Source organism: Bradyrhizobium sp. in8p8, assembly GCF_000426845.1.
Classification (GTDB): Bacteria; Pseudomonadota; Alphaproteobacteria; order Rhizobiales; family Xanthobacteraceae; genus Bradyrhizobium; species Bradyrhizobium japonicum_C.
In genome coordinates this window covers 392,865-450,413 of the sequence record NZ_AUGD01000003.1, presented here as the reverse complement: position 1 = coordinate 450,413, position 57,549 = coordinate 392,865, and the positions used below count along the sequence as shown (strand labels likewise).

Annotated in this window: 53 protein-coding genes (2 of these 53 running past the window's edge); 41 read left to right on the top strand and 12 right to left on the bottom strand. The window is 65.3% G+C overall.

Annotated features, from left to right (window positions below):
• The 8 genes from dnaN to murA form a co-directional block, all read left to right on the top strand.
• Positions 1-996 carry the 3' portion of a DNA polymerase III subunit beta gene (gene dnaN, locus K408_RS0112245; RefSeq protein ID WP_024338508.1) on the top strand. Its footprint begins 123 nt before the window's first position, so the window shows 996 of its 1,119 coding nt (coding positions 124-1,119); the start codon falls outside the window, past its left edge; it ends in the stop codon at positions 994-996.
• Positions 997-1,245: 249 nt separating this feature from the next.
• Positions 1,246-1,611 carry an endonuclease domain-containing protein gene (locus K408_RS0112240; RefSeq protein ID WP_024338509.1) on the top strand — a complete coding sequence of 122 codons (366 nt, stop codon included), beginning with the start codon at positions 1,246-1,248 and terminating at the stop codon, positions 1,609-1,611.
• Between the two features lie 89 nt (positions 1,612-1,700).
• Positions 1,701-2,837: a DNA replication/repair protein RecF gene (gene recF / locus K408_RS0112235; RefSeq protein ID WP_024338510.1), complete on the top strand. Its 1,137-nt coding sequence runs from the start codon at positions 1,701-1,703 to the stop codon at positions 2,835-2,837.
• Between the two features lie 108 nt (positions 2,838-2,945).
• The gene (locus K408_RS0112230) at positions 2,946-3,689 is read left to right on the top strand and encodes a hypothetical protein (protein ID WP_024338511.1); all 744 of its coding nucleotides are present in this window, start codon (positions 2,946-2,948) and stop codon (positions 3,687-3,689) included.
• Positions 3,690-3,847: 158 nt separating this feature from the next.
• Complete coding sequence (locus tag K408_RS0112225) at positions 3,848-6,007, top strand: hypothetical protein (RefSeq protein ID WP_024338512.1); 2,160 nt, start codon at positions 3,848-3,850, stop codon at positions 6,005-6,007.
• Positions 6,008-6,333: 326 nt separating this feature from the next.
• Entirely contained in the window at positions 6,334-8,769 is a 2,436-nt protein-coding gene (gyrB, locus tag K408_RS0112220) for a DNA topoisomerase (ATP-hydrolyzing) subunit B (protein ID WP_024338513.1), read from the top strand.
• A gap of 148 nt (positions 8,770-8,917) precedes the next feature.
• The gene (locus K408_RS0112215; RefSeq protein WP_024338514.1) at positions 8,918-9,385 is read left to right on the top strand and encodes a hypothetical protein; all 468 of its coding nucleotides are present in this window, start codon (positions 8,918-8,920) and stop codon (positions 9,383-9,385) included.
• Between the two features lie 255 nt (positions 9,386-9,640).
• The gene (gene murA, locus K408_RS0112210; protein ID WP_024338515.1) at positions 9,641-10,933 is read left to right on the top strand and encodes a UDP-N-acetylglucosamine 1-carboxyvinyltransferase; all 1,293 of its coding nucleotides are present in this window, start codon (positions 9,641-9,643) and stop codon (positions 10,931-10,933) included.
• Positions 10,934-11,320: 387 nt separating this feature from the next.
• Here the strand turns inward: murA and K408_RS0112200 are convergent, their stop codons facing one another.
• Genes K408_RS0112200 through K408_RS0112185 form a run of 4 tightly spaced genes read right to left on the bottom strand, consistent with a single transcriptional unit; the run spans position 11,321 to position 13,599 of the window.
• Positions 11,321-11,764 (bottom strand): periplasmic heavy metal sensor, encoded by a 444-nt coding sequence (locus K408_RS0112200; RefSeq protein ID WP_024338517.1) that lies wholly within the window; start codon positions 11,762-11,764, stop codon positions 11,321-11,323.
• A complete protein-coding gene (locus tag K408_RS0112195) occupies positions 11,761-12,189 on the bottom strand; it encodes a hypothetical protein (RefSeq protein ID WP_024338518.1) in 429 nt (142 codons plus the stop codon). Before K408_RS0112195 ends, K408_RS0112200 begins: the two co-directional genes overlap by 4 nt.
• On the bottom strand, positions 12,186-13,001 hold the full coding sequence (locus K408_RS0112190; RefSeq protein ID WP_283805267.1) for an RNA polymerase sigma factor: 816 nt from the start codon (positions 12,999-13,001) through the stop codon (positions 12,186-12,188). The genes K408_RS0112195 and K408_RS0112190 overlap by 4 nt, the downstream gene beginning before the upstream one ends.
• The gene (locus K408_RS0112185) at positions 12,883-13,599 is read right to left on the bottom strand and encodes an outer membrane protein (RefSeq protein ID WP_024338520.1); all 717 of its coding nucleotides are present in this window, start codon (positions 13,597-13,599) and stop codon (positions 12,883-12,885) included. The genes K408_RS0112190 and K408_RS0112185 overlap by 119 nt, the downstream gene beginning before the upstream one ends.
• Positions 13,600-13,775: 176 nt before the next feature.
• On the opposite strand from K408_RS0112185, the gene K408_RS0112180 reads away from it, so the two are divergent.
• The 4 genes from K408_RS0112180 to K408_RS0112165 all read left to right on the top strand — a co-directional run bounded on the left by K408_RS0112180 (position 13,776) and on the right by K408_RS0112165 (position 17,704).
• Positions 13,776-15,176 (top strand): MATE family efflux transporter, encoded by a 1,401-nt coding sequence (locus tag K408_RS0112180; protein ID WP_024338521.1) that lies wholly within the window; start codon positions 13,776-13,778, stop codon positions 15,174-15,176.
• Positions 15,173-15,661 carry a DUF2867 domain-containing protein gene (locus K408_RS0112175; RefSeq protein ID WP_024338522.1) on the top strand — a complete coding sequence of 163 codons (489 nt, stop codon included), beginning with the start codon at positions 15,173-15,175 and terminating at the stop codon, positions 15,659-15,661. Before K408_RS0112180 ends, K408_RS0112175 begins: the two co-directional genes overlap by 4 nt.
• Entirely contained in the window at positions 15,658-16,308 is a 651-nt protein-coding gene (locus tag K408_RS0112170; RefSeq protein ID WP_024338523.1) for a 2-hydroxychromene-2-carboxylate isomerase, read from the top strand. Before K408_RS0112175 ends, K408_RS0112170 begins: the two co-directional genes overlap by 4 nt.
• A gap of 85 nt (positions 16,309-16,393) precedes the next feature.
• Entirely contained in the window at positions 16,394-17,704 is a 1,311-nt protein-coding gene (locus K408_RS0112165) for an SMI1/KNR4 family protein (protein ID WP_024338524.1), read from the top strand.
• Positions 17,705-17,710: 6 nt separating this feature from the next.
• On the opposite strand, the gene K408_RS0112160 is transcribed toward K408_RS0112165, so the two are convergent.
• Complete coding sequence (locus tag K408_RS0112160; RefSeq protein WP_024338525.1) at positions 17,711-18,823, bottom strand: FUSC family protein; 1,113 nt, start codon at positions 18,821-18,823, stop codon at positions 17,711-17,713.
• A 117-nt stretch (positions 18,824-18,940) separates the two neighbouring features.
• Between K408_RS0112160 and K408_RS0112155 the strand changes: the two genes are divergently transcribed.
• The 3 genes from K408_RS0112155 (at position 18,941) to K408_RS0112145 (ending at position 22,394) form a co-directional block, all read left to right on the top strand.
• Positions 18,941-20,311, top strand: coding sequence for an MmgE/PrpD family protein (locus tag K408_RS0112155; RefSeq protein WP_024338526.1), 1,371 nt, complete (start codon positions 18,941-18,943; stop codon positions 20,309-20,311).
• A 177-nt stretch (positions 20,312-20,488) separates the two neighbouring features.
• Entirely contained in the window at positions 20,489-21,406 is a 918-nt protein-coding gene (locus tag K408_RS0112150; protein ID WP_024338527.1) for a pirin family protein, read from the top strand.
• A 73-nt stretch (positions 21,407-21,479) separates the two neighbouring features.
• Complete coding sequence (locus tag K408_RS0112145) at positions 21,480-22,394, top strand: phosphoribosylaminoimidazolesuccinocarboxamide synthase (protein WP_024338528.1); 915 nt, start codon at positions 21,480-21,482, stop codon at positions 22,392-22,394.
• A 116-nt stretch (positions 22,395-22,510) separates the two neighbouring features.
• Here the strand turns inward: K408_RS0112145 and K408_RS0112140 are convergent, their stop codons facing one another.
• Entirely contained in the window at positions 22,511-24,004 is a 1,494-nt protein-coding gene (locus K408_RS0112140; protein ID WP_024338529.1) for an NAD-dependent succinate-semialdehyde dehydrogenase, read from the bottom strand.
• A 109-nt stretch (positions 24,005-24,113) separates the two neighbouring features.
• Positions 24,114-24,434, bottom strand: coding sequence for a hypothetical protein (locus K408_RS0112135; protein WP_024338530.1), 321 nt, complete (start codon positions 24,432-24,434; stop codon positions 24,114-24,116).
• A gap of 350 nt (positions 24,435-24,784) precedes the next feature.
• On the opposite strand from K408_RS0112135, the gene K408_RS0112130 reads away from it, so the two are divergent.
• Positions 24,785-25,981: a serine hydrolase domain-containing protein gene (locus K408_RS0112130; RefSeq protein ID WP_024338531.1), complete on the top strand. Its 1,197-nt coding sequence runs from the start codon at positions 24,785-24,787 to the stop codon at positions 25,979-25,981.
• Positions 25,982-26,143: 162 nt separating this feature from the next.
• Positions 26,144-27,838: an AMP-binding protein gene (locus K408_RS0112125; protein ID WP_024338532.1), complete on the top strand. Its 1,695-nt coding sequence runs from the start codon at positions 26,144-26,146 to the stop codon at positions 27,836-27,838.
• 141 nt (positions 27,839-27,979) lie between these two features.
• Here K408_RS0112125 and K408_RS0112120 read toward each other — a convergent pair whose 3' ends face one another.
• On the bottom strand, positions 27,980-28,981 hold the full coding sequence (locus K408_RS0112120; RefSeq protein WP_024338533.1) for an adenosine kinase: 1,002 nt from the start codon (positions 28,979-28,981) through the stop codon (positions 27,980-27,982).
• Between the two features lie 124 nt (positions 28,982-29,105).
• Between K408_RS0112120 and murJ the strand changes: the two genes are divergently transcribed.
• The 16 genes from murJ (at position 29,106) to trmB (ending at position 44,077) form a co-directional block, all read left to right on the top strand.
• A complete protein-coding gene (gene murJ / locus K408_RS0112115; protein ID WP_024338534.1) occupies positions 29,106-30,638 on the top strand; it encodes a murein biosynthesis integral membrane protein MurJ in 1,533 nt (510 codons plus the stop codon).
• 83 nt (positions 30,639-30,721) lie between these two features.
• Positions 30,722-31,774, top strand: a complete 1,053-nt coding sequence (gene trpS / locus K408_RS0112110; RefSeq protein ID WP_024338535.1) for a tryptophan--tRNA ligase — start codon at positions 30,722-30,724, stop codon at positions 31,772-31,774.
• 90 nt (positions 31,775-31,864) lie between these two features.
• Positions 31,865-32,359: a universal stress protein gene (locus K408_RS0112105; RefSeq protein ID WP_024338536.1), complete on the top strand. Its 495-nt coding sequence runs from the start codon at positions 31,865-31,867 to the stop codon at positions 32,357-32,359.
• Between the two features lie 176 nt (positions 32,360-32,535).
• Entirely contained in the window at positions 32,536-33,105 is a 570-nt protein-coding gene (locus K408_RS0112100; protein ID WP_024338537.1) for a NifU family protein, read from the top strand.
• Positions 33,106-33,194: 89 nt separating this feature from the next.
• The gene (gene tsaB / locus K408_RS0112095) at positions 33,195-33,890 is read left to right on the top strand and encodes a tRNA (adenosine(37)-N6)-threonylcarbamoyltransferase complex dimerization subunit type 1 TsaB (protein WP_024338538.1); all 696 of its coding nucleotides are present in this window, start codon (positions 33,195-33,197) and stop codon (positions 33,888-33,890) included.
• The gene (rimI, locus tag K408_RS0112090) at positions 33,887-34,372 is read left to right on the top strand and encodes a ribosomal protein S18-alanine N-acetyltransferase (protein WP_024338539.1); all 486 of its coding nucleotides are present in this window, start codon (positions 33,887-33,889) and stop codon (positions 34,370-34,372) included. Before tsaB ends, rimI begins: the two co-directional genes overlap by 4 nt.
• Positions 34,373-34,412: 40 nt before the next feature.
• Positions 34,413-34,868 carry a Fur family transcriptional regulator gene (locus tag K408_RS0112085; RefSeq protein WP_024338540.1) on the top strand — a complete coding sequence of 152 codons (456 nt, stop codon included), beginning with the start codon at positions 34,413-34,415 and terminating at the stop codon, positions 34,866-34,868.
• Between the two features lie 4 nt (positions 34,869-34,872).
• Positions 34,873-35,553, top strand: coding sequence for an HAD family hydrolase (locus tag K408_RS0112080; RefSeq protein ID WP_024338541.1), 681 nt, complete (start codon positions 34,873-34,875; stop codon positions 35,551-35,553).
• Between the two features lie 187 nt (positions 35,554-35,740).
• Entirely contained in the window at positions 35,741-37,135 is a 1,395-nt protein-coding gene (gene miaB / locus K408_RS0112075; RefSeq protein WP_024338542.1) for a tRNA (N6-isopentenyl adenosine(37)-C2)-methylthiotransferase MiaB, read from the top strand.
• Between the two features lie 64 nt (positions 37,136-37,199).
• The gene (locus K408_RS0112070) at positions 37,200-38,195 is read left to right on the top strand and encodes a PhoH family protein (RefSeq protein WP_024338543.1); all 996 of its coding nucleotides are present in this window, start codon (positions 37,200-37,202) and stop codon (positions 38,193-38,195) included.
• 59 nt (positions 38,196-38,254) lie between these two features.
• Positions 38,255-38,764 (top strand): rRNA maturation RNase YbeY, encoded by a 510-nt coding sequence (gene ybeY, locus K408_RS0112065; protein ID WP_024338544.1) that lies wholly within the window; start codon positions 38,255-38,257, stop codon positions 38,762-38,764.
• Position 38,765: 1 nt separating this feature from the next.
• On the top strand, positions 38,766-39,881 hold the full coding sequence (locus K408_RS0112060; RefSeq protein ID WP_024338545.1) for a hemolysin family protein: 1,116 nt from the start codon (positions 38,766-38,768) through the stop codon (positions 39,879-39,881).
• The gene (lnt, locus tag K408_RS0112055) at positions 39,878-41,491 is read left to right on the top strand and encodes an apolipoprotein N-acyltransferase (protein ID WP_024338546.1); all 1,614 of its coding nucleotides are present in this window, start codon (positions 39,878-39,880) and stop codon (positions 41,489-41,491) included. Before K408_RS0112060 ends, lnt begins: the two co-directional genes overlap by 4 nt.
• A gap of 221 nt (positions 41,492-41,712) precedes the next feature.
• Positions 41,713-42,126, top strand: a complete 414-nt coding sequence (locus K408_RS0112050) for a helix-turn-helix domain-containing protein (protein WP_024338547.1) — start codon at positions 41,713-41,715, stop codon at positions 42,124-42,126.
• An 86-nt stretch (positions 42,127-42,212) separates the two neighbouring features.
• Positions 42,213-43,370: a M20 family metallopeptidase gene (locus tag K408_RS0112045; protein WP_024338548.1), complete on the top strand. Its 1,158-nt coding sequence runs from the start codon at positions 42,213-42,215 to the stop codon at positions 43,368-43,370.
• Positions 43,367-44,077 (top strand): tRNA (guanosine(46)-N7)-methyltransferase TrmB, encoded by a 711-nt coding sequence (gene trmB, locus K408_RS0112040; protein ID WP_024338549.1) that lies wholly within the window; start codon positions 43,367-43,369, stop codon positions 44,075-44,077. The genes K408_RS0112045 and trmB overlap by 4 nt, the downstream gene beginning before the upstream one ends.
• 111 nt (positions 44,078-44,188) lie before the next feature.
• Here the strand turns inward: trmB and K408_RS0112035 are convergent, their stop codons facing one another.
• Positions 44,189-45,271: a DUF2336 domain-containing protein gene (locus tag K408_RS0112035; RefSeq protein WP_024338550.1), complete on the bottom strand. Its 1,083-nt coding sequence runs from the start codon at positions 45,269-45,271 to the stop codon at positions 44,189-44,191.
• Between the two features lie 351 nt (positions 45,272-45,622).
• On the opposite strand from K408_RS0112035, the gene rimP reads away from it, so the two are divergent.
• The 8 genes from rimP (at position 45,623) to pnp (ending at position 56,019) form a co-directional block, all read left to right on the top strand.
• On the top strand, positions 45,623-46,378 hold the full coding sequence (gene rimP, locus K408_RS0112030; protein WP_024338551.1) for a ribosome maturation factor RimP: 756 nt from the start codon (positions 45,623-45,625) through the stop codon (positions 46,376-46,378).
• Between the two features lie 2 nt (positions 46,379-46,380).
• Positions 46,381-47,988, top strand: a complete 1,608-nt coding sequence (nusA, locus tag K408_RS0112025; RefSeq protein WP_024338552.1) for a transcription termination factor NusA — start codon at positions 46,381-46,383, stop codon at positions 47,986-47,988.
• Positions 47,989-48,065: 77 nt separating this feature from the next.
• Positions 48,066-48,749, top strand: a complete 684-nt coding sequence (locus tag K408_RS0112020; protein ID WP_024338553.1) for an RNA-binding protein — start codon at positions 48,066-48,068, stop codon at positions 48,747-48,749.
• Positions 48,750-48,818: 69 nt separating this feature from the next.
• Complete coding sequence (gene infB, locus K408_RS0112015; RefSeq protein WP_024338554.1) at positions 48,819-51,503, top strand: translation initiation factor IF-2; 2,685 nt, start codon at positions 48,819-48,821, stop codon at positions 51,501-51,503.
• A gap of 154 nt (positions 51,504-51,657) precedes the next feature.
• Entirely contained in the window at positions 51,658-52,092 is a 435-nt protein-coding gene (rbfA, locus tag K408_RS0112010; RefSeq protein ID WP_024338555.1) for a 30S ribosome-binding factor RbfA, read from the top strand.
• Positions 52,089-53,207 carry a tRNA pseudouridine(55) synthase TruB gene (gene truB, locus K408_RS0112005; protein WP_024338556.1) on the top strand — a complete coding sequence of 373 codons (1,119 nt, stop codon included), beginning with the start codon at positions 52,089-52,091 and terminating at the stop codon, positions 53,205-53,207. The genes rbfA and truB overlap by 4 nt, the downstream gene beginning before the upstream one ends.
• A gap of 2 nt (positions 53,208-53,209) precedes the next feature.
• Positions 53,210-53,479, top strand: a complete 270-nt coding sequence (gene rpsO / locus K408_RS0112000) for a 30S ribosomal protein S15 (protein ID WP_008540131.1) — start codon at positions 53,210-53,212, stop codon at positions 53,477-53,479.
• A gap of 377 nt (positions 53,480-53,856) precedes the next feature.
• Positions 53,857-56,019 (top strand): polyribonucleotide nucleotidyltransferase, encoded by a 2,163-nt coding sequence (gene pnp, locus K408_RS0111995; protein ID WP_024338557.1) that lies wholly within the window; start codon positions 53,857-53,859, stop codon positions 56,017-56,019.
• A gap of 75 nt (positions 56,020-56,094) precedes the next feature.
• Here pnp and K408_RS42040 read toward each other — a convergent pair whose 3' ends face one another.
• From K408_RS42040 to K408_RS0111980, 3 genes are all read right to left on the bottom strand, one after another.
• A complete protein-coding gene (locus K408_RS42040) occupies positions 56,095-56,238 on the bottom strand; it encodes a hypothetical protein (protein WP_155248359.1) in 144 nt (47 codons plus the stop codon).
• A 79-nt stretch (positions 56,239-56,317) separates the two neighbouring features.
• The gene (locus K408_RS0111985; protein ID WP_024338558.1) at positions 56,318-57,190 is read right to left on the bottom strand and encodes a LysR family transcriptional regulator; all 873 of its coding nucleotides are present in this window, start codon (positions 57,188-57,190) and stop codon (positions 56,318-56,320) included.
• On the bottom strand, positions 57,184-57,549 hold the end of the coding sequence (locus K408_RS0111980) for a phosphonate dehydrogenase (protein WP_035698018.1). 672 nt of this gene lie beyond the right edge of the window; 366 of the gene's 1,038 nt are visible here — the last part of the coding sequence; the start codon falls outside the window, past its right edge — the gene reads right to left on this strand; its stop codon occupies positions 57,184-57,186. The genes K408_RS0111985 and K408_RS0111980 overlap by 7 nt, the downstream gene beginning before the upstream one ends.

Genomic DNA, 57,549 nt, shown 5'->3' with positions numbered 1-57,549 from the left:
CTGTCGCTGAAGGCGACCGACCTCGACCTCGAGGTGACGGAGACGCTGCCGGCGGAAACCGCGACGGCCGGCTCCACCACCGTGCCGGCGCACATGTTCTACGACATCGTGCGCAAGCTGCCCGACGGATCCCAGATCGTGCTGGAGGCGGACGGCGACCGCGCGGTGCTGGCGATCCGTGCCGGCCGCTCGCGCTTCACCCTGCAGACGCTGCCAGAGAACGATTTCCCGGACCTGGCCGCCGGCGACATGTCGCATTCGTTCTCGCTCGCCGCCAAGGACGTCAAGCGGCTGATCGACCGTACCCAGTTCGCGATCTCGACCGAGGAGACGCGCTACTACCTCAACGGCATCTATCTGCACGCCGCCGGCACGCCCAAGGCCGCAACCCTGCGCGGCGTCGCGACCGATGGTCACCGCCTCGCCCAGCTCGACCTGGTGCAGCCCAAGGGCGCCGAGGGCATGCCCGGCGTGATCGTGCCGCGCAAGACCGTCGGCGAGGTGCAGCGCCTGATCGAGGACACCGAGGCAGAGATGACGATCGAGCTGTCGCAGGCCAAGATCCGCTTCACGATCGGCAACGTCGTGCTGACCTCGAAACTGATCGACGGCACCTTCCCCGATTACGGCCGCGTCATCCCGCAGAACAACGACAAGGAGCTCGTCGTCGACAAGAAGGATTTCGAGAACGCGGTCGATCGCGTCTCGACCATCTCCAGCGAGCGCGGCCGCGCGGTGAAGCTGTCGCTGTCGGCCGGCAAGCTGGTGCTGTCGGTGACCAACCCGGATTCAGGCAGCGCGACCGAAGAGCTCGAGGTCGAATACGCCTCCGACGCCCTCGATATCGGCTTCAACTCCCGCTACCTGCTCGACATCGCCGCCCAGATCGAAGGCGACGTGGCCGTCCTGAAGCTCGCCGACCCCGGCTCGCCGACCCTGGTGCAAGACCGCGACGACAAGAGCGCGCTCTACGTGCTGATGCCGATGCGGGTGTGAGGGGCGTGGTCCCTTCCCGGCGGAGACTGCCTTTAGAATCGAACGCGATGCTCGTTGATGCGCCCTCTCCCCCTGCGGGAGAGGGCATCTCCGCTATCGGCCAAGACATCACTCGGGTGAGGGGTCCTCTCGCGGCACCTTCTATGTGGAGGCAACCCCTCCCCCGCCGCCGCTTCGCGTCGGCACCCTCTCCCGCAAGGGGAGAGGGTGAAGGCACCGCGCCCCAACACCTTTCAGAATGAACACCCGATGCCGAATGACCCGCATCATCGGCCGATTGCCAATCATCTTCGCCAGTTCGCGAAGAACATGCGGCACGAGCCTACGGACGCGGAAGCGGCTATGTGGCGATTGCTGAGGGATCGCCGGCTATCGGCTTACAAATTCCGCCGACAGGTCCCGATCGAGAACTACATCCTCGATTTCGTCTGCTTCGAGAAACGCCTCGTGATCGAGATCGACGGCAGTCAGCACGCGGAATCGCAGCGCGACGCAGTTCGAGACGCAGCACTTTCCGCTGAAGGTTTCTCAATCGCCCGCTACTGGAACAATGACGTGCTGCAACAGCCCGCTTCTGTGTTGGAGGATCTCCTTGCAAAGCTCGGCGCGCGGTAAGATACCCCTCACCCGTCGCCTCACTTCGTGAGGCGCCACCCTCTCCCACAAGGGGAGAGGGGAAGAATCGCGTTCATGATAAAGAACTGATGACCCCCTCCCGCATTCATCGCCTGACGCTGACGCATTTTCGCAATTATCGGGCGGCGGGGCTCGAGACGGCGGCTGACATGGTGGCGCTGGTCGGGCCGAACGGGGCGGGCAAGACCAATTGCATCGAGGCGATCTCGTTCCTGTCGCCGGGACGCGGCTTGCGGCGGGCGACGCTGGAAGACGTCGCCGACAATCAGGGCGACGGCTCCTGGGCTGTCTCCGCGCAGGTCGAGGGCGCGCTGGGGCTCGCGACGCTCGGCACCGGCATCGACGCCCCGCGCGCCGATACCGCGGCCAGCCGGCGCTGCCGCATCGACCGCGAGCCGGTAGGTTCCGCCAGCGCCTTCGGCGACCATATCCGCATGGTCTGGCTGACGCCCGCGATGGACGGGCTGTTCATGGGGGCTGCGTCGGAACGGCGGCGCTTCTTCGACCGCCTGGTGCTCGCGATCGACAGCGAGCATTCCAGCCGGATCAACGCACTCGAGCGTTCCCTGCGTTCGCGCAACCGCCTGCTCGAGACACGCAATTACGACGACCATTGGTGCGGCGCGATCGAGCGCGAGACCGCCGAGCTTGCGGTCGCGGTCGCGGCAACGCGCGGCCAGACTGCTGCGCGTCTCACCGGCATGCTCAACGCGCGCGCGCAACAATCCGCCTTCCCATCTGCCCAGATCGCGCTCGACGGCTGGATGGAGAACGCGCTGCTGACGGAGACCGCGACCTCGGTCGAGGACCGCTACCGCCAGATCCTGCGCGACAATCGCCCGCGCGATGCGATTGCCGGCCGCACCACCGACGGTCCGCATCTCACCGACCTCCAGGTCGTCTATGCGCCGAAGGGCATGCCGGCGCGCGATGCCTCCACCGGCGAGCAGAAGGCGCTGCTGATCGGCCTCGTGCTGGCGCATGCGACGTTGGTGGCGGAAATGACCGGCATCGTGCCGCTGCTGCTTCTCGACGAGGTGGTCGCGCATCTCGATCCGAGCCGCCGTGCCGCGCTGTTCGATGAGCTGAAGAAGCTCGGCGCGCAGGTGTGGCTGACCGGTGCGGACCCTGTCGCCTTCGCCGAGATTGGCGCGGGCGGCGAAGTGTTTGACGTCGAGAGCGGACGAGTCTCGGCCCGCAGATAGGCCCTTGCGTTGAACCCGCTTGTTGACGGCCGCGACTAGCTGGTTGAGGCCGCGAGCAGCGGTCATCGCGCTGGATGTCGGACAGCGCGACATCCTTGGAGCATGAGCATGGCGGCGGTGGGGCGTGGAGCGCAAGCTCCGGCACGATGGCAACTTGTTGCGTGCGGCCTTGCGCTCCTCGCAAGCTGCCTGCTTGCGGCCAGCGCCGGCGCCTTCGTGTCGAATCTGCCGCCGCTGTTTTCGGCCGCGCTCACGCGCGATCCCGATGCCAGGTTGCCCGCGCCGACCCGCTACAGCTATCGAGGGATCCACACCACGGTGATACCCGGCATCGAAGCTCCGCTCCGGACCAGGCTCGAAGCCCGCGTGCCCGCAACGCTCGGTGACGTCCTCGCCTTCTACCGTGCCGAGCTTGGAAAGCTCGGCTGGCAGGAGCAGCAGGACGTCGCATGGGTCGGCGCCGATCATGCGCGTCTCGCCTTCGTCTCTCCGATCGGGCCGGCGGCACTGGAGCTGGCGCGCAAGGACGGCGGCACGGCGGTGCAGCTCGTGCAGAAGAATTCGGAGGTCGCGACGCGCGCGAACGTGCTGCCCGAGCCCGGCCGGGCCAAGCTGGTGTTCAGCAATATCGGCGAAAAGGAAGCCGTGCTCACGATCGACGAACGATCCATCTCGCGCCAGGCCGGCGCCAACGCCGTCGCGCTGGACCTGCCGCCCGGCAGATACGCCTACGGCGTGAGCGTGCCCGGCCGCCCCGCCAGCACGAACATGCTTGACGTCGCAGCCGGCGATACCTGGGAGCTCACGGTCGGGCGCGCCGGCGAGCCGTGGCCGCCGCTCCAGCTGTATTGAGCCTGAGCCGCGCTTCTGTCCACGCCCGGCACTGGCCGGACGCCCTGTTGAACCTCTCCGGTTCCCGCCGCGACTTCTCGTCTGAGGCCGCGCGCCGCAGCGCCGCAGCCCGCCAATGCGCAGGGCATGACCCGCGCGAACATCCAGGAGTTTCGACGATGCCGATGATCCGGCGCGGGACGCAAGTCCCGGCAAGATGGCTGCTGCTTGCCTGCGGCATTCTCGCGATGGCGGGCGCATCAGGTCCCGCGCGCGGGGCCGACGAAGGCATCGTCGACGTCCATAAGCTGCCGCGGCTCGAAGGCGCAACGGAAGACACTTCGCGCGCCGATCCCCATCGCGTGGTCTATTCCGTACCGACCGCCGTGACCGTTACGTCTGACGCGGCCAGGAAGCTGCTGAGCGTCGAGGGCTGGGTGCCCTATGTCTATCCGCTGGACGAGAAAAGCACATCGCTGAGCTTCAAGAAGGGACGGCAGGGGCTGCGCGTCTCCTTCACGCAGACGCGCGGCCGTCCCGATCAGTCCGCCGTGTCCTACACGCCGAACCGGATCTATTCCAACGTGCCGTTTCCGGACGGTGCGACCGAACTCGTGTTCGACGAGACGCGGCCCTATCTCGGCTGCATCGCGCCCGGCACGCTCGATGCGACAGCGGCCTTCTTCACCAGGGAGATGGCGACAATCGGCTGGCGCAAGCTGACGCTAGAAGCGGCGGCACGCTGGCCGAATGCGAATCTCGGCGAGACAGTGCCGAACGGGGTGCGCGTCTTCTACGAGCATCCCGGCGGCGACACGACGCAATTCTACAAGCAGAAGCCGGTGATGCTGACACTGACGCGGCGCGAGGACGGTCGCACCAATGTCGAAATCCGGGTGGCGCCGTTTGCGTTGCCCGAGGTGCTCGAGGCCGATGACGACATGGCCGGCCTGCCGCGACCCAAGCCGACCAGATCTGCGAGGGGACTTGGCAGCACGAACTCCAACAAGCGCGAGATGTCGGCCGCAGCGATGGCCGAGCTGCCCGCCGTGCTCGCCTTCTATCGCCGTGAGCTCGCGGCGCGCGGCTGGCAGGAGGACGGCAACGCCCCGCTCGCGCCCGGCGACGAGGTCGCGGTCAGGATCTCCTCGGCGGAGGAAACCGGCATGCTACGGCTTGGCCGCAAGTATGATTTCACCATGATCAACGTGACCGCCCAGGTGAAGGAATCAGCGCTCGCCGCCCGCGCCAGGGCCAAGAAGGAGGCCGACGCGAGATTCCTCGGCGATGCCTTGAGTGCGGCCCAGCAGCTCATCGCCGCCGACGAGAGCAGGCGCAAGGCACAATCCGCTTCCCTGTCGGATGCGCCTCTCAATGCACTATCCGACAGCAAGACGCCGGTGCCGCTGCCCGAGAACGCCGAAAGCGTGAACTTCGAGGGCGGCAACGGCCGGCTGGAGTTCTCCTCGGCTTCGAGCGTGAAGGCACTCAGCACCTTCTATCGCTCGGCGTTGAAGAGCTCGGGCTGGAGGGAGCAGCCCTCCGTCATCAACCAGCCCAACATGGCGGTGATGGCCTTCTCCAAAGGCGGCAAGTCGATCTCGATGACCGTGATGCAGATGGGCCCGAAGGTGAAGGTCCGCGCCGACGGATCGGGCCTGGTGACCGAAGCGGCCAAAGCTGCGAGCAGCGCCGAGGCGCAGGCCAAGCCCTCCGAGCCCCTCAAGCCCGACTCCGAATCACCACTTCCAGTACCGACGCAGCGTTCGTCGAAATCGCTTGGGACTTCGAAGATTCCGGGCAGCGATGCGCCGCTCCGCCGCGAGCTGACCGCCAGCATCCCGGCGCCGCTCGACGACGTCCTTGCCTTCTACCGTGCAGAACTGTCCAAGCTGGGCTGGCAGGAAAAGACCAACGGCGCGGCCGCCTCTGCAGAGCATGCGCAGATCGACTACACCTCGCCGCAAGGCCCGGCGGTGCTCAAGCTTGGCCGCGCCAAGGGCGAGACCACGGTCACTCTGGTGCAGAAGAACGCGGATGCCGCGGCCAAGGCCGACATGATGCCAAAGCCGGGCCAGGCCAGGCTCATGTTCGGAAATATGGGACCGAAAGAGGCGTCGCTGACGATCAACAGGCAGACTGTGAAGATCGCGGCCGGCGCCGGCGGCCCGCAATCGCCGAAGGGTCCGATTCTCGACCTGCCGCCAGGCAAGTACCAGTACGCCCTGCGCGTGGACGGGCACCCGGCCCGCACCGAGACCCTCGCCGTGGCCGCCGGCGAGGCCTGGGGCCTCCTGGTCGGGCCGAGCGGAGACGTGCTGCCGCTTCAGATGTATTGAGCCGCGACCAACAACGTGCACTCCCTCACCCGCCGGCGGGCGAGGGAGCGGGGTACGAAGCAGCTCCCCAGGCACTTCGGAACCTGCCTTTCCGCCCCGCTGAATCCACGTTTTTCGACGCCTCGGGCGAGCCGTCGAATCGCGCTTTTTGCAGCGCCCAGAAACGGCTTTCCAAAGCCTTGAAAACCGGCCTAAAACCCCTATCTGATCAAGGGGTTGCGGGCGGATACTTTACGCTAGGCGCAATCCTCCTTTCGTGGCACAAACAGCCCTGCAAATCAGCGCCTTTTGCGCCGCTGATTCGGGCGACATCTCGAAGGCCTCTCATGACAGAACCTGCTCGGCAGCCGCTTGCCGAAAACGAGCCCTCCACCGCGAGCGAATACGGCGCGGAATCGATCCGCGTGCTCAAGGGTCTCGACGCCGTCCGCAAGCGCCCGGGCATGTATATCGGTGACACCGACGACGGCTCGGGCCTGCACCACATGGTCTACGAAGTCGTAGACAACGCCATCGACGAAGCGCTCGCGGGCCATGCCACGCGCGTCGACGTCATCCTCAACGCCGACAATTCCGTCACCGTGCGCGACGATGGCCGCGGCATTCCCGTCGACATCCACAAGGGCGAAGGCATCTCGGCGGCCGAGGTCATCATGACCCAACTGCACGCCGGCGGAAAGTTCGACCAGAACTCCTACAAGGTCTCCGGCGGCCTGCACGGCGTCGGCGTCTCCGTGGTCAACGCGCTGTCGAGCAAGCTGATGCTTCGCATCTGGCGCGACAACAAGGAACACTACATCGAGTTCGCCCACGGCGATTCCGTGGCGCCGCTGAAGGTGGTCGGCGATGCCCCGGGCAAGCGCGGCACCGAGGTGACGTTCCTGGCCTCGACGGAAACCTTCAAGAACATCGAGTATGATTTTGCCACGCTCGAGCACCGGCTGCGCGAGCTCGCCTTCCTCAATTCCGGGGTCCACATCGCCCTCTCCGACATGCGGCATGCGGTCGAGAAGCGCGAGGAGATGCACTATTCCGGCGGCGTCGAGGAGTTCGTCAAATATCTCGACCGCAACAAGAGCCCGATCGTGCCGGCGCCGATCATGGTGCGCGCGGAAGCCAACGGCATTGGGGTCGAGGCCGCGCTGTGGTGGAACGACAGCTACCACGAGAACGTGCTGTGCTTCACCAACAACATCCCGCAGCGGGACGGCGGCACGCATCTGGCCGGTTTCCGCGGCGCGCTGACGCGCCAGGTCAACGGCTATGCCGAGGCCAACGCCAAGAAGGAAAAGATCGCGCTGACCGGCGACGACTGCCGCGAAGGCCTCACGGCCGTTCTCTCGGTGAAGGTGCCCGATCCGAAGTTCTCGTCGCAGACCAAGGACAAGCTGGTGTCCTCGGAAGTGCGCCCCGTGGTCGAGAACGTCCTCAACGAAGCGCTGCAGGCGTGGTTCGAGGAGCACCCCTCCGAAGCCAAGATGATCGTCGGCAAGGTGATCCAGGCGGCGGCGGCCCGCGAAGCTGCGCGAAAAGCACGCGAGCTGACGCGCAAGAGTCCGCTGTCGGTCTCCTCGCTGCCCGGTAAGCTCGCCGACTGCCAGGAAAAGGATCCCGCCAAGTCCGAACTGTTCATCGTCGAGGGCGACTCGGCGGGCGGCAGCGCCAAGCAGGGCCGCAATCGCGAATTCCAGGCGGTGCTGCCGCTGCGCGGCAAGATCCTCAACGTCGAACGCGTCCGTCCCGACAAGATGCTGTCGTCGGAACAGATCGGCACGCTGATCACCGCGCTGGGTACCGGCATCAGCGACGAGTTCTCGATCGAGAAGCTGCGCTATCACAAGATCATCGTGATGACGGACGCCGATGTCGACGGCGCCCACATCCGCACGCTGCTGCTCACCTTCTTCTACCGGCAGATGCGCGACATCATCGACGGCGGCTATCTCTATATCGCCCAACCGCCGCTCTATAAGGTCTCACGCGGCAAGTCCGAGCAATATCTGAAGGACGAGCGGGCGCTGGAGGATTATCTGATCGACGCCGGCCTCGACGACTGCGTCTTCATTCCCGGCACGGGTGGCGATCGCACCGGCCGCGACCTGCGGGCGCTGGTCGACGATGCCCGCGTGGTCCGCAGCATCTTGCGCAACCTGCACAGCCGCTACAATCGCAAGGTCATCGAGCAGGCCGCCATCACCGGTGTGCTGAACAAGGCGATCTACGGCGACCCCGAAAAGGCTGCGGCTGCGGCGCAATACATCGCGAGCCGGCTGGACAACCAGGCCGAGGAGGTCGAGCGCGGCTGGGTCGGACAGTATGCCGAGGGCCAGGGCTTCCAGTTCGAGCGTACCGTGCGCGGCGTCAAGGAAGCCGCTATTATCGACGATGCCTTCCTTGGATCCGCGGAGGCGCGCAAGCTCGACGAGTACACCGTCAAGCTCCAGGACGTGTATGCCCGCCCCGGCAAGCTGCGGCGCAAGGATGTCGAGCACATGGTCTACGGACCGGCCGATCTGTTCGAAGCCGTCACCGACGCGGGCCGCAAGGGCATCACGTTGCAGCGCTATAAAGGCCTCGGCGAGATGAACCCGGAGCAGCTCTGGGAGACGACCTTGGACACCGAGGCGCGCTCGCTCCTGCAGGTGAAGGTCAAGGAGGTCGACCAGGCCGACGACATCTTTACCAAGCTGATGGGCGACGTGGTCGAGCCGCGCCGCGATTTCATCCAGGAACACTCGCTGAGCGCGACGATCGATATCTGAGGGGTTGGCTCTGGGCTTCGTCTCCATAGCGGCCGGCGCCGTCACCTCTCCCGCAGGGAGAGGTAAGGACACCCTGAACCTCCCCTCGCTCGATCGCGACGAATTGGCATGAACCCGTTGGCCCATTCCGGCCGGGAAGCCTCACGTCATGATCGCCTCCGCAACGCCCAGTTCCGCTGCGCCCTCACGCCGCCTCGGCATCATCGGCAGCATTGTCGGCGTTCTCGCGCTGATGGCGGCGGTGCTGCCGCACTGGGTCGTGCCGATCGTGTTCCCGCCGCCGCCGGCGGACAAGGTGATCGTCGACACCGGGTACCGCATCAAGGACCGCATTGTCGCGAAAGTGAAGGGCGTGGAGTATCAGGCTCCCAGGTCCGAGAAATCGGCTGGAGGAAGCTGGAGTGAAGCCGCGTCGGTCACCGCGATCTCGCTCGGCCTGCTCGCCATCCTGCTTTCGGTGCTCTCCCTGATCTTCCGGGAAGAACGGCTTCTCGCCGCCGTCGCTGCCACGCTGGGCACCGGAGCCATCGCGATCGAAATCTCCTTCTTCATGATCGGCGCGCTGATCCTGATCGCACTCCTCTATGTGATCGGGAATATCATCGGGCTGTTTTGAGGGCCGCTTGCCACAAGCTCCCGTCCTCGTCCTGACGGGCCCCGCGGAAGCGGGCGTGTCGAAGGACGGCCGCCGGCGAGATGGGGCCTGCATGGTTCGAGACGCGCGTTCCGCGCTCTTACCATGAGGGATCAGCAGCCTCGCCCGGGCTCGCGGACCGGCCACGAACCACCGCCCGCTACAATTGCTCCCGCGCGCAATTCTCTGTAGTTTCCGCCCGAATAGCCCGCCCAGCAACAGGACAGCGAGAACCACGTGGCGCCCATCCAATACATCGTCGAGGGCGGTCACCGGCTCTCGGGCTCGATCGAACCGTCCGGCAACAAGAATTCGGCACTGCCGATCATCGCCGCCGCGCTGCTCACGGAGCATCCGGTCACGCTGGAGAACGTGCCGCGCATCCGCGACACCGAGACGCTGGTCGAACTGATCCGCTCGGTCGGTGCGTCGGCGGAATGGAGTGCCCGCAATACGCTGCAGATCCATGCCAAGAGCATCCGCGCGGCCGACCTCGACCCAGAGCTCTGCGTGCGCATCCGCGCCTCCATCCTGCTCGCCGGACCCCTGCTCGCGCGCTGCGGCGAGGTGATGCTGCCGCCGCCCGGCGGCGACGTCATCGGGCGCCGCCGGCTCGATACGCATGTGCTGGCGCTGGAGCAGCTTGGAGCAAAGGTCACCGCGACCGACCGGCTCGAATTCCGCGCGCCCAGGCTCGCGGGTGCGGACGTATTCCTGGACGAGCCGAGCGTCACCGCAACCGAGAATGCACTGGTCGCGGCGGTCGCCGCGGACGGCGTCACCTATTTGCGCAACGCGGCCTCCGAGCCGCACGTGCAGGACCTCGCCAATTTCCTGGTCGCGCTCGGCGCCAGAATCGAAGGCATCGGCACCAACACCATGATCGTGCACGGGCCGGCGACGCTGGGAGAGGCGACCTACAGGATCCAGCCCGATCACATCGAGGTCGGCTCGCTGATCGGACTTGCCGCCGTGACGCGATCACCGCTGCGCATCACGCGGGCCGGCGTCGAGCATCTGCGCTCGATCCGCATGGGTTTCGAGCGGCTCGGCATCATCTGCCGCGTCGAAGGCGACGACCTCATCGTGCCCTCGAACCAGACGCTGAAGATCCAGGACGATTTCGGTGGCCATGTGCCGAAGCTCGAGGACCAGCCCTGGCCGGCCTTCCCGGCCGATCTGATGTCGATCGCGATCGTCACCGCCACGCAATGCGAGGGGGTGATCCTGATGTTCGAGAAGATGTTCGAATCCAGGATGTTCTTCGTCGACAAGCTGATCGCGATGGGCGCGCGCATCGTGCTGTGCGACCCGCACCGCGCCATCATCGCCGGGCCGAGCCGCCTGCACGGCGCGACCATGACCTCGCCGGACATCCGCGCCGGCATGGCGATGCTGCTCGCGGCGGTCTGCGCCGAAGGCACCTCGACCATCAACAACGCCGACCAGATCGAGCGCGGCTATGAGCGCATCGAGGAGCGGCTGAACGCGCTTGGTGCGAAGATCAATCGCGTGCCGGCGCGGAGCTAGCCCGCCCTATTTCGGCGGACGTGCATCGAGGGCCTGTTTGCAGGCCGCCGACAAGCCCCCGTAATTGTCGCTGAGGCATTTGCGAATGCGGCCGCCTCCGGGCATCGTTCCCGCGCAGAGGCGCGAATAATCCGCCTTGCAGGCCTGCTTCGCTTCGTTCCGTGTATCCTCCGCGGAAGCTTGCGACAGGAACAGCACTAGAAGTGCGATCAAACTCGCAGCTGCAAGAGCCGCACGCACATAGACGGCGGCCCGCCGCGAGAAGCTCACTACCGTCCCGCTTGCCGTCCTGCCAAATCGTTGCACCATATCATCTCCACCAATTCGCAGACATCGATGTAGGTGATACGTCTGGACGGACCGAATCCCTCGTTCACTCTGCGCGGCTCAGCGAAAATAGCCGCCGACGAGTTGGCGGCGTCCTTTCGGTGAAATTCGTTCCAGCATCTCGACGAAGGTTGCGACGACGAGGTCGCCTATCTTCACGCGCTTGTCGCGGGCCTCCTTCACGGCCGCTTCCAGTTCCGCCTTGTCCAGGTTCGTCTGTGCCGCCGTCTTCATGGCCTTGATCAGCGCGAGCCGGTATTCGGACTGCAGCGGCAGCAGCTCGGCCTCCTTGCCGCGATAGATGCTCCACAGGATCTCTGCGTCTTCCGCCGGCAATCTCTCGGCGACACGCTCGATCATGCGGATCGGCACGCCCGCGCCAGGCCTGAAGCCGCCGGGCAGCAGCCATTGCACCGAGACATAGGTGAAAAGGATGACATTGACGCACAGCGACAGCAGCATGAGCGCGCGCCAGGGAGTGGACCATTCTCGCCAGAACTTCATTGCACCGATCCATAGCCGATTGCGTAGACGTCGAAGACGCCGCTCATGACGGAGAACGCATCCGACGGCGCCTGGACATAGGGCATGGCCCCGGCCAGCCACACGCCCACCATCACCGAGCAGGCGAGACTTGCGGCGGGAACGAGCGCCGGCCAGCGCAACAGGCGCTGATGCCATGCCGGCCGATGCTGCGGCGGGACGGCGGCGAGCCTCTGCAGGACAAGAAAGCTCGAACGGTCCGCCCGCGCCGTCTCGATCTCCGGGGCGACAGCGAGCAGGCGGTCGAGGCGGCCCTGCTTAGCCAGCACGGCGGCGCCTTCCGCGCTCGCCGCAAATCGCCGCGCGGCCTCGCGCGTTGCCGCCGGCCAGCGCTCGACATCGCCTCCCCATGTCTCGGCCAATTCCCTGAACTGATCGGGCGTCATGCGTAGCTCCCCGTGTCTTGTATTTTCTGAACATTTGCCTTCAGCGCCGCGCGGGCGCGACCCAGCAGCGATTCGAACGCCTTGGCGCTGAGATTCATCGCCTTCGCCGCTTCCTCTCCGCTCAATCCCTCCATGTGGAAGAGCGCGATCGCGCCGCGCTGCCGGTCCGACAGGCCGGCCATCGCGCGGTTGAGAAGGCTGAGCTCCTCATCGGCGATCAACCGCTCGACGGCGTGCGGTCCCGTATCGGGCACCTCGCCGGCTTCTTCGAGAGGCTGAAACGTTCGGCGCCGCGTGCGGTCGAACGTCAGGTTGAGGACGATGCGGTAGAGCCAGGTCGTGAATTTCGCAACCTTCGGATCGAACGAGGCCGCGTGGGTCCAGACACGCATGAACGCTTCCTGGCCGATGTCATCGGCCTCGGCCGGATCGCGAACGATCCGCTCCGCGACCCGCAGCGCGCGGGGCATGTGACGCCGCATCAGGATGCGAAACGCGTGCTGCCGCTGCGCCGAAACCTTCGACATCAAGGCCTCGTCCGATGGTTCTTCCATCATCTCGATCTGCTGCCTTGGACTGCGGCCATGATGGCTATGCGGTACGAGCCGGTCCCGGTCATGAGGATATGCCGCATCTCCGGAATGCGGCACCGCCTCAATTGCATCATCCGCGGCAACAAGTCGCGACAACCGGTCAAAAGCGCCAGTAGACGCCTGCTCGAACGGTATGGGTATCGAGCCTGGACGCGCGTTCGGTGAAACTGACGGCTCCAACCGTCTGGCTTCCGAGGGTTCTTGAGCCGTAATTGTCATAGAGATATTCGAGCCGGGCGGACGCGTTCGGTGCGAAGCGGAATTCACTGCCTGCTCCGATCGACCAGCCGACACGGGTATCGGTCCAGTTGGCGACCGCCCCGCTCGCATTGTCGAACGCTTTGCTTTCGACCCCCGCAACGGCGAGGCCCCCGCTGGCAAACAGCATCGTCCGGCCGAAGGCGTAGCCGACGCGTCCACGCAGATGGCTATTCCAATTGACCGCGGACTGAAGCTGGGTGACGGAAGGGGTCGGGGCAAAGCCGGTGTCGACCGTCGCCCGCGCATCGACAAAGTTCACGTCGCCCTCGATACCGGCGACGATACGGCCCCATTGCGCGGAGAAGCCTGCCGTTGCACCTACGGTCGCCCCCTTGGGATCGACGAAGTGAAATTCCCCGGTGGCGGGAAACGAGGTCTCAGTGCGGCCCGACAGGTAGCCGGCCTGCACGCCGAGATAGGGCCCCGCCCAGCTGAAGAGAGCCGCAGATGCGGCCTGGGCTTGCGGGGGCGGCGATGCGGGCAACCTCAGGTCGGCCGCTGCAGCGGCGCCGGCGCCCGTGAGGGCAGACCCGATGAGCAGCGCGGCGAACGTCATTCTGAATCTCGTTGTCATGCTCGGCTTCCCCCATGTGAGACCGGCGCCAGACGCGCACATGAGGAATACGGTCCAAGCCGAACTTTCCTTCGCCTGCGCACGCACTTTTTTTGGCAAGACCAGCCCTCACGCTTCTTTGCCGTTACTTCGCCGATCGAGGCTGCTATGGCCTTGCCATGACTGAACTTCTGGACACCGAACAGCCGGGCCACGCACGCTCGGATGCACCGCCGAACCATCTCGCCGAGGAGTTGGCCGAGACGCTGCGCCTCGCCGTGCCGTTGATGCTGACGCAGCTCGGGCAGATCGCAATGATCACCACCGACCTGGCGATGATCGGCCGGCTCGGCGAGGACGCCGTGGCCGCTGCGGCGCTGGCCCATACGGTCTACTTCGTCAGCTTCACCTTCGGGCTCGGATTGACGTCCGCGGTGTCCCCGCTGGCGGCGCAGGCGTTCGGTGCCGGCGACGTCAGGCTGATCCGCCGCTCCTTGCGCGTCGGCCTGTGGGTTGCGCTCCTGATCTCGCTGCCGATGATGGCCTCGCCGCTCTACGGCGAGCAGATCCTGCTCGCGCTCGGCCAGGCGCCGCAATCGGCGGCGCTGGCGCAGCGCTACCTGAACGGCCTCGCCTGGGGCGTCGCGCCGGCGCTCGGCTTCATCGCGCTGCGCGGCATGATGAGCGCGGTGAACCGGCCACAGGCGCCCCTATGGATCACCGTGGCGGCGATCCCGATCAATGCCGCGCTGGTCTATGCCCTGATCCACGGCCTGTTCGGCCTGCCGGAGCTCGGGCTGTTCGGCGCAGGACTCGCGACCACGCTGGTCAATCTCGGCACCTTCCTCGCCGCGCTCGCGATCGCGGCGCTGCGCGAGCCGTTTGCGGATTACCATCCGCTCGCGCGCCTGTGGCGGATCGACTGGCCCTTGATGCGCCAGCTCATTGCGATCGGCGCGCCGATCTCGTTCTCGCTGCTGCTGGAATACGGCCTGTTCTCCTCGGCGGCGCTGCTGATGGGATTGATCTCGACCACTGCGATTGCCGCGCACCAGATCGCGCTCCAGGTCACGGCGGTGCTGTTCATGGTGCCGCTCGGCATCGGCATGGCAGCGACGGTGCGGGTTGGCCATGCCTTCGGCCGCAATGATCCGGCGGCAGTGAAGCGCGCGGGGCTGGTCGCTGCCGTGCTCGGCCTCGCGCTGGTCTCAGCGCTGACCATCGCCATCATCATCGGCCGCTACCAGCTCGGCCGGCTGTTTTTCGGCGGCGGCGCCGAAAGCGCGGCGACGGTCGAACTGACCGGGACTCTGCTGCTGGTCGGCGCCAGCTTCTTCATCGCCGACGGCCTCCAGACCATCATGGGCGGCGCGCTGCGCGGCATCAACGACACCAGGATGACATTGCTGTTCGCGGCGATCGGCTATTGGTGCGTCGCCTTTCCGATCGGCTGGGTGCTGGCGTTCCACACAAGGTTGGGCGCGATCGGTGTCTGGATCGGATTCTCGGTCGGTACGTTCGTCTATGCCGGTCTCCTGATCTTGCGCTTCCGGATGCTCGCGCGCAGATTGGCGGCATGAACGGGACAGTTCGCGAAATCACTCCCAATGTCGATGTCGAAACGGTGCTGGCAGGCGCGCAGTTCATCGACGCGTTTCGCGTGGAGATCGGCGCGGCGGCGCTCGATGCCCGCGAAGCCTGCACCAGGATGGTGCTCCACGGGCCGCGCTGGACCGACGCGCTGCTGCGCCTGCGCAACATTCTGGTGAAACCGTTCGGACTGAGGACATCGGGCGAAGGCGCTCCGGCGCCGCACGGGTTGATCGGCCTGTTTCCGGTGCTCAGCGAAACGCCCGAACGGCTGGTCGCTGGTTTCAACGACTACCATCTCGATTTTCGCATCGTGGCCGATGTCGCAGGCCCGGCGGCGGACCGCGAGGTGACGTCAACCACGCTGGTGCGCACGCACAATCTGCTCGGCCGCACCTATCTCATGCTGATCATGCCCTTCCACAAGCTCGTGGTCCGCAGCATGATGGGGCGGATTGTGGAGCCAGCACGATGACCCTCGCCGTCGACCTCTTCTTCTCCTTCCGCAGCCCCTACAGCTATCTGGCGCTGCCCAAGACGCAAAAACTCGTCGAAGACTACGATCTGACCGTGAACCTGCGGCCGGTCTATCCGCTCGCGGTGCGCGTGCCCGGCTTCTTCAAGAAGGCCAACCCGCAGTTTGCGCGCTACGTCGTTCGCGATTCCATCCGCGTGGCGGAATACGAGGGCATCCCGTTCCGTTTTCCGCGACCCGATCCGATCGTGCAGGACATGACGACGCTGGAGGTCGCGGCCGAGCAGCCCTACATCCACCGCCTGACGCGGCTGGGTGCCATGGCGCAGCTCGAAGGCCGCTCGCTCGCATTCACCTGCGCGATCGCCCGCGTGCTTTGGGACGGCTCGGTCGCCGGATGGAACGAAGGCGATCATCTCGCGCGGGCGGCCGAGAAAGCCGGCTTCGATCTCGCTGCAATGGATGCGGCGATCACAGCCGACCCGGATCGCTACGAGCAGGTGATCGCTGAGAACGAGACGGACCACGCGGCGTCAGGCCATTGGGGCGTGCCGACCTTCGTATTCGAGAACGAGCCGTTCTTCGGCCAGGACCGCGTCGATCTCCTGGTCTGGCGCATGCAGAGCAAGGGCCTGACGCGGCGGTAAGACCGCCGACCTGAACCCAAGTCTTCGAGCCGACGACTGAGACGAGGCGCCCCGCACCAATACCGGCGGCGCGTCCGGAGGTCGCATGCATCTGGCAAAATTCTTCCATCGCGCACCGGGCGACGACGATCGCGAGCTGATGCTGATCCCGGGCAGCGAGCCCATGGTGATCGGCATCCGCATGAACCGGGACGACGAACCCGGATCGGATCAATATCTGCGCGAGGAATTTCCGGACATTGCCGAGGCCGCCGCAGCCTTCCGTCGCCATGCCGCCGAACTGGTAGCGCACGGTTACGTCGAGACCCACCACACGCGTTATACGTTGCGCAATCTCCTGCCCGATCCGCAGGCAAAGCCGGACTGGCAAAAAGGACTCGACGAGCTGATGATGCTGGCGCTCAGCGGCCCACTCGCGGAGCAGGCAAAGCAACTCGACCTGCTCAAGGGCACGCCGGCCGAGCACGAGCCGCTGTATCTCTGGCACGCCGCACGCCGCGATTACGCTGCCGGAGACGACCCGGCCGGGGCGGTGCGCCTTGCTGAACAGGCACACAATGAAATCCGCGCGCGGCGCGCATCCGGACAGCCGCACTATGCGTGGTCCATCTCCGAGAACGACCTCGAGGAGCGCATTCTCGAGCTGCTGTGCGACGCCTATCTCTATGCCGACGATGCAGATGCGGCGCTGAAGACCGCCGAGCACCTGTGCAGGACCGCCCCGAACCATGAACACATCCTCAAGCGCGCGGAGATTGTCTGCGGATATTTCCCCGAGCGGCGGGAAGAAGCCTTAGACGATGCCTATCAATGGTCGCGCTTCGGCGGCTACGAGGACATCATTGCGTTTCCCGGCTATGCTGAGTACGAAAGCCGGCGCAAGGCGGGATCGGCCAGGAGCTGGCGCTGGAGGCCCGGCACGCCAGCGAGCGAAGCCGATGTGAGTGCGGCGCAGCGGGCCCTCGGAGTCAGACTGCCCGATGATTATCGCGACTTCCTGCTGACCCGCGGCGAGACGGAGCTGCTGGTGCGGCTGCCCGAGTCCTCCTCCGAGCTTCGCTTCTATGGACCGGATGAGCTTGCCACGCAGCATCGAAGCCTGCTCGATTTCATCGCCTATTCCGAGGAAGTGCTCGAGGAAGCCTGCGCCCATTTTCGCAAGCAATACGGCGTGTCGCTAAAGCACCTGGTGCCGATTGCGGAACCATCGCAGCTCAGCCGTTGTCTCCTCCTCCATGTCGAGCCCGGAACGCGCTATGGTCAGTGTTTTCAATGGGACCATGACGGGGCGTGGGAACTGGAGCAACCTCAGCCAAGCTTCGATGCCGCATTGAACGCGCTGACCGAGGGCATAGAGCGGCGCGATGCGACGCAGCTCGCGTTCTTCGATCTGTAACACCATTCAGTCTGCAATGCGCGCGGACTTGCTCGCCGCCTCTGACCATTCGCCGACGACACGATCGAGATCGCACAGATTCTGGTGCATCTGCTCCAGGGAGAAACCGAGTGCGAAGAAGCGCTCGGCGGTGTCGCCTGGATAGCCGCGAATCAGGCCGTCCTGCCGCACGGACGCGACCGCTTCGGCGTAGTGCTGGAGCGCGACGTGGACCGGATGGATCGGCGGCGCGCCTGCGCCTTCGCGCAAGGCCGAGGCGGCCGAACGCAGGAAACGGGCGATCACCGTCGAGACCTCCGTCAACGGGCCGGCCAGCCGCGTCTGCACCTCGATCGGCAGCGGCACCACCGTGGCCCGGCCGATCATCACGACGTCATGGCGCAGCCGCAGGATCGTGCGCAGCAAGGGGCCGGTGTCCGGGCCGCTCGACAGATGCGCGGCGCGCTCGCGCTCGGCTTCGGAGCCGATCGCGTTGAGATCGACCATCGCAGTGCCGATCCCGTCCTGAATCCGGTGCAGCGCATCGTTGTCACGGCCGCGCGTCAGGCCCGCAAGCAGCTCGGTGAAAGCGTCGGCGATCAATTCAAGCAGCTTGGCCGCGCTGGCGCGGATCTGCCGCACCGCGCGCGAGGGCAGCACCAGGAAGGACACCAGCAATCCCGTGACCGCCCCGACCGCGACCTCACTCACCCGATCGATCGCCGAGGCCAGGGGATCGGAATGGTGCATGGTCGGAACCAGCAGCACGATCACCGCGGTCACCGTGGCGGCACTGAGGCTCGGATTGATCGCGGCGATGAACGCAAGCGGGGCGACCGAGAGGACCAGGAGCCCCAACAGGCCCGCTTCGCTGGAATAGGGTATCAGGATCGCGATGGCACCGCCGTAAACGGCGCCGCCGATCGTGCCCAGCATGTAGTCGCGCGTCGCCTTGAGCGAGCGGCCGACACTCATCTGCGTCACGATCAGCGAGGTCAGCACCGCCCAGAGCGGCAGCAAGAGGTGCAGCGCGGTGGCGATCGCGTAGGCGGCGGTCGCCGCCACCGTGACCCGGATCGCGAGCCCCAGCTGCGTCCTTCGCGCCCGGATCCTGTCGAACAGCTGTCCTGCGAGTGCCATCGTCAACGTCCCGATCCGGTCGAAGCTGCCAGGAGCATAGCTGATGCCCGCGGCCGCAAGGCCGCTTGAAAGGCGAAATGAGCCCGCCTAACTTGCCGGCCAAAACGAGGAAACACGATGGCCTTTGAAACCGCAACGCTCGCAGCCTATGTCTCCAATCTGAAGTACCAGGATATTCCGGCAGAGGTGCTGGAGCGCGCCAAAGTGCTGACGCTCGACTTTCTCGGCAGCGCGATCCGGGCAAGGCGCGAGGCGGAATCGACCCCGTCGATGCTGAAGATGCTGGAGGCGCTCGCGCTCGACACCAAGGGCGAATCCACCGTGTTCGGCGATACCAAGACCTGGACTCCGGCAGTCGCGGCCCTGCTCAACGGCGCGCTGGGGCATTCCCTGGATTTCGACGACACGCACGCCGATTCCTCGCTGCATCCGAGCGCCCCGGTGGTTCCTGCGGCCTTCGCCGTCGGCGAGATGGTCGGCGCGTCCGGCCGCGACGTGCTGACGGCGATCGTCGCGGGCTATGAGGTCTGCTGCCGCCTCGGCAACGCACTCGATCCGACCTCGCATTATGCACGCGGCTTCCATCCGACCGCGACGGCTGGCACCTATGGCGCTGCCGCAGCGGCCGGAAAACTGTTTGGCCTCAGCGAGAAGCAGCTGATCGCGGCCTTCGGCGTGTCCGGCAGCCAGGCCGCGGGTTCGCTGCAATTCCTGGTCAACGGCGCCTGGAACAAGCGCTACCAGGTCGGCGCGGCCGCGATGAACGGCGTGATCGCCGCGACGCTCGCCCGCAACGATTTCGTCGGCGCGACCGAATCGATCGAGGGCAAGCACGGCCTGCTCGCCGGCTACACCGACGACGCGCATCCGGACAAAGCGGTCGCCGAGCTTGGCAAGACCTACGAGACGATGAAGATCGGCGTGAAACCCTATCCGAGCTGCCGCTACACTCATGCCGCGATCGACGCCCTGATCGCCATGCGGCGCGAGCACAATCTGACTCCCGACCAAGTCAAGCGAGTCGAGATCGGCTTGCACCGCAACGGCATCACGCTCACCGGAGATGCCGCGACCAAGCGCCATCCGCGCTCGATCGTGGGCGGCCAGTTCTCGATGTTCTTCACCGGCGCGCTCGCGCTTGACCAGGGCTCGTTCGGCTGGGACGACTACAACCGGCTTGGCGATGCCGCGATCGACGCGCTCGCGGACAAGTTCGACGTGGTGCAGGACGACCGGCTCGAGATCGGCCGCACCCACCCGTTCGGGGCGCGCGTCAGCATCACCACCGACGACGGCGTGCATGAGCGGCTCTATGCCGATCCCTCCGGCGAGCCGACCTCGTTCCCGGACGCGCAGGCCATGCAGCAGAAATTCCTGACGCTGGCCCGCCCCGTGCTGAACGCGCGGGCGGAGAAATTCGCGGACGCGATCATGACGCTGGAGCGCTTCGACCGCGTGGCGCAGGCGACCGAGCTGGGACGTCAGTAACCATCCGTTTGCCGCTGCCCGTATGCTGCGCCATGCATGACCGGCTTGTCCCGGCATGGCGACCGCTGCGACATATCGAACATTCCCAAGTCACAAGCGCATGAGGTCGGGCTTTGCCGCGACTGCGGCATGGTATCCTGCTACAATCAGGCTCGCGAAATACACAAGGAGTCCCCCATGAGCTGGCAGCCCTCGAACGATCCCGTGCTCGGCGATCCCATGTCCTGCGATGCGCTCGATCTCGTCATCGTGCCGCGGACGCGCGATCTCGGCGACGGCTTCGCGGTGCGCCGGGCGCTGCCGCACGGCAAGCGGCAGATGGTCGGGCCCTTCATCTTCTTCGACCATTTCGGACCGGTGCAGTTCGTCTCCGGAAAAGGCATGGACGTGCGGCCGCATCCGCATATCGGGCTCGCCACCGTCACCTATCTGTTCGACGGCGCGATCATGCATCGCGACAGCGAAGGCAACGTCCAGGAGATCGCGCCGGGGGCGATGAACCTGATGACGGCCGGCCGCGGCATCGCCCATTCCGAGCGCACGCCGGATGCACAGCGTGCCTCGGGCCAGAAGATGCTGGGCCTGCAAAGCTGGATCGCGCTGCCGGCCGGATCGGAAGAAATCGCGCCGTCGTTCCAACACTACGGGGCGGGCGACCTGCCGATGATCACCGAACGCGATTTCACCGCGCGCGTGATCGCGGGATCCTCGTTCGGCATCACCTCGCCCGTATCGATGGTGTCGCCCTGGTTCTACGCCGAGGTGACTGCCCTCGCCGGCGCGAGCGTGCCGCTCGATCCCGATCACGAGGAGCGCGCGATTTATGTCGTCGACGGCGAGGTCGAGATCGCGAACGAGCGCTATGAAGGGCCGCGGCTCCTCATTTTCCGCCCCGGCGACCGCATTACGGTGAAGGCGCTCAAGGCGACCCGGATGATGTTTCTTGGCGGCGATGCGCTGGAAGGTCCACGCCATGTCTGGTGGAATTTCGTTTCATCCAGCAAGGAGCGGATCGAGCAAGCCAAGCAGGACTGGAAAACCGGCCGTTTCGCGCCAGTTCCGCAGGAACATGAGTTCATTCCGCTGCCGGAATAGGCTAATCCGGTCTCCGGCCAATGCCATCAGGCACGGCCGGATGCCTGCCTGAAAGCCTGCGAAAGCCTTGCCCATGACCACCATGCTCTCCAGCGACCTGCCGCTTCCCAAGATCGGACGCGGCAAGGTGCGCGATATCTATGCCGTCGACGATGAGCGCCTGCTGCTCGTCACCACCGACCGCATCAGCGCTTTCGATGTGGTGATGGGCGAAACCATTCCGATGAAGGGCGCGGTGCTGACGCAAATCAGCGCGTGGTGGTTCAATGAGCTCGAAGGCGTGGTGCCGCATCACATGATCAGCGCGGACACCGACGAGATCATTGCGGCCGTGCCGGCACTGAAGCCGCACCGCGCCGAGATCCTCGGCCGCGCCATGCTGTGCAAGCGCACCACCGTGTTTCCGATCGAATGCGTGATCCGCGGTTATCTCTCGGGCTCCGCCTGGAAGGAATATGCCGCCAGCGGCACGCTCGCCGGCGAGAAGCTGAAGGCCGGGCTTGTCGAGAGCGAGAAGCTGGAGCCTGCGATCTTCAGCCCCGCCACCAAGGCCGAGAGTGGCCATGACGAGAACATCACGATCGCGAAGATGCGCGAAGTGGTCGGCGACGAGGTCGCCTATACGCTGGAAAGCATGACGCGCGCGATCTACACGCTCGGCGAGGAGCTGGCGCGCGAACAGGGCATCATCATCGCGGATACAAAGTTCGAGTTCGGCCGCGACAGGGACGACCGCATCATTCTGATCGACGAGGTGATGACGCCGGATTCCTCGCGCTTCTGGGCGGTCGACACCTACAAGCCCGGCCAGCCGCAGGCGAGCTTCGACAAGCAGCCATTGCGCGACTATCTCGACGCCGAGCGCCGCGCCGGCCGCTGGAACGGCGACGCCCCGCCGCCACCATTGCCGGCGAGCGTCGTCGAAGCGACCAGCAAGCGATATCTGGAAGCGTACCGGCGCGTGACGGGAACGGAGTTGAAGATTTAGCCTCGACTGTCGCGTCTCGCTCCGTCATTGCGAGCGTCGCGAAGCAATCCAGAGTCCCTCCGCGGAGATCGTCTGGATTGCTTCGCTTCGCAATGACGTGGAGAGATAATGGTGCCTCACACCCCCGCCATCATCACGTATTTGATCTCGAGATATTCTTCCATGCCGTGACGCGAGCCTTCGCGCCCCAGGCCGCTTTCCTTGACGCCGCCGAAGGGGGCGACTTCCGTGGTGATGAGGCCGGTGTTGACGCCGACCATGCCCGATTCCAGCGCTTCGGCGACGCGCCAGACGCGGCCCAGATCGCGGGAGTAGAAGTACGAGGCCAGGCCGAATGGCGAGGCGTTGCACATCGCGATGACGTCTGCCTCGTCCTTGAAGCGGATCACCGGGGCAAGCGGGCCAAAGGTCTCCTCCTGCGACACCAGCGAATCCGGCTTGACGTCGGCCAGCACGGTCGGCTCGAAGAAGGAGCGGCCGAGCTCGCTGCGCTTGCCGCCGGTGACGACCTTGGCACCGCGCTTGACGGCATCGGCGATGTGGCGCTCGACCTTGTCGACCGCCTTCATGTTGATCAAGGGTCCTTGCGTGACGCCGCTCTCGGTGCCGTCGCCGATCTTCATCGCCGCGACCTTCTTCGACAGCTTCTGCACGAACTCGTCGTAGATCTTGTCCTGGGCATAGAGGCGGTTGGCGCAAACGCAGGTCTGGCCCATGTTGCGGTATTTCGAGACGATCGCGCCTTCGACCGCAGCGTCAATGTCGGCGTCGTCGAACACCACGAACGGTGCGTTGCCGCCGAGCTCGAGGCCGAGCCGCTTCACGCCGACGGCGGCCTGCTGGTAGAGGATCTTGCCGACGGCGGTCGAGCCGGTGAAGCCGACGAAGCGCACGGCCGGATGCTCACACAGCACCTTGCCGATCGGCGGTGCGTCACCCGTGATGATGTTGAGCACGCCCTTGGGAATGCCCGCCTTCTCGGCGAGCACGGCGAGCGCCAGCGCCGACAGCGGCGTCTCATTGGCGGGCTTCAGCACCACGGTGCAGCCGGCGGCCAGCGCCGGCGAGACCTTTCGCGTGATCATCGAGTTCGGGAAATTCCAGGGCGTGATGGCGCCGCAGACGCCGATCGGCTGCTTGATCGCGAGCAGGCGCGCATCGGGCCGCTGCGTCGGGATGGTCTCACCATAGACGCGGCGGGCTTCCTCGGCAAAGAACTCGATGTAGGCGGCGCCGATATCGACCTCGCCCAGAGCCTCGGTAAGCGGCTTGCCCTGTTCGGAGGTGAGGATCAGCGCGAGGTCCTCGCGGTTGGCGATGATCAGCTCGAACCATTTGCGCAGGATGTTGGAGCGCTGCTTTGCCGTGTGCTTGGCCCAGCCCGGAAAGGCGCGCTCGGCCGCTTCGACCGCCTTGGTCGTGTCGTCCGCGCCAAGCTGCGGGACTTTTGCCAGCTCCACGCCGGTCGCGGGATTGTTGACGGCGAATACCGGCGTGCCGACCCAGGCGCCGTCGATATAACAGGCCTCCTTCAGGAGCGACGGGTCCTTCAGCCGGTCGCGCAGATTGGAGGTGGCTTGCGGAGCGCGAGCGGCGGCGGTCTGGGTCATTGGCGTTTCTCCCTGGCGGCGATCGGATCGGCCGCAATATAGAGACAGACGGCGCGCAATGCACCGCCCCGCAAACGCACGTCAGGTGGCAGCTAAACTGGCAGCGGCCTCAGGCCGCGCCGCTCATATAGGTCTCGCGACGGCCGATCATCCGCTCGGCCGCGGCCTTGGCGTCGGCCTTCGAGGAGGTCGCGCAGGTCCGGTATTCGAGATCGGGAACATGAGAGGTGTCGCGGCGGCCGAACCATGACTTCGAGCCGACCGGCAACAGCGACAGCGCCTGCGCCAGATTGTCCACCGCCCCGAACGAGTAGAGTGCGCCGGTGCCGGCGACGCGCACCTCATAGATCCCCGGCGAAATCGGCGCCTCCAGGTTCTCGCCGCGTCCCGGACGGGGATAGCGCTTCCATTCGCTCCAGGTCGAAATCATCCGAGGCCCCCTCGCCGCCCATCCACACGGCCGGCAACATTTGCATCAAGTCTTATCGGCCCCTCGATCGGGACCGGGTGCTGAACGCGGCAGCTCACGAAATGTTTCAAGGGTTCGAAAACCACGAAGCATATCGGCCTGAAGCCCGTCCAAGGTGAGGGCGAGGCACGTCGATCCACCGCAGATTGTGAAAGAGCGTAGGCGCTCAGCCGCGTTGTCGTCCTGCGCTAGATCAAGACCGTCAAGTCACGACATCGCGACCGGTTCAGGTACATAGATGCGCTTGCCGCGCCGGCTATCCGGGAGGACAATCGGCTGCTTCCAACAATAATCAAACCTGAGGAAACGCCATGCAAAGCAAAGCTGACATCGACGAGATTCTGCGTCAGAAGAGCGAGACCAAGGAGATTCCGGGCGTCGTCGCCATCGCCGCGAGCGGCAACGACGTGCTGTATCAGGGCGCGTTCGGCAAGCGCGACCTGTCCAGGCCGGATGCGATGACCGACGACAGCGTGTTCTGGATCGCCTCGATGACGAAGGCGGTGACCACGGCGGGCGCGATGCAGCTGGTCGAGCAGGGCAAGCTGTCGCTGGATGCGCCGATCGGCGATGTATTGCCCGATCTCGCCAATCCGCAGGTGCTCGAAGGTTTCGACGCCAATGGAGAGGCAAAGCTGCGCCCCGCCAAGGGCCCGATCACGCTGCGCCAGCTCATGACCCACACTGCCGGCTTCTGCTACAATATGTGGAACGGCGATCTCGCGGTCTATCTGGACAAGAACGGCATTCCCGCCATCACCACCTGCCAGAACGCGGCGCTGAAGACCCCGATCATGACCGACCCCGGCACGCGCTGGGAATATGGCACCAACATCGATTTCGTCGGCAAGGCCGTGGAGGCTACCAGCGGCAAGCGATTGGACGCCTATCTGCGCGACAATCTGTTCAACCCTCTCGGCATGAGCAACACGGCGTTCAAGATCACCGACGACATGCGCAAGCGCCTGGTCGGCATGCACGCGCGCGGCGAGGACGGCCAGCTGGCCGCCATCCCGTTCGAGCTCGAGCAGGAGCCGGAATTCCACATGGGTGGCGGCGGCCTCTATTCGACGGCAGCGGACTACATCAGGTTTACCCAGATGATCCTGAACAAGGGCCGCGGCAACGGCAACCAGGTGTTGAAGGCCGAGACCGTCGCAATGATGGGGCAGAACCACATCGGCGATCTCGCCATGGGCAAGATGACGACGGCCGCCCCGATGTACACCAACGACGTCGATCTGTATCCGGAGCAGGTGAAGAAGTGGGGCCTCAGCTTCATGATCAACACCGCCAAGACCGCCGAGGGCCGTAGCGCCGGCAGCCTCGCCTGGGCGGGGCTCGCCAACACCTATTACTGGATCGATCCTGCACGCGACGTCACCGGCGTGATCCTGATGCAGCTTCTGCCGTTCGCCGATGCGAAATGCCTGGAGGCGTTCGCGGGATTCGAGCGCGGTGTCTATGCCGGGCTCGATGCTGCCGGGAGCGGGCAGAAGGCGGCCTAAGGGGCGCGACTCTCATCACCCGTCATGGCCGGGCTTGTTGTCCGGGCCGTCCACGTGCAGCCGCAGGCGCCAAAGACGTGGATGCCCGGGTCAAGCCCGGGCATGGCGACTGAAAGACCATGCTGGGTATTTTGACGAGAGGATTTCGACTTGGCTGACAATTTGGCTGACAAGGCGGACAGCTACGTCTGCGGTATCTCGGACACGCCACTGCTCGGCGAGACGATCGGTCGAAGCCTGGACCATGCGGTGCGGCGCTGGGGCGATCGCGAGGCGCTCGTCTCGCCCAGCCACGGCGTCAGATGGACCTGGAAAGAGTTCGCCGAGCGGGTCGACGCGCTCGCCGCGGGCTTTCTCGCGCTCGGGCTCGAACGGGGGGAGCGGATCGGCATATGGTCGCTGAACCGGCCGGAATGGACGCTGACCCAGTTCGCCGCCGCCAAAGCCGGCCTGATCCTGGTGACGATCAACCCCGCCTACCGGCTCAGCGAGCTGGAATTCGCCCTCAAGAAGGTCGGCTGCGCGGCGATCGTCACCGCCACCGCGTTCAAGACCAGCAATTACATGGAGATGCTCAACACGCTGCTTCCGGAGCTGGCGCGGGCGAAACCTGGACATTTGCAGGCAGCGCGGTTGCCGGCTTTGCGGATGGTGATCCAGATCGGCGGCCCGGCGGCCCCAGGCACGATCCCCTTCGACAACGTCGCACGCATGAGCGGAGCGGAGCATCGTCAGCAGCTTGCCGCGCTCGGCGCCGCGCTGCAGTTCGACGACCCTGTCAACATCCAGTTCACCAGCGGCACCACGGGTTCGCCGAAAGGCGTCACGCTGACCCACCACAACATCCTCAACAACGGCTACTTCACGGGACGAGCGATGCGCCTGACGGAGCAGGACCGCATCTGCATTCCGGTGCCGCTCTATCATTGCTTCGGCATGGTGATGGGCAACCTGGCCTCCGTCACGCTCGGCGCCGCCATGGTCTATCCGGGCGAGGGCTTTGATCCGCTCGCGACGCTGCGCGTGGTCGAGCAGGAGAAATGCACCGCGCTGTACGGCGTGCCGACCATGTTCATCGCCGAACTCGATCACCCCGAGTTCAAGAACTTCGATCTGAAATCGCTGCGCACCGGTATCATGGCCGGCGCGCCCTGCCCGATCGAGGTCATGAAGCGGGTCAACACCGAGATGAACATGCGCGAGGTCACGATAGCCTATGGCATGACCGAGACCAGTCCCGTCAGCTTCCAGAGCGCAGTGGACGACCCGCTGGAGCGCCGCGTCTCCACGGTCGGAAGAATCCATCCGCATGTGGAGGTCAAGATCGTCGATCTCGAGGGAAAGATCGTCAAGCGCGGCGAACGCGGCGAGCTCTGCACGCGCGGCTACAGCGTCATGCTGGGCTATTGGGAAGAGAAGGAAAAGACGGCCGATGTGCTCGATGCCCATGGCTGGATGCACACCGGCGACCTCGCCACCATCGACGACGAGGGCTATTGCAACATCGTTGGACGCATCAAGGATCTGGTGATCCGCGGCGGCGAGAACCTCTACCCGCGCGAGATCGAGGAGTTTCTGTACCGTCACCCCAAGATCCAGGACGTGCAGATTTTCGGCGTCGCGGACACCCGCTACGGCGAGGAGCTCTGCGCATGGATCCGCGTCAGGCCGGGCGAAACGCTGACGGCCGAGGAGGTCCGCGCCTTCTGCGACGGCCAGATCGCCCACAACAAGATCCCTCGCTACGTGGAGTTCGTCGACGAGTTTCCGATGACAGTGACGGGAAAGATCCAGAAGTTCGTGATGCGGGATGCGGTGGAGCAGCGACTGGGATTGAAGGCGGCGAAGACGGCGTGAGCTACACCGTCATTGCGAGCCTAGCGAAGCAATCCAGAGTCTTTGCGCTGAGACAGACTGGATTGCTTCGCTGAGCCCGTCATCGGGCCGCGCTTCGCGCGGACCCGTTGGCTCGAAATGACGGAAAGAGTGGCGAGAGCCTTACGCCGTCAGCCCACGCTGCTCCGCCAGCTCCTTCAGCGACACTTGCGGCCGCGCGCCGATGTGCTGGATTACTTCGGCAGCCGCAAGCGCACCGAGCTCGCCGCACTGCTTGTAGGCAAGATTGCGCGCCAAACCATACAGGAATCCTGCAGCGAAGAGATCGCCGGCGCCGGTCGTGTCGACCACCTTGTCGACCGGGAATGCGGGCGCGGCAACCGCGTCTTCCACCGACACCACCATGCAGCCCTTCTCGCTGCGGGTGACGACGCCGAGATTGACGTCGTTGCGCAGCTGCTTCAGCGCGGTGTCGAAATCCGAGGTCATGTAGAGCGAGTGCAGCTCGGACTCGTTGGCGAAGACGATGTCGACGGTGCCGTTGCGCATCAAGGAGAGAAATTCGTCGCGATAGCGGTCGACACAGAAGGAATCCGAGAGCGTGAGCGCCACCTTGCGCTTGGCGTCATGGGCGATCTTGGCCGCCTTGACGAAGGCGTCCTTGGCGTTCTTGGGGTCCCAGAGATAGCCCTCCAGATAGACGATGCCGGCTGCCGCGATCTCGGCCGGGTCGATGTCGGCGGGCGACAGATCCTGCGCCGCGCCGAGATAGGTGTTCATGGTGCGCTCACCGTCGCCGGTGACCAGGATGTAGGAGCAGCCGGTGGCGGGGCCATCCTTGGCAGCGGGCGTGTCGAAGGCGACGCCGGCGGCGCGGATGTCATGGACATAGAGCTTGCCGATCTGGTCGTCCTTGACCTTGCCGACATAGGCGGCGCGTGCCCCCAGGCTGCCGATGCCGACGATGGTGTTGGCGGCCGAGCCGCCCGAGACTTCCGTGGCCGGCCCCATGTCCTTGTAGATGGCGGCCGCGCGCGCCTCGTCGATCAGGGACATGCTGCCCTTGGTCATGCCATGCTTGGCCAGAAAGGCCTCGTCGGTCCTGACCAGCACGTCGAACAGCGCGTTGCCGATGCCGAGAACGTCGTATTTCACGTCAGCCATTCACCTTGATCCTGTTTGGCGGATTGCGATACCCGCGAAAATCCGCTTCCTGTGCGCCTGAAATCCGGCTCGCGGCCTATCACGATCGGGCCGGCACGAGCAAGCAACGGTATTCTCGACGGCAATGATCCGCTCCTTCCTGACCGTCTCGACGGGAACATTGGCCTCGCGGCTGCTGGGTTTTGCCCGCGATTCCCTGATTGCGGCGCTGCTCGGGACCGGCGCCGTGGCGGACGCGTTTCTGGCGGCGTTTCAGCTCGTCAACGTGGTCCGGCGGCTTCTCAGCGAAGGCGCGCTGAACGCGGCGCTGATCCCGGCCTGGCTCCGTATCCGCGACCATGACGGGCAGCGGGCTGCCGCGGCATTCGCGGGGCGCGTGCTCGGCACGGTCAGCGCGGCCCTGATCGCGATCTCGATCGTCATCGCACTTCTGATGCCTCTGGTCATCACGGTGATCGCGCCGGGATTCCTCGGCAGCGGCACGCTCGATCTCGCCGTCGCGAATGCGCGGCTGATGCTGCCCTACCTTGCCTTTGCCGGTCCGGTCACGGTGCTGATGGGACTGCTCAATGCGCAAGGGCGCTTTGCCCTCACCGCGTTCTCGCCGCTGCTGTTCAACATCGCGCTGATCGCCGCGATCGCAGTGCTGCTGCTGGACCGCGCAGATGCAAGCTTCGCCGCGTGGATCCTGGCGGCCAGCGTCGGCATCGCCGGCCTGCTGCAGCTTCTGATGCTGCTGTCGCAGCGAAGCGCGCGTCTTGCGACGCCGCTGCGCGCCAGCTTCGACAAGGAGATGCGCGGCTTCTTCGCCAAGGCCATCCCCGGCATGCTGGCAAGCTCGGGCCCGCAATGGCTGATGGTCGCAGGCGCGATCATCGCCTCGGCGACGCCCTCCGCGGTGTCCTGGCTCTATTTCGCCAACCGGCTGATCGAGCTGCCGCTCGGTATCGTCGGCGTCGCCATGGGAACGGTGCTGGTGCCGGAGCTGACGCGTGCCGTGCGCAGCGGAGATCGCGACGCGGTGGCGCACGCCGAATCGCGCGCGCTGGAGCTTGCGACCGGGCTGACGCTGCCGGCGACCCTCGGCCTGATCGTACTGGCCGAGCCGATCGTGCGGCTGTTGTTCGAGCATGGCGCTTTCGGCGCACAGGACAGCGCGGCGACGGCGAACGCCCTGATTTGGCTGGCGCTCGGCCTGCCGGCGCATGTGCTGATCAAGGCGCTGTCGCCGGCGTTCTATGCCCGCAGCGACACGATGGCGCCGCTGCTGGCCACGGCCCAGGGCTTCGTGGTGACGGTCGTGCTCGCGCTTCTGCTCGGCCATGTCTTCGGCGCGAGCGGGATCGCCGCAAGCATCGCGGCCGGCGCCTGGAGCAGCGCGCTCGCGCTGCTCCGCAAGGGCACGAGCGAGTTCGGCTTCGCGGTCGATGCGAGCGCCCGCACGCGGCTGCCGCGGATCGCGCTGGCCGCGATCGCGATGGGCGGCCTGCTCTGGCTGACCACAGGTCTGGTGCCTGCCGAGAGCCAAGGCTTCATCAAGTTCGTCGCGCTGGGTGCGCAGATCGCGGCGGGGATCGCCGTCTATGGCCTGCTCCTGCGGATCCTCGGCGTCACCTCCTGGCATGAGGCGGTCGGCGCGTTGAAACGGCCCCGCTAAACCACGAGGCCCGGCGAAATACCCTTGACGGGGCAGCGCCGCTGTTGGAAACGACGGCGCGAATACCTATGGGAAGGCTGACCATGCCATTCGTTGAACGGGTCTTTTCGGGCGTCCAGCCGACAGGCAATCTGCACCTCGGCAATTATCTCGGCGCGATCGTCAACTTCGTGAAGATGCAGGAAACCCACAACTGCATCTATTGCGTCGTCGACATGCACGCGATCACGCAGGGCGTCGACGTCTGGGGCGGACCGGCCGAGCTCACGCGCAACACCCGCGAGGTCACGGCTGCGTTCATCGCTGCCGGCATCGATCCGAAGAAGCACATCGTGTTCAACCAGAGTCAGGTCTCGGGCCATGCCGAGCTCGCCTGGATCTTCAACTGCGTCGCGCGCATGGGCTGGCTCGGCCGCATGACCCAGTTCAAGGAGAAGGCCGGCAAGGACCGCGAGAACGCGTCGGTCGGGTTGTTCGACTATCCCGTGCTGATGGCGGCCGACATCCTGCTGTACCGCGCCACTCACGTGCCGGTCGGTGAGGACCAGAAGCAGCATCTCGAGCTTTCGCGCGACATCGCGCAGAAGTTCAACAACGATTTCGGCGATTCCATTCGTGCCCAGGGCGCCAGTGACGGCCTGTTCTTCCCGCTGCCCGAGCCCCTGATCACGGGACCGGCGACGCGCGTGATGAGCTTGCGGGACGGCACCAAGAAGATGTCGAAGTCGGATGCCTCCGACAATTCGCGCATCAACCTCACCGACGATGCCGACACCATCGCGCAGAAGATCCGCAAGGCGAAGACCGATCCGGAACCGTTGCCGACCGAGGAAAAGGGCCTGGAAGCCCGCCCCGAGGCCGACAACCTCGTCGGCATTTTCGCCGCGCTCTCCGGCCGCTCCAAAGCCGATGTGCTGCGCGATTTCGGCGGCGGCCAGTTCTCGAGCTTCAAGAACGCGCTGGCGGAGCTGTGCGTCACCAAGCTCGCGCCGATCGCCGGTGAGATGAAGCGCCTCGTCGCCGACCCCGGCCATATCGACGCGATCCTGAACGACGGCTCCGACCGTGCCCGCGCCATCGCCGACGAGACCATGAAGCTCTCGAAGGACATCGTCGGCTTCATCCGCCGGCGCTGACCTTCGCTCTCGTGACGCCGGCCGGCGCCCCCTCTCCCAAAGCGAAGGCGAGTGTGGCAGCATGCCGGCCGTGCACATTCTGGGACATGCATGACCAGCAAGCGACTTTGCTACGAGTCGGGCCACAAGCCCAAATGCCTCGTCATCGTCGATGACACCGCCGAATGGGATCGCGCGGTGTATTACGCCAGCCGCTGGGCGATTCGGGCCGGGGGCGGCGTGGTGATGCTTCGCATCATCGAGCCCGAACAGCAGAGCCAGGAATGGCTTGGCGTTGCCGACATCATGCGCGCGGAAGCGCAGGAGGCCGCCGAAGCCGCACTCGACCGCGCCGCCGGCAGGGCCAATGGCATCGCCGCAATCACCCCGGAGCGGGTGATCCGGGAGGGCGCGCCGATGGAACAGCTGCTCGCGGTGATCGACGAGGATCCCGATATCGCCATGCTGGTGCTTGCCGCCAATCCCGGCCCGGAAGGGCCGGGACCGCTGGTCGCGATGCTCGCGCAGGCGGTCGGAACCTTTCCAATACCGGTGACGATCATCTCGGGGGCGCTGAGCGACCAGAGCGTGGATCTGCTGTCGTAGCGCGGTGCCTCCTACCCTTCCCTGGAGGGCCCCATCCAGGGAAGGGCAATCTAGTGCCTAAGCCTCTGATCTGGCTTTGAAATGCTCGCCCTGCCCCTTGATCGTGCGTTCCCCCTCGCCATCTGCTAGTGGATAGGTACGCGCCGGCCTTGAACCGGCGACGTCTGGAGAAAGCCATGTTCATTCAAACCGAAGCCACTCCCAATCCCGCCACGCTGAAGTTCATTCCCGGCCGCGTCGTGGTCGACGGCAACCCGATGGAGTTTTCGAGCCGCGAATCAGCCGCGCGCTCGCCGCTGGCTGAAAAGCTGTTCGACGTGCCCGGCGTCACCGGCGTGTTCTACGGATCGGATTTCATCACCGTGACCAAGGCGAACGGTGAATGGCAGCAGCTCAAGCCCGCGATCCTGGGTGCCATCATGGAGCACTATATGTCGGGCGCGCCGCTGCTTGCCGACGGCACAGCGCAAGGCGATGCCGATCTCGACGACGAGGACGAGTTCTTCGATGAGGCCGACGCCGAGACGGTCGACATGATCAAGGACCTGATCGAGACCCGGGTGCGGCCGGCGGTCGCCAATGACGGCGGCGACATCACCTTCCGCGGCTTCAAGGACGGCATCGTCTATCTCAACATGAAGGGTTCTTGCGCCGGCTGCCCGTCGTCGACGGCCACGCTCCAGCACGGCATCCAGAACTTGCTGAAACACTTCGTTCCGGACGTGGTCGAAGTCCGGCCGATGTGATTGGAGCGCGAATGGCGAGCAAGCGAATGGCGAATGGAACTCGGATCGGCTAGACTGTCCGCTATTCGCCACCCGCCATTCGCTTTTTCATGCTGATCCTCGCCATCGATACTGCGCTCGACGCCTGCGCAGCCGCCGTGCTCGACACCGAAACGGCCGAGCTGCGCGCGCATGAATCGCTGCCGATGAAGCGCGGCCATGCCGAAGCCCTGATGCCGCTGATCGCGCGGGTGATGCAATCGGCCGAGCTCGGCTTCACCGCGCTCGACCGCATCGCCGTCACCACCGGGCCCGGCAGCTTCACCGGATTGCGCGTCGGCATCTCGGCCGCACGCGGACTGGCGCTTGCCTCCGGCAAGCCCGCGGTGGGATTGACGACACTGTCGGCCTATGCCGCGGCCATCGTCAGCCAGAACAAGTCGGCGCCCGTGCTCTCCGCAATCGATGCGCGGCACGACCATGTCTATTTCCAGATTGTGGCCGGGGACGGCAGCCAGCTGGTGCGACCGGGTGTCGCCTCGATCGACGAGGCGATCGCCGCCTCGCAATTCGGCGCGCCGCATCTGGTCGGCAATGCCGCAAGCATCCTCGCCGATCGCTGGCCCAAGGATGGACCGCAGCCTGTCGCGGTCGACGCGCAACCTGCGCCCGACATCGGCTGGATCGCCTGGCTTGGTGCAGCTGCCAATCCCGACACCACCCCGGCGCGGCCGTTCTATCTGAAGGCGCCGGACGCAAAGCCGGCGGCGCAGAAGCACCTCGCAGCACAAGCCGCGACCTCATGATGGGATGGCTGTCCGAATGGTGGCGCGGCGGCAGCGCCGTCGTCGAGCCTGCGACCTTGCGCGATGCCGCGCGGCTCGCGCAGCTGCACGGCGCGTCCTTCGCGCGCGGCTGGGGCGAAGGCGAGTTCGAGAGCATGATCGGCGAGCGCAACACGCTGGTGCATCGCTTGCGTCTGGGCGGAAAGACGATCGGCTTTGCGGTGTCGCGGGTCGGCGCGGACGAAGCGGAGATTCTCTCGATCGCGGTCGACGCGGCTTATCGCGGCCGCGGCCTCTCCCGCACGCTGTTGATGACCCATCTCGGCCATCTCGCCGGACGCGGCATTCGCACAATATTTCTCGAGGTCGAGGAAAATAACCAGCCGGCGCGGCGGCTCTACGAGCGGGCCGGATTCACGGTGGTCGGACGCCGCGAACGCTACTATAAGCAGCCGAACGGGGAACAATTGAACGCCCTTCTGATGCGGCGTGACTTGTCGTAACATTGGTGGCAGAAAACGCCTCCGCCAGGCAGACAAACCTATGACCGCATTGAAACCCTCCTCCACATCCAAAGCGTCCGATATCGAGGCGCGCTGCGCTGCCACGGGCATGCGCATGACCGAGCAGCGCCGGGTCATTGCCCGCGTGCTCGCGGAGGCTGCCGACCATCCGGATGTCGAGGAATTGTACCGCCGCTGCGTCGCCGTTGACGACAAGATATCGATCTCGACCGTGTATCGCACCGTGAAGCTGTTCGAGGATGCCGGCATCATCGAACGCCACGATTTTCGCGAGGGCCGCGCGCGTTACGAGCAGATGCGCGACAGTCACCACGACCACCTCATCAATCTGCGCGACGGCAAGGTGATCGAGTTCACCTCCGAGGAGATCGAGAAGCTTCAGGCGGAAATCGCCCGCAAGCTCGGCTACAAGCTGGTCGATCACCGGCTCGAGCTTTATTGCGTCCCGCTCGACGACGACAAGCCGACGTCCTGATTTGGTGCCGATAGACCTCATCATCTTCGATTGCGACGGCGTACTCGTGGACAGCGAGGTGATCTCCTGTCGCGCGCATGCCGACGTGCTGACGCGGCACGGCTATCCGATCACCTCGGAGCAGGTGTTCGAACGATTCCTGGGACGCTCGACGCGGCAGGCCAATCTCGAGATCGAGACCGAGCTCGGCCGCAAGCTGCCCGAGGCCTATCACGGCGATCTTCAGGACGAGCTGTTCCGCTCGTTCGAGGCCGACCTCGAAGCGATCCGCGGCATTCGCGACGTGCTCGATGTCGTTACGCAAGCTGTCTGCGTCGCCTCGAGCGGCTCGCACCAGCGTATGCGCGTGAGCCTGGGAAGTACCGGTCTCTACGAGCGCCTGGCGCCGAACATCTTCTCGGCCTCGCAGGTGAAGAACGGCAAGCCGGCGCCGGACCTGTTTCTGCTGGCGGCGAGCGAAATGGGCGTGGCGCCCGAGCGCTGCGTCGTGATCGAGGACAGCCTGGCCGGCATCGCCGGCGCCCGGGCCGCGGGCATGACGGTGTTCGGCTTCTACGGGGGCAGCCATTGCCGGCCCGGTTATGCCGAAACGCTGCGCGAGGCTGGCGCCGACCTGATTTTTGCCGACATGCATCAGCTGCCGGAGCTGGTCCGGCGTGCGGGAGCGAAGGCCCTGGCGGGCTAATTCCGCTCTTTGTGTCACTCCGGGGCACGCGCGGAGCGCGTGAACCCGGAATCCAGAGGTTTTGGCGCGAGATTCCGGGCTCGCGACTGCGCGCACCCCGGATCACGATCCAAATGCCTCCATTCGCTGGATTTTCCCCCCTGCAGCCTATATCTGAGGGCCGTCTTCCACCGCCATTTCAGGTTCCATGACGCCGCCGCGCAAGCTGCACATCAAATCATATGGCTGCCAGATGAACGTCTACGATGCGCAGCGCATGGTGGATACGCTGGCGCCGGAAGGATTCGTGGAGACGGCGAGCGCGGAGGATGCCGACCTCGTCATCCTCAATACCTGCCACATTCGGGAGAAGGCCTCGGAAAAGGTCTATTCCGAGCTCGGCCGGTTGCGCGTCGCCAAGGACGAAGCCGCGCGCGCGGGCCGCGCGATGCAGATCGCCGTCGCGGGCTGCGTGGCGCAGGCCGAGGGCGAGGAGATCGTACGCCGCGCGCCGGTGGTCGACGTCGTGGTCGGGCCACAGAGCTATCATCATCTGCCGGAGCTGTTGAAACGCGCCGGCAGTGAAGGCCGTGCGATCGAGACCGAATTCCCTGCGGCAGACAAGTTCGGCTTCCTGGCCCAGCCCAAGCCAGACGCCATCCGCGCGCGCGGGATTTCCGCCTTCGTCACGGTGCAGGAAGGCTGTGATAAGTTCTGCACCTTCTGCGTCGTTCCCTATACGCGCGGCGCCGAGGTGTCGCGTCCCGTGGCGAAAATCGTCAATGACGTGAAGCGTCTTGCCGACAACGGCGTGCGCGAGCTCACGCTGATCGGGCAGAACGTCAACGCCTATCACGGCGAGGGTCCGGACGGGAAAACCTGGTCGCTCGGCCGGCTGCTCGAACATCTGGCGGCCATTCCCGGCATCGCGCGGCTGCGCTATTCGACCAGCCATCCGCGCGACGTCGACGACAGCCTCATCGCAGCCCATCGCGATCTCGATGCCCTGATGCCGTTCGTGCACCTGCCGGTGCAATCGGGCTCGGACCGCATACTGGCCGCCATGAACCGGAAACATACCGCCGATGATTACCGGCGCGTCGTCGACCGTTTCCGTGCTGCACGCCAAGACATTGCTTTTTCATCAGATTTTATCGTCGGCTTCCCCGGCGAGAGCGAGCAAGATTTTCTCGCCACCCTCGCACTCGTCGCGCAAATCGGCTACGCTGCAGCCTATTCGTTCAAATACTCCGCCCGGCCGGGAACGCCGGCGGCGGACATGCAGGAGACGGTATCCCCCGCCGAGATGGACCAGCGATTGGAGCGGCTCCAGGAACTGATCGACAGCCAGCAATCGGCCTTCAACAAGGCTGCGATCGGCTCGACGGTCGACGTGCTGTTCGAGCGTCCGGCCCGCAAGGAGGGCCAGATCGTCGGCCGCACCGCCTACCTCCAGCCGGCGCATGTGATGGCTTCGCCCGACATCATCGGACAAATCCTGCCGGTGCGCATCGACCGCCTCGAGCGCTACAGTTTTCTCGGCGAACTCGTGACGCCGCGTGGCGCGCGCGAGCACGCTTTATCGCAAGCCACTGGAGCCTGAACCCTTGCCAAAAAGCGCATCGGATTCGTCTTCGTTCGCTCCCAGCCGCAAATTTGATCGCGACATGCAAGTTCCGCCCGAGACCCAGGTCGTCATCGACTTCGACGACAACCGCGCCGCTTCCGCGCTGGTCGGCCCCTACGGCCAGCACCTCGCGCAGATCGAGCGGCGGCTCGGCGTCGTCGTCGATTCCAAGGGCAACCACATCACCATCGGCGGCAGCCGCGACGGCTGCGACGCCGCGCGCCGCGTGCTGGAGATGCTCTATGCGCAGGCGGCGAAGGGACAGGATCTCGACCAGGGCGAGGTCGAGGGCGCGATCCGCGCCGTGATCGCCCAGGGCTCGCTGTTCGAGTTCGACGCCAAGTCCGCCAAATCGGCGTTCGACAGCATCAATCTGCGCAAGCGCCCCGTTCGCGCGCGCACGGCCGCGCAGGACTCTTACATCCGTGCGCTGAAGCGGCACGAGCTGGTGTTCGGCGTCGGCCCGGCCGGCACCGGCAAGACCTGGCTCGCCGTCGCCCACGCCGCGCAGCTGTTCGAGCGCAAGGAGGTCGACCGTATCATCCTGTCGCGTCCGGCAGTGGAAGCCGGCGAGCGGCTCGGCTTCCTGCCCGGCGATCTCCGCGAGAAGGTCGACCCCTATCTGCGGCCGATCTACGATGCGCTGTACGACCTCATGGACGCGCGTATCGTCGAGCGTGCGCTCCAGACCGGCGAGATCGAGATCGCGCCGCTCGCCTTCATGCGCGGCCGCACCCTCACCAATGCCGCCATCATCCTGGACGAAGCCCAGAACACCACATCGATGCAGATGAAGATGTTCCTGACGCGTCTCGGCGAGAACAGCCGCATGATCGTGACCGGCGATCCCTCGCAGATCGACCTGCCGAACGGCCAGACCTCGGGTCTGGCGGAGGCAACGCGTCTTCTGAACGGCGTCGAAGGCATTGCTCAGGTTCATTTCAGGGCCGAGGACGTGATCCGCCACGAACTCGTGGCGCGGATTGTCGCCGCCTACGAAGGGCCGCCGCAGCGGCCGACCACCGGTCAATCCTGACGAGGCAACACCGGACTCCAGAGGTCGCGACCACGGCGCCCCTCGTCCCAGACAACACAATGTCCCATCCCAATCTTCCCATGACCGAGGTCCTCGTCGTCGCCGATTGCTGGCAGCGCGAGCCCGATTCCGAAGCCGTGATCCAGCGAGCGGTGGCCGCTGCCGCCGAGAGCATTCACGAGGACGTTGCCGATGCGGAAGTGGCTGTGATGCTGACCGATGATGCCGGCATCCGCACCCTCAACAGCAACTGGCGCGGCATCGACAAGCCGACCAACGTGCTGTCGTTCCCCGCGCTTCAGCAGGAGGGCGACCGGAAGCCGGGCGATGCGCCGCGCATGCTCGGCGACATCGCGATCGCCTATGAGACCATGCGGCGCGAGGCGGACGAGGAACACAAGCCGTTCGATCACCATCTGAGCCATCTCGCCGTGCACGGCTTCCTGCACCTGATCGGCTACGATCACGAGAACGACGACGACGCCGAGGAGATGGAAGCGCTGGAAACGCAGATCCTGGCGCATCTCGGCATCCCTGATCCCTATGCAGACCGCGCGGGGACACACTGATATGCCGGATTCCGATCCAATCCAGGACAACCCGCGCAACACGGCCAATTTGCCGGTCGTGGTGACACAAGGCGAGGTGATGCGTCCGACGGCGGACGGCTGGCTGCTGCGCGCCATCCGGACGCTGTTCGGCTGGAAGGCGGGATCGGTCCGCGACGACCTCAAGGTCGTGCTCGACGCAACGAGGCCCGACGACACCGGCTTCTCGGCCGTCGAGCGCACCATGCTGCGCAACATTCTCGGCCTGCATGAGCGCCGCATCGCCGATGTCATGGTGCACCGCGCTGACATCGTCGCAGTGAAGCAAGACATCCCGCTCGGCGAGTTGATGGACCGCTTCGAGAGCGCCGGCCACTCCCGCCTCGTGGTCTACAACGAGACGCTCGACGATCCCGTCGGCATCGTCCATATCCGCGACCTGCTCGCCTTCATGACCGCGCGCGCCCGGGTGTCGGAAGTCACCAAGACCAAGCGCAAGAAGCCGCTGCCGGCAGGGCTCGACCTGCGTGCCGTCGATCTCGCGCTGCCGCTTCATGAAGCGCGTATCATCCGCAAGCTGCTCTACGTGCCGCCCTCGATGCGGGCTATTGACCTGCTCGCGCAGATGCAGGCCACGCGCATCCATCTGGCGCTGGTGGTCGACGAGTATGGCGGCAGCGACGGGCTGGTCTCGATCGAGGACATCGTCGAGCAGATCGTCGGCGAGATCGACGACGAGCACGACAGCGACGAGCCACCCTCGATCGTGCGCCTGCCCGACAACGCCTTCATCGCCGACGCCCGCGCCCGCCTCGACGATGTCCGCTCGGTGATCGGCGAAGACTTCCTAACCGGCGAGGCCGGCGAGGAGGTGGAGACGCTGGGCGGCTATCTGGTCAGCTTCGTGGGGCGCCTGCCGGTGCGCGGCGAGGTGATCTCGGGCCCCGGCACCTACGAGGTCGAGGTGCTCGACGCCGATCCGCGCCGGGTCAAGCGGCTGCGTATCTCGACGCGGAAGGAGCGCCCCGCGCCGCGCGCCCAGCGCGAGAGAAGCCGCCGCGAGGCGGCCCCCGACGCAGGTCAGCCGCCGGCGGGCGAAACGCCCACGTCGCCGAGCGACGGGACCAGCCAACAGTGAGTCCATTGCAGCGACTCCGGCAGATCGCGCTTGCCATCATCCTCACCTGGGGATGGAAGCGCGCGGTGATCGCCATGGCGGCGGGGGCGCTGTCGGTGCTGGCGCTGGCGCCGTTCAACCTCTTCCCGGTGCTGTTCATCACCTTCCCGGTAATGGTCTGGCTGATCGACGGCGCCGGGGCCGGCCGACATGGCGGCGTCCCCGCCGCCGCATTGACCGGCTACTGGTTCGGGCTGGGCTATTTCGTCCCCGGCCTCTACTGGATCGGCTATGCCTTCTTCGTCGACGCCGATGTGTTCGCCTGGCTGACGCCGTTCGCTGTGCTCGGCCTGCCTGCCTATCTGTCCATCTTCACGGCCATCGGCTTTGCACTGGCGCGCCTGCTCTGGACCAAGAACGCCACGCGTGTGCTGGCGCTCGCCGCGAGCCTCACCATCAGCGAGTGGCTGCGCGGTCATGCGCTGACCGGCTTTCCCTGGAACACGTTCGGCTACGCGCTGTCCGAGCCGCTGCCGCTGGCACAGACGGCGTCGCTGATCGGCCTATGGGGCATGACGTTCCTGACCGTCGCGATCTTCGCAAGCCCGGCGACGCTGATCGACCGCACGCCCGACCGCCGCCCGCAATGGCGCGTGCCAAGCGCCGCCGTCGCACTTCTGATCGTCATGAGCATCTTCGGCGCAATCCGCCTGTCGCTCCATCCGACCGCGATGGTCTCAGGCGCCAAGCTGCGCCTGATGCAGCCGAACCTGCAGCAGGACGCCAAATTCAACTACGCCGCCAAGGCGGAGGTGATGAAGAAATACCTTGCGCTGTCGGACCGCGCCTCCGGCCCGCAATCGACCGGCGTGCGCGATGCCACCATCCTGATCTGGCCGGAATCCGCCTTTCCGTTCTTCCTGACCCGCGAAGCCGGCGCGATGGCGCAGATCGCCGACCTCCTGCCCAAGGGCACCGTGCTGATCACGGGCTCGGTCCGCGCGCCCGACCTGCCGCGCGGCACGCCGATCACGCGCGCCTACAACTCGATCTACGTGATCGATCACGACGGCAGTGTGCTCGCAGTGTACGACAAGCTGCATTTGGTACCGTTCGGTGAATTTCTCCCATATCAGGCATTGATGGAGAAGCTCGGTTTCGAGCAGCTGACGCGTGTGCGCGGCGGCTTCATTCCCGGCACCGTGCGGCATGCGTTGCCGGTCGCCGGCGCGCCGCCTGCGCTGCCGTTGATTTGTTACGAAGCGATCTTTCCCGGCGAGGTGGCAGGGCGCAACGAACGTCCGGGCTGGATCGTGAACCTCACCAATGACGGGTGGTTCGGCATTTCGACCGGTCCTTATCAGCATCTCGAGCAATCGCGGATGCGCGCGATCGAGCTTGGTTTGCCGCTCGTGCGCTCCGCCAACACCGGCATCTCCGCGGTGATTGATCCGGTCGGGCGCACCATCGCCAGCCTCGGTCTCGGCATCGAAGGCATCTTGGATGCAAACCTGCCGGCCGCACTGCCGCCGACCGTCTATGCGCGCGTCGGCGATGCGCCTGCAGCCATGCTCGTTGCGCTCGCAGTGATTGTGGCGGTCCGGCGGCGCGTCGCCAAGCGGCACACCTGATCGCGCCATGTCCGCGCTCGCGGCCAGAATCCTTTGACAACCGTAGTCTCACGGTTGACAGACTGCACATGGCCTCCTCATTCTGCACCCGCTGCAAAAGACAGTGGGCATTGCTAAATTTCTCCGCAATGTTTCCCAATAACAGGGTTTGATTTTGACGATGCTGCACCCGAGGCATTCGCGATGATTGCGCCGAGGGTGATGTTTGGAGGGCTGAGGAAATGTCAAAAGCGCCCAACCCTGTTGACAAATATGTCGGCAGTCGCGTGCGCATGCGCCGCATCATGTTGGGCATGAGTCAGGAAAAGCTCGGTGAAGCTTTGGGCCTGACTTTCCAGCAGATTCAGAAATACGAGAAGGGCACGAACCGGGTCGGCGCGAGCCGAATCCAGCAGATCGCCGAAATTCTCCAGGTGCCGGTCTCATTCCTGTTCGAGGGCGGCCCGAGCGGCGTGCCGGGTCCGGAAGGCTTCAGCGAAGGCGCCTCGCCCTCTTACGTCTCGGACTTTCTCGCGACCTCCGAAGGGCTCGCCTTGACCAAGGCGTTCACGCGAATCACCGATTCGAAGATGCGCCGCTCGATCGTCGATCTCGTCGAGCAGATCGCGGCCCGCGAAGGTCCCGACAAGCGCTGAAGGGCCGTCTCAAGCGCGATTTGAGACTGCGTCAAATCTGGCCTATGTCGTCATTTGCGACCGCGCATTGATGCACCTCCGCTTCGATGATGCGATTCAAAGGCACAGATGCATCCATGACCAGCTCCAATTGGTTCGATTCCCAAACCATTCTCGACGGCATCCGCCGCTGGGTGGAGATCGAGACGCCGACGGAATCACCTGAGCAAGTCAACGAGCTGGTCTCCTTGGTCGCGGAGCAATACCGCGGCCTGCCCGTCACCCTCGAGCGCGTCGCCGGCGTGGCTGGCTGCGGCGATCATCTTGTGGCGCGCACGAATTGGGGTCAGGACCGGCCAGGCATCCTGGTGCTGAGCCACCTCGATACCGTTCATCCCGTCGGATTCATCGAGCGCCTGCCGTTCAAGGTCGAAGGCGACGTCGCGTTTGGACCCGGCATCTACGACATGAAGGGCGGCGCCTACATCGCCCATCATGCCTTTGGCGCGCTCTGCGCCACCGGCGATCGCTCGCCGCTCGGCATCACGCACCTGTTCACCTCCGACGAGGAGATCGGCAGCCCGACGTCACGTGCGCTGATTGAGAAGGAAGGGCGCAAGGCCAAATATGTGCTGGTGACCGAGCCGGCACGCGACGGCGGCAAGATCGTCACCGGACGCAAGGGCGTTGGTCGCTTCCAGGTGCACATCAAGGGTGTGCCCGCGCATGCCGGCTCCCGGCCCGAAGACGGCCGCAGCGCCGTCCGCGAGCTCGGCCACGTCATCCTGGCGCTTGAAGGAATGAATGATCCCGCGCGCGGCGTCACAGTCAATGTCGGCCTCGTGCGCGGGGGCACGCGCCCCAACGTCACGCCGGAAGAGGCTTACGCCGAAGTCGATCTGCGCGTCGTGAGCCTGAAGGACGCGGACGAGTACGTCGACAGGATTCTCGCCCTGACAGCGAAGACCGACGGCGTCACCGTCAGGGTCGCCGGCGGGCTCAATCGTCCGCCCTACGAGAAGAGCAACGCGGGGGCCTCCCTGTACGAACATGCGAGGTTGCTCGCCAGGGAGATCGGATTCGAGCTGATCGACACCCATACCGGCGGCGGCTCGGATGGCAATTTCACCGCCGCGCACACCGCGACGCTCGACGGGCTCGGCGTCGACGGCAAGGGCGCACACACTCATTTCGAGCAGCTCTACGTCTCGTCGCTCGCGCCACGCGCGCGGCTGCTCCATCGGCTGTATCAGACCCTGCGATGAGCGAACGCAAATCAGATCCCGGTCGCGACGACAGCGAGCGCGCCTTCTTCGGGCGCCGCAAGGGTCACAAGCTCCGGCAGCATCAGGCCGAGCTGATCGACCATCTGCTGCCGCATCTCGCGCTCGACATCAACGGCGAGGCGCCGGTGGATGCCCGCGCGATCTTCGCTCCCGCAGCCGACGACGTACGGCTCGAGATCGGCTTCGGCGGAGGCGAGCATCTTGCTGCCGAGGCGCAGAACTTCCCCACGACCGGCTTCATCGGCTGCGAGCCCTATGTCAACGGCATGGCGAAGATCCTCGCGCAGATCGAGGCCGCCAACATCGGCAACATCCGCCTGTTCGCGGGCGATGCCGCAGAGCTCTTGGCCTGGTTGCCGAAGGGGGCGCTGTCGCGGATCGACCTGATCCATCCCGATCCCTGGCCGAAGCGGCGGCACTGGAAGCGGCGCTTCGTCCAGGACAGGACCATCGCCGCGATGGCGCGCGTGCTGAAGCCTGGCGGCGAATTTCGCTTCGTCTGCGACATCGACGATTACTGCGCCTGGACGCTGTCGCATCTTGCACGCTCGCAGGACTTCGTGTGGCTTGCCGAACGCGCCGACGATTTCCGGCAGCCATGGCCGGGCTACACCATGACACGCTACGGACGGAAGGCCGCGCGAGAAGGACGCAAGGCGGCTTATTTGCGGTTCAGGCGGATATGATTGTCGTTCGGAACGCGCGAAAGCGCGAACCGGAATCTCGAGCTTCTCAGGTGCGCAAGTGCGCACCATGGTTCGATGCTGCGGATCGCCCCGAAACGACAAGCGAGAGATTCAGATCGTCTGCCGGTTGCGCCAGAAATGCACGACGCGCTCGGCGGTCGTCGGCATCAGTCGCGTGAAGTTCACGCGCGCGGTCTCGATGTCGGCGTCGGCGGGCGCGCGTTGCGGGCCATACCAGAGCCGGATCAGCGCGCGCACCGTGGGCCAGCCGAGATTCAGCACGCGGCCCAAGATCAAGATCGGATCGTAGCGATCGCCCGCGATCAGGCGGTCGAGCACCGAGAGGCGAACGCCGGACATGGCCGAGAGAGCGGCGATCGATTCCTCGTATTTGTTCGCCTTGGCGAAGCCAAGCAACGCGCTCTCGCCAAGATGGCCTTCGCGGTACAGCGCCAGCACGGTGCGCTGTGCTGCCGAGTAATCACGGCGCGGTCCCGGCGGCCGGGCAGCCTCCTCGATCGCCGCCATCGCGCGCTTGATTTCGGCTTGGCGCGCGGGGTTGACCACGCTGGAGAGGCGGCGGCGGATGACGTCGAGCGTGCCGTCGAGCAGCTGCTTCAGGTGCTCGCCGGAAAGGTCGTTGCGCTGGCCGATCTTGAGCGTCAACACACCGTCCTGCGCGGCGCGCTTGATCAGCTCGGAATAGCTGCTTGGCGAGAACGCGGCACCGGCATTGCTTGCGGCACGGCGCACCACGTCGCGATCGCCGCGCTCGACCAGCACGTCGGTGACGACGGGCGACAAGGCGGGACGTTCCGTCATGGCCAGGAGATGGCCCTGGCCCTTCAAACGCGCGATCTCGACCAGGGCCGCATCGTCGAGCACAGGCGAGCGGCGCAGCACGGGACCCGCCACGGAAATCTCGTTTTCCCGCGCGAGCTGGTTGACGAGGTGCGGTGGCGCGTTGTTGAGGCGTGAGAAGCGCTCGGCGAGATCGACGCGCGAGGCCAGCTCGGCATGCGGAACGAGATCGATCAGAACATTGTCGAAGAGGGCGACCAATTCGGGGCGGAGCTTCTCCGCATCCTGGAGAAACAACTGTGCGACAGCGCGCGCGATCTCGCCGCGTCGCCGCGGATCGCCGCGCCTGACAATATCGTCCAGTCCTGGGATGAGCGACGTGGCAACGGTCATGAAAACGCAACTCGAACGGGGCACGCCGCGGGTGCGCCTTGGTTCAAGCCGCCCCACAATCCAGAAATCTAGGCTTGCTTGATGAAGGAAGCGTTGCGCGGGGTCCGCGGCCGCGCAAAAAGGCCCCATTCCCGCTGCAATGGGCCTTGTCCGGGGGTGCGGAAAGCGCTATATCAGCGCTAATTCATCTTCTCATACGATCCGCGTAGTGAGAGTGGGCCCGCAAGGACCCGCTCTTTTTTGTTACCTGAAGCGGCTTGGCGAGAGATGCGGCCCGACACTGTCGGGAGAGTTCCGAAGCGGGCTTGAAACGTAAACGAGCCTTAACCATCGAGCGCCCTGACCCTGGACATGACTGAGCCGACCCCTGGTTCCACGGATGCCGAACTGCTGGCCGAGCCGCGGCTCGTGGTCGAGCCTGGCGTCGCGGCACGGGTGTCGGCGGTGGCTGCTCCGGTGCTTCAGGGCATGGGCTATCGCCTGGTGCGAATCCGCATTTCCGGCGAGGCCGGCTGCACCGTGCAGATCATGGCCGAGCGGCCGGACGGCTCGATGCAGATCGAGGATTGCGAGGCGATCTCGCGGGCATTGTCGCCGGTGCTCGACGTCGCCGATCCCATCGATCGCGCCTACCGGCTGGAGATCTCCTCTCCGGGCATCGACCGTCCGCTGGTGCGCCGCTCCGATTTCGAGCGCTATGCCGGCCATCTGGTGAAAATCGAGATGGCGGTCGCCCATGAGGGGCGCAAGCGCTTCCGCGGCACGCTCGGTCCAGTCGAAGGCGATCGCGTCCATCTGCATCGCGACGACGTCAAGCCGGGCGACGAAGCCGACATTCTCCTGACCATGGAGGATATCGGCGAGGCGCGCCTGGTGCTGACCGACGAGCTGATCGCGGAATCCATGCGCCGCGGCAAGGCCGAGGAGCGCAAGATGCGCAGGGATCTCGGACTGGAGCCGCCGGCTGCACCGCACGCAGAGATCAGTGCGAAGATCACAAAGAACACCAAGCCGAAAAAGAAGCCGGCACCGACCAACACGAAGAAACATCGCCTTGCCGCCGAACGCGCGCGGCGCGGCGAGACCGAGCCTGACCAAGGAGACTAGCCATGGCAGTCAGCGCCAATCGACTCGAATTGCTTCAGATCGCGGACGCCGTCGCACGCGAAAAGTCCATCGACCGCGGCATCGTCATCGCGGCGATGGAGGACGCCATCGCCAAGGCGGCGCGGGCCCGTTACGGCAGCGAAACCGACGTTCATGCCGAGATCGATCCGAAGAAGGGCGAGCTGCGGCTGTCGCGCCACATGCTGGTGGTCGACAAGGTCGAAAACCCTTCCAACCAGATCTCGCTGGTGGATGCGCAGCGCGCCAATCCCGGTGCCCAGGTCGGCGACACCATCGCCGACACCCTGCCGCCGCTGGAATATGGCCGTATCGCCGCCCAATCGGCCAAGCAGGTGATCGTGCAGAAGGTGCGCGAGGCCGAGCGCGACCGACAGTACCAGGAGTTCAAGGACCGCATCGGCGACATCGTCAACGGCGTCGTCAAGCGCGTCGAATATGGCAGCGTGATCGTCGATCTCGGCCGTGGCGAAGCCATCATCCGCCGCGACGAAATGCTGCCGCGCGAAGTGTTCCGCAACGGCGACCGCGTCCGCGCCTACATCTTCGACGTCCGCCGCGAGACACGCGGCCCGCAGATATTCCTGTCCCGTACGCATCCGCAGTTCATGGCAAAGCTGTTCGCGCAGGAGGTGCCGGAGATCTATGACGGCATCGTCGAGATCAAGGCGGTCGCCCGCGATCCCGGCTCGCGCGCGAAGATCGGCGTGATTTCCCGCGATTCGTCGGTCGACCCGGTCGGCGCCTGCGTCGGCATGCGCGGCTCGCGGGTGCAGGCCGTGGTGAACGAGCTGCAAGGCGAGAAGATCGATATCATTCCCTGGTCGCCCGACATCGCGACCTTCGTAGTCAATGCGCTGGCGCCGGCCGAGGTTTCCAAGGTCGTCATCGACGAGGACCGGGAGCGCATCGAGGTGGTGGTGCCTGATACCAACAACCAGCTTTCGCTTGCGATCGGCCGCCGCGGCCAGAACGTGCGTCTGGCCTCGCAGCTCACCGGCTGGGACATCGACATCCTGACCGAGCAGGAGGAATCGGAGCGCCGCCAGGCCGACTTCGAGAACTCCACCCGCGTCTTCATGGAATCGCTCAACGTGGACGAAGTCGTCGGCCAGCTGCTGGCGTCCGAGGGCTTCACCTCGGTCGAGGAACTCGCCATGGTGGACGTCAAGGAACTCGCCGGCATCGAGGGTTTCGACGAGGAAACCGCACAAGAGCTGCAGAACCGCGCCCGGGAATATCTGGAACAGCAGGAGGCCGAGCTCGAAGCCCGGCGCAAGGAGCTTGGCGTGGAAGACGCGCTCAAGGACGTGCCCGGCGTGACCTCGAAGATGCTGGTGAAGTTCGGCGAGAACGACATCAAGACGGTCGACGACCTCGCCGGCTGCGCCACCGACGATCTGGTCGGCTGGACCGAGCGCAAGGAAGGCAGCGAGCCGACCAAGCACGCCGGCGCGCTCGACGGCATCGACATCTCCCGTGACGATGCCGAAGCGATGATCATGCAGGCTCGCGTCAAGGCTGGCTGGATCACCGAGGCCGATCTCGCCAAGCCCGAGGAGGCCGCGGCGGCCGAAGACCAGCCGGCGTAACGCGCGTTCGGCACGCGTGGAGAGCGGCTTTGCGTAAAGAACGCGCGATTTAGAAGGCCAAGGAGGATGTCGCCCGGATGCTCGCCAGCACTGACAGCGAACTCGACCATGGGCCGCGGACCGAAAGGTCCGCGACCATGCGGATGTGCGCGGTCAGCCGGGAGGTTCGGCCGATCGACGAGCTGATCCGCTTCGTCGTCTCGCCGCAGGGCGAGGTGGTTCCCGACCTCAAGCGCAAGCTGCCGGGACGGGGCATGTGGCTCACCGCCTCGCGCCAGGTGGTTGCGGAAGCCGTGCGGCGTCACCAATTTAGCAAGACCTTCAAGCGCGAGCTGCGCCCCCCTCAGACGCTTTCCACCGATATCGAGGCGCTCTTGGTTCGGAGCGTGATGGAAGCGCTTGGGATCGCCGCCAAGGCGCGTCAGGTCTTGACCGGTTTCGGCAAGGTCGAGAGCGCCCTTCGGGAAGGTACGGTCGAGGTCCTGATCCACGCCAGCGACGGGGCCGCGGACGGAATCCGCAAATTGGACATGCTGGCGCGTCAAAATGCCGGAAATGGCGGTGCCAAGCCGCAGATTCCCGTCATCACCGTACTGAAATCGATAGAATTGGATTTGGCACTGACCCGGTCAAATGTGATACATGCTGCGCTGCTCGCGGGCCCGGCGAGCAAGTCATTCCTGTCACGTAGCCAGATGCTGGTCCGATACCGGATGGCGGACGATGACAAGACTGCCGAAAAGCCCGGCCAGGATTTCTGAGAGACACGACGACCCGATTGGACGGTGCGGCAACGCACAACACTGACAAATCAGGATTAGGACTGCTGAATGGTTGATACCAAGACCCCTGGCGACAAGAAGCTGAGCGTTCCGAGCAAGACGCTATCGCTCAAGCCGCGCGTCGAAACGGGCACTGTGCGCCAAAGCTTCAGCCATGGCCGCAGCAAGCAGGTCGTGGTCGAGAAGCGCGGCAAGCGCCGGATCGACGGCACTCCCGAGCCGCAGGCTGCCGAGGTCGCGAAGCCCGCGCCGGCTGCTCCCGCTGCGGCGCCGCGTCCCGCTCCGAAAGCTGCTCCGCCCCGCAACGCCGGTTCCGGCGTGGTGCTCCGCACGCTCACAGAGGACGAGCGGTCGGCCCGCGCCAGCGCGCTGGCGGACGCCAAGCTGCGTGAAGTCGAGGAGCGCCGCCAGGCCGAGGAAGAGGCCCAGCGCCGCGCTGTCCGCGAGGCCGCCGAACGTGCCGAGCGCGAGGCCGCCGAAGCCCGTCGCAAGGCCGAGGAAGAGCGCCATCGCCATGAGGACGAGGCCAAGCGGAAGGCCGAGACCGAGGCCAAGAAGCGCTTTGGGGAAGGCGAGCAGCCTGCTGTCGCGCGCCCGGCAACGGCAGCTCCGGCGACCAGCGCTCCGCGTTCCGCGCCGAGCACGGCGCGACCTGCGGCGACCACCACTGCACGTCCGACAACGACCCCGCAGCGGCCGGCGGGCCCTGCAGGGCGCGCTCCCGCAATTGCGGCCGGCCCTGACGAGGACGACGGTCCGCGCCAGATCCGTCGCGGTCCCGGCGGCGCCGCGCGTCCTGCGGCAGCCCCCAAGACCACCCACAAGCCCGGCCCGCAGAAAGAGCGCGGTCGCCTGACGGTCGTCACGGCGCTCAATGCCGACGAGGTCCGCGAGCGGTCGATCGCGTCGTTCCGCCGCCGCACGCAGCGCCTGAAGGGCCACGCCTCGAACGAGCCGAAGGAGAAGCTGATCCGCGAAGTGACGATCCCGGAAGCGATCACCATCCAGGAACTCGCCAACCGCATGTCCGAGCGCGCGGTCGACGTCATCCGCATGCTGATGAAGCAGGGCGCGATGCACAAGATCACCGACGTGATCGACGCCGACACCGCGCAGCTGATCGCCGAGGAGCTCGGCCACACCGTCAAGCGCGTTGCCGCGTCGGACGTCGAGGAAGGCCTGTTCGACACCGTTGACGATTCCACCGACACCGAGACGCGTTCGCCCGTCGTGACCGTGATGGGTCACGTCGACCACGGCAAGACGTCGCTGCTCGATGCGCTCCGCCACGCCAATGTCGTCTCCGGCGAGGCCGGCGGCATCACCCAGCACATCGGCGCCTACCAGGTGGTGTCGCCCGAAAGCGGCAAGAAGATCACCTTCATCGATACGCCCGGCCACGCCGCGTTCACCGCGATGCGCGCCCGCGGCGCCAAGGTCACCGACATCGTCGTGCTCGTGGTCGCGGCGGATGACGGCGTGATGCCGCAGACGGTCGAGGCCATCAACCACGCCAAGGCGGCGCGGGTGCCGATCATCGTGGCCATCAACAAGATCGACAAGCCCGATGCCAAGCCCGAGCGCGTGCGCACCGAGCTGCTCCAGCATGAGGTGCAGGTGGAGTCCTTCGGCGGCGAGGTCGTCGACGTCGAGGTATCCGCCAAGAACAAGACCAATCTCGACAAGCTGCTCGAGATGATCGCCCTCCAGGCCGAAATCCTAGACCTGAAGACCAATTCGCAGCGTCCGGCCGAAGGCACCGTGATCGAGGCCAAGCTCGACCGCGGCCGTGGTCCGGTCGCGACCGTGCTGGTGCAGCGCGGCACCCTTCGCGTCGGAGACATCATCGTCGCCGGCGCCGAAATGGGCCGTGTGCGCGCGCTGATCTCGGATCAGGGCGAGACGGTGCAGGAGGCCGGCCCCTCGGTGCCGGTCGAAGTGCTCGGCTTCAACGGTCCGCCCGAGGCCGGCGATCGTCTCGCGGTGGTCGAGAACGAAGCCCGCGCCCGTCAGGTCACCAGCTACCGTGCGCACCAGAAGCGTGAGAACGCGGCGGCCTCGATCTCGGGCATGCGCGGCTCGCTCGAGCAGATGATGTCGCAATTGAAGACGGCGGGCCGCAAGGAATTCCCGCTGATCGTCAAGGCCGACGTGCAGGGCTCGCTGGAAGCGATCCTCGGCTCGCTGGAGAAGCTCGGTACCGACGAAGTGGCGGCCCGTATTCTGCATGCCGGCGTCGGCGGCATCTCGGAATCCGACGTGACGCTGGCCGAAGGCTTCAACGCCGCGATCATCGGCTTCTCGGTCCGTGCCAACAAGGAGGCCGCTGCGGCCGCCAAGCGCAACGGCATCGAGATCCGCTACTACAACATCATCTACGACCTCGTGGACGACGTGAAGAAGGCGATGAGCGGCCTGCTCGCGCCGACCTTGCGCGAAACCATGCTGGGCAATGCCGAGATCCTGGAGATCTTCAACATCTCCAAGGTCGGCAAGGTCGCCGGCTGCCGCGTCACCGACGGCACTGTGGAACGCGGCGCCAATGTGCGCCTGATCCGCGACAACGTTGTGGTGCACGAAGGCAAGCTGTCGACGCTCAAGCGCTTCAAGGACGAAGTGAAGGAAGTCCAGTCCGGTCAGGAATGCGGCATGGCCTTCGAAAACTATCACGACATGCGTGCCGGTGACGTGATCGAGTGTTATCGCGTGGAGACGATCCAGCGCTCCCTGTAAGTCCAAATCTTACCGAAGCGTTCGGACCTTTTTGAACTGAAATTGCGGGAGTGCGATGGCCGGATTATTCCGGCCATCCACCCCTCTTCGTTTCAACAGGACAAATGACGATGCCCGCGCTCCAGGCACGGGCATGACGAGGTGATTTTCGAGAATGCCACGCCATCATCAGAAGAAGAGTTCCGCAGCCGGCGGAGGCTCGCAACGTCAGTTGCGCGTGGGCGAGCAGGTTCGCCACGCGATGGCCGATATTCTGGCGCAAGGCAACGTGCATGATGCGGATCTCGAAGGTCACATCATCACCGTGCCGGAGGTGCGGATGTCGCCCGACCTGAAGCTCGCGACGGTCTACGTGATGCCGCTCGGCGGCCGCGACACCGAGATCGTGATCGCTGCGCTCGAGCGCAACAAGAAGTTCCTGCGTGGCGAAGTCGCGCGACGCGTTAACCTGAAATTTGCACCTGACATTCGCTTCCGCGTCGACGAACGATTCGACGAAGCGGAACGGATCGAGAAGCTTTTGCGAACACCTGCGGTGCAGAAGGACCTGGAACAGAATCCGGCTTCGGATCGGGAAGAAGAGCAATGACGATGGACCCCGCTCACGGCACGATCGACAGCAACGAGGCCGATCAGCGCGATGTGCAGACGAATGATTTCGCGGATTCGGGAAGCAACGCGCGGCCGCCTCAGGAGCCGCGCCGCGTCAACAACGATCCACGCGCCAAGCAGCAGAAGGGCAACCAGGTTCGCCGCGACCGCCGCGACGTCCATGGCTGGGTCGTGCTCGACAAGCCGATCGGCATGACGTCGACGCAGGCCGTTGCCGTGCTCAAGCGCCTGTTCAACGCCAAGCGCGCCGGCCATGCCGGCACGCTCGATCCGCTCGCCTCGGGCGGGTTGCCGATCGCCCTCGGGGAAGCCACCAAGACCGTTCCCTTCGTCATGGACGGCCGCAAGCGCTACCAGTTCACCGTCTGCTGGGGCGAGGAGCGCGATACCGACGACATCGAGGGCCGGGTGACCGCGACCTCCGACCAGCGTCCGACCCGGGAGGCGATTCTCGCCCTCCTGCCCCGCTTCACCGGGGTGATCGAGCAGATCCCGCCGCGCTATTCCGCAATCAAGGTGCAGGGCGAGCGGGCCTATGACCTTGCCCGCGACGGCGAGGTCGTGGAACTGGCCCCCCGTCCGGTCGAGATTCACCACTTAACCCTTGTGGATCAACCGGATAACGACCGTGCCGTGTTCGAGGCCGAATGCGGCAAGGGCACCTATGTGCGGGCGCTGGCCCGCGACATGGGCCGAATTCTCGGCACTTTCGGCCATATTTGCGCGCTGCGGCGCACCCTGGTCGGCCCATTTGGCGAAAACGACATGATTCCGCTGGATCAGTTGGAGGCTTTGTGCGATAGAGCCGCGTCCGGCGAGGGCAGCCTCGCCGACGCGCTTTTGCCCGTTGAGACCGCGCTGGACGACATCCCGGCACTGGCCGTCACTCGGGCTGATGCGGCAAGGCTCCATCGGGGTCAGGCCGTTTTGTTGCGCGGACGGGATGCGCCCACTTGTAGCGGCACAGTCTATGTCACGGTGGCAGGCCGTCTTTTGGCGCTTGCTGAAGTTGGCAATGGCGAAATCATCCCCAAGCGTGTGTTCAACCTGACCGGCCTGACTGCCAGTGCCGGTCGCAACGAGAGAAACTGACGATGTCGATTGCCGCAGAACGCAAAGCGGAAGTCATCAAGACGAATGCCACCAAGGCCGGCGACACCGGCTCGCCCGAGGTTCAGGTCGCGATCCTTTCGGAACGCATCAACAACCTCACCAATCATTTCAAGACCCACGTGAAGGACAACCATTCGCGTCGCGGGCTCTTGAAGCTGGTCTCCACCCGCCGCTCGCTCCTCGACTACCTCAAGAAGAAGGACGAGGCGCGGTACAAGGCGCTGCTCGAAAAGCACAATATTCGCCGTTAATGTTTATGCGCGCGCCACTGGCGCGCGTTTTCGCGTGTGGTTTCGAACGAAAGCGCTTCCTTAAAGGTTTTTTGATCGAAGCTGCGTGCGCGTCGGATGCGATCCGTTGACGGATCTGCATCCGGGCATGAAGAGCGAACACCGCGGTTCGGTGCTCGCGTTCGTGCCGACTGACAGTCCAGCAGCAATCCGGCGGCTGGGCACAACGGGCAAGGCGCCCGTATGACCCGAAAGGATGGACGCCATCCGAAATCCAAAAACCATGGCAGGATCGCAGGACGCTGATCATCCGCTCCGATCAGCGTCCCGCAATCTTGCGCATGGTTTTTGTTTTTCGAAGCGTCCCTTCTTTCGAGAACCCATGAAAGAAGACCTCTATGTTCAATAAGCATTCAGTCGAGATCGACTGGGGCGGACGCCCACTCAAGCTCGAAACCGGCAAGATCGCCCGCCAGGCCGACGGCGCCGTCGTCGCCACCTATGGCGAGACCGTGGTGCTCGCCACCGTCGTCGCGGCGAAGGCGCCGCGCGAAGGTGTCGACTTCCTGCCCCTCACCGTCGACTATCAGGAAAAGACCTACGCCGCGGGCCGCATTCCCGGCGGCTATTTCAAGCGCGAGGGCCGTCCGACCGAGAAGGAGACGCTGGTCTCCCGCCTGATCGACCGTCCGATCCGTCCGCTGTTCGTCGACGGCTGGCGCAACGAGACCCAGGTGATCGCCACGGTGCTGTCGCACGACATGGAAAACGACCCTGACATCGTCGCGCTGGTGGCTTCGTCGGCGGCGCTGACCTTGTCGGGTGCTCCGTTCAAGGGCCCGATCGGCGCAGCCCGCGTCGGCTTCGTCAATGACGAATATGTGCTCAATCCGACGCTCGACGAGATGGTCGACACCCAGCTCGACCTCGTCGTCGCCGGCACCGCCGACGCCGTGCTGATGGTGGAATCGGAGGCCAAGGAGCTGAACGAAGACATCATGCTCGGCGCAGTGATGTTCGGCCACCGTCACTTCCAGCCGGTCATCAACGCCATCATCGAGCTCGCCGAGAAGGCCGCGAAGGAGCCGCGCGAAGTCACCGTGATCGACAATGCCGCGCTCGAGAAGGAAATGCTCGGCATCGTCGAGCAGGAGCTGCGCGCCGCCTACGCCATTCCGATCAAGCAGGAACGCTACGCCGCGGTCGGCAAGGTCAAGGAAAAGGTGATCGCCCATTACTTCCCGGAAGGGCAGGAGCCGAAATACGACAAGCTGCGCATCGCAGCCGTGTTCAAGGAACTGGAAGCCAAGATCGTTCGCTGGAACATCCTCGACACCGGCAAGCGCATCGACGGCCGCGACAGCAAGACCGTGCGCAACATCGTCGCCGAAGTCGGCGTGCTGCCGCGCGCCCACGGCTCGGCGCTGTTCACCCGCGGCGAGACCCAGGCGATGGTCGTGACCACGCTCGGTACCGGCGAGGACGAGCAATATATCGACGCGCTGTCGGGAACGTACAAAGAGACGTTCCTGCTGCACTACAATTTCCCGCCCTACTCGGTCGGCGAGACCGGCCGCCTCGGCGGCACCAAGCGCCGCGAGATCGGCCACGGCAAGCTGGCCTGGCGCGCGATCCATCCGGTGCTGCCGCCGCACCATGAATTCCCCTACACGGTGCGCGTGGTCTCGGAGATCACCGAGTCGAACGGCTCCTCGTCGATGGCCTCGGTCTGCGGCGCCTCGCTGGCACTGATGGATGCGGGCGTGCCGTTGAAGCGGCCGACGGCGGGCATCGCGATGGGCCTGATCCTCGAAGACAAGCGCTTTGCGGTTCTCTCGGACATCCTCGGTGACGAGGACCATCTCGGCGACATGGACTTCAAGGTCGCCGGCACGGAAGCGGGCATCACCTCGCTCCAGATGGACATCAAGATCGAGGGCATCACCGAAGAGATCATGCGCGTCGCCCTTGGCCAGGCCAAGGAAGGCCGCATCCACATCCTCGGGGAGATGGCCAAGGCCCTCACCAATGCTCGCGCCGAGCTCGGCGAGTACGCGCCGCGCATCGAGACCTTCAAGATCCCGACCGACAAGATCCGCGAAGTGATCGGCACCGGCGGCAAGGTGATCCGCGAGATCGTCGAGAAGACCGGAGCCAAGGTCAACATCGAGGACGACGGCACCGTGAAGGTCGCCTCCAGCGACGGCGAAGCCATGAAGGCCGCGATCAAGTGGATCAAGTCGATCGCGTCCGAGCCGGAAGTCGGCCAGATCTATGACGGCACGGTCGTCAAGGTCATGGAGTTCGGCGCGTTCGTGAACTTCTTCGGCTCGAAGGACGGCCTCGTCCACATCAGCCAGCTCGCGGCGAACCGCGTGCAGAAGACCTCCGACGTCGTCAAGGAAGGCGACAAGGTCAAGGTCAAGCTGCTCGGCTTCGACGACCGCGGCAAGACCCGCCTGTCGATGAAGGTGGTCGATCAGACCACGGGCGAAGACCTCGAGGCCAAGGAGAAGGCCGCCGAGGGCGAGAAGGCCCCGCGCGAAGCAGCGGGCGAGTAGCTCTCGGAACATCTGAACACCAAGGGCGGCCGAGGGGCCGCCCTTTTCATTTGTCGACCGTGAGGATTCCTGCTTTCAGCTCGGATTGAGCAGCGGCCGGACGAAGAGATTGGCAGGCTCGGCGTTGTCGGCATCGCCGTGCTTGAACCAGAGGTAGTTTGCGACCATGCGGTCCTCGGCCTTGAGATGGTCGATGACAGGCTCGATGGCGGCCGCCATGGGGATTGCAGGAGCAGCGCCTTCGCATGGGTGCGACCTGGCCTCGGCGGCCGAGGGCGCCGGATGGGGCACACAATGATCATGTCGTCTGGCTCGACAGGAAGGCGACGAAGGCATGCGCGAGCGATGTCCCGGGAACTTCCGCCTGTAGACCTACCTGCAGACTCTTGTAGAATTCGGCATCCTCGAGCTCGATGCTGACGAGCGAGCCGAACGCGACATCCTCGGAGACGGAATAGGCGAGGACGATCGAAATGCCGAGGTTGGCCTTCACGGCCTCCTTGACGGCAGCGGTGCTACCGAGCTGCATCCCCTTCATCAGTCGGTCGACGTCCTTTCCGAGGAAGTCGCGGATGATCCGACCTGTGCCGGTACCGGTCTCTCCGCCCAGCATTGGAAAGTCCAGCAGTCTCTGCCTTGGCACCCGACGTTCGCTCGCGAGCGGATGATCGGGACTGACAATAACGACGAGCTTCTCGCGTCGCCAGGCGTGCCAACGCACGTTGCCGTGCGGCTCCGACCATTCAGTCAACGCCACGTCTGCCTCGCCGCTAAGCAGCGAATCGATGGTCTCTCGATTGGTGCCGATCTTCAGTGCAATCTCGGCATCGTCGGCGTGTACCGTGTTGAATCCGGTCAGCAGGCGCGGGGCCAGATACACGCCGATGTTGCTGCTCGCGGCCACGGTGAACCGCCGTTGCCGCAGGCGATCGCGTGCGCGGCCTGCTGAAGCGACGAGTGCCCGCGCATGCGGCAGGAACATCTCGCCATCGCGGGTTAGAATCGAGCGCGATTTGTTGCGTGCGATCAGCTGCACGCCAAGGAATTCTTCAAGCTTGCGGACCTGCAACGAGATCGTCGGCTGCGAATAGTCGAGCCGTTCTGCCGCGGTCTGGAAGCTGCCCTCGTCGACGACCGCAAGGAACGATTGGACCTGGGAAAGGTTTAGCATGGCTCCACCATCGTGAACTCTCGCCTCGCCGGACGATTGATGGCGCCGCGCGGCGTTCTGCCGTCGGCGAGTTCGATGATGTTGAGCGCGGCCTCTAACTCGATGGCGCGACGCACATCGGCTACCGCCGAACCAAGGTGCGGCGTGAACAAAGTGAGGTCCGTCAGCCCTAGCAGCGCGGGGTCGATCTCGCGCGGCCGGTCCGGGATCGCCCAGTCCTCAAGCTCGAAGACGTCCGCCGCGTAGCCTCCGAGCGTGCCTGTCTTCAGCGCCTCTGCGACGTCCCGCTCGCAAACGAGAGACCCGCGCGCAATATTCACCAGATAAGCGCCGCGCTTGAAGGTGGCGAGACGGGACGT

Coding starts and splice junctions, on each gene's coding strand:
- K408_RS0112185 (WP_024338520.1), bottom strand. CDS start 13,599: ATGACGTTCGCCGCGCTGCTCATCGGGTCTGCCCTCACGGGCGCCGGC.
- K408_RS0112200 (WP_024338517.1), bottom strand. CDS start 11,764: ATGAAGTTCTGGCGAGAATGGTCCACTCCCTGGCGCGCGCTCATGCTG.
- K408_RS0111985 (WP_024338558.1), bottom strand. CDS start 57,190: ATGCTAAACCTTTCCCAGGTCCAATCGTTCCTTGCGGTCGTCGACGAG.
- K408_RS0112180 (WP_024338521.1), top strand. CDS start 13,776: ATGACTGAACTTCTGGACACCGAACAGCCGGGCCACGCACGCTCGGAT.
- K408_RS0112170 (WP_024338523.1), top strand. CDS start 15,658: ATGACCCTCGCCGTCGACCTCTTCTTCTCCTTCCGCAGCCCCTACAGC.
- K408_RS0112190 (WP_283805267.1), bottom strand. CDS start 13,001: ATGACAATTACGGCTCAAGAACCCTCGGAAGCCAGACGGTTGGAGCCG.
- K408_RS0112165 (WP_024338524.1), top strand. CDS start 16,394: ATGCATCTGGCAAAATTCTTCCATCGCGCACCGGGCGACGACGATCGC.
- K408_RS0112150 (WP_024338527.1), top strand. CDS start 20,489: ATGAGCTGGCAGCCCTCGAACGATCCCGTGCTCGGCGATCCCATGTCC.
- K408_RS42040 (WP_155248359.1), bottom strand. CDS start 56,238: ATGGCGGCCGCCATCGAGCCTGTCATCGACCATCTCAAGGCCGAGGAC.
- K408_RS0112160 (WP_024338525.1), bottom strand. CDS start 18,823: ATGGCACTCGCAGGACAGCTGTTCGACAGGATCCGGGCGCGAAGGACG.
- rbfA (WP_024338555.1), top strand. CDS start 51,658: ATGCCACGCCATCATCAGAAGAAGAGTTCCGCAGCCGGCGGAGGCTCG.
- nusA (WP_024338552.1), top strand. CDS start 46,381: ATGGCAGTCAGCGCCAATCGACTCGAATTGCTTCAGATCGCGGACGCC.
- K408_RS0112145 (WP_024338528.1), top strand. CDS start 21,480: ATGACCACCATGCTCTCCAGCGACCTGCCGCTTCCCAAGATCGGACGC.
- K408_RS0112100 (WP_024338537.1), top strand. CDS start 32,536: ATGTTCATTCAAACCGAAGCCACTCCCAATCCCGCCACGCTGAAGTTC.
- K408_RS0112045 (WP_024338548.1), top strand. CDS start 42,213: ATGATGCGATTCAAAGGCACAGATGCATCCATGACCAGCTCCAATTGG.
- trpS (WP_024338535.1), top strand. CDS start 30,722: ATGCCATTCGTTGAACGGGTCTTTTCGGGCGTCCAGCCGACAGGCAAT.
- K408_RS0112105 (WP_024338536.1), top strand. CDS start 31,865: ATGACCAGCAAGCGACTTTGCTACGAGTCGGGCCACAAGCCCAAATGC.
- K408_RS0112070 (WP_024338543.1), top strand. CDS start 37,200: ATGCAAGTTCCGCCCGAGACCCAGGTCGTCATCGACTTCGACGACAAC.
- murJ (WP_024338534.1), top strand. CDS start 29,106: ATGATCCGCTCCTTCCTGACCGTCTCGACGGGAACATTGGCCTCGCGG.
- trmB (WP_024338549.1), top strand. CDS start 43,367: ATGAGCGAACGCAAATCAGATCCCGGTCGCGACGACAGCGAGCGCGCC.
- K408_RS0112215 (WP_024338514.1), top strand. CDS start 8,918: ATGATCGCCTCCGCAACGCCCAGTTCCGCTGCGCCCTCACGCCGCCTC.
- K408_RS0112060 (WP_024338545.1), top strand. CDS start 38,766: ATGCCGGATTCCGATCCAATCCAGGACAACCCGCGCAACACGGCCAAT.
- K408_RS0112195 (WP_024338518.1), bottom strand. CDS start 12,189: ATGACGCCCGATCAGTTCAGGGAATTGGCCGAGACATGGGGAGGCGAT.
- infB (WP_024338554.1), top strand. CDS start 48,819: ATGGTTGATACCAAGACCCCTGGCGACAAGAAGCTGAGCGTTCCGAGC.
- K408_RS0112020 (WP_024338553.1), top strand. CDS start 48,066: ATGCTCGCCAGCACTGACAGCGAACTCGACCATGGGCCGCGGACCGAA.
- ybeY (WP_024338544.1), top strand. CDS start 38,255: ATGTCCCATCCCAATCTTCCCATGACCGAGGTCCTCGTCGTCGCCGAT.
- recF (WP_024338510.1), top strand. CDS start 1,701: ATGACCCCCTCCCGCATTCATCGCCTGACGCTGACGCATTTTCGCAAT.
- K408_RS0112225 (WP_024338512.1), top strand. CDS start 3,848: ATGCCGATGATCCGGCGCGGGACGCAAGTCCCGGCAAGATGGCTGCTG.
- rimI (WP_024338539.1), top strand. CDS start 33,887: ATGATGGGATGGCTGTCCGAATGGTGGCGCGGCGGCAGCGCCGTCGTC.
- K408_RS0112240 (WP_024338509.1), top strand. CDS start 1,246: ATGCCGAATGACCCGCATCATCGGCCGATTGCCAATCATCTTCGCCAG.
- gyrB (WP_024338513.1), top strand. CDS start 6,334: ATGACAGAACCTGCTCGGCAGCCGCTTGCCGAAAACGAGCCCTCCACC.
- miaB (WP_024338542.1), top strand. CDS start 35,741: ATGACGCCGCCGCGCAAGCTGCACATCAAATCATATGGCTGCCAGATG.
- pnp (WP_024338557.1), top strand. CDS start 53,857: ATGTTCAATAAGCATTCAGTCGAGATCGACTGGGGCGGACGCCCACTC.
- tsaB (WP_024338538.1), top strand. CDS start 33,195: ATGCTGATCCTCGCCATCGATACTGCGCTCGACGCCTGCGCAGCCGCC.
- K408_RS0112120 (WP_024338533.1), bottom strand. CDS start 28,981: ATGGCTGACGTGAAATACGACGTTCTCGGCATCGGCAACGCGCTGTTC.
- truB (WP_024338556.1), top strand. CDS start 52,089: ATGACGATGGACCCCGCTCACGGCACGATCGACAGCAACGAGGCCGAT.
- K408_RS0112175 (WP_024338522.1), top strand. CDS start 15,173: ATGAACGGGACAGTTCGCGAAATCACTCCCAATGTCGATGTCGAAACG.
- K408_RS0112155 (WP_024338526.1), top strand. CDS start 18,941: ATGGCCTTTGAAACCGCAACGCTCGCAGCCTATGTCTCCAATCTGAAG.
- K408_RS0112050 (WP_024338547.1), top strand. CDS start 41,713: ATGTCAAAAGCGCCCAACCCTGTTGACAAATATGTCGGCAGTCGCGTG.
- K408_RS0112230 (WP_024338511.1), top strand. CDS start 2,946: ATGGCGGCGGTGGGGCGTGGAGCGCAAGCTCCGGCACGATGGCAACTT.
- rpsO (WP_008540131.1), top strand. CDS start 53,210: ATGTCGATTGCCGCAGAACGCAAAGCGGAAGTCATCAAGACGAATGCC.
- K408_RS0112035 (WP_024338550.1), bottom strand. CDS start 45,271: ATGACCGTTGCCACGTCGCTCATCCCAGGACTGGACGATATTGTCAGG.
- rimP (WP_024338551.1), top strand. CDS start 45,623: ATGACTGAGCCGACCCCTGGTTCCACGGATGCCGAACTGCTGGCCGAG.
- K408_RS0112130 (WP_024338531.1), top strand. CDS start 24,785: ATGCAAAGCAAAGCTGACATCGACGAGATTCTGCGTCAGAAGAGCGAG.
- K408_RS0112140 (WP_024338529.1), bottom strand. CDS start 24,004: ATGACCCAGACCGCCGCCGCTCGCGCTCCGCAAGCCACCTCCAATCTG.
- K408_RS0112085 (WP_024338540.1), top strand. CDS start 34,413: ATGACCGCATTGAAACCCTCCTCCACATCCAAAGCGTCCGATATCGAG.
- K408_RS0112135 (WP_024338530.1), bottom strand. CDS start 24,434: ATGATTTCGACCTGGAGCGAATGGAAGCGCTATCCCCGTCCGGGACGC.